Annotated in this window: 54 protein-coding genes and 1 tRNA gene (2 of these 55 cut by a window edge); 20 read left to right on the forward strand and 35 right to left on the reverse strand. The window is 68.8% G+C overall.

The window, feature by feature from the left end; all coding sequences use genetic code 11:
* A protein-coding gene (locus V3W47_RS10585) for a low temperature requirement protein A (RefSeq protein ID WP_331825174.1) crosses the window boundary here: on the reverse strand, positions 1-291 show its beginning. The gene continues 990 nt to the left of window position 1, outside the view; the window shows 291 of its 1,281 coding nt (coding positions 1-291); it begins with the start codon at positions 289-291; the stop codon falls past the left edge of the window.
* Positions 288-887: a Holliday junction branch migration protein RuvA gene (gene ruvA / locus V3W47_RS10590; protein ID WP_331825175.1), complete on the reverse strand. Its 600-nt coding sequence runs from the start codon at positions 885-887 to the stop codon at positions 288-290. The genes V3W47_RS10585 and ruvA overlap by 4 nt, the downstream gene beginning before the upstream one ends.
* 497 nt (positions 888-1,384) lie before the next feature.
* On the opposite strand from ruvA, the gene metG reads away from it, so the two are divergent.
* The 4 genes from metG (at position 1,385) to V3W47_RS10610 (ending at position 7,145) form a co-directional block, all read left to right on the forward strand.
* Entirely contained in the window at positions 1,385-3,385 is a 2,001-nt protein-coding gene (gene metG, locus V3W47_RS10595; protein WP_331825176.1) for a methionine--tRNA ligase, read from the forward strand.
* 373 nt (positions 3,386-3,758) lie between these two features.
* Entirely contained in the window at positions 3,759-4,601 is an 843-nt protein-coding gene (rapZ, locus tag V3W47_RS10600) for an RNase adapter RapZ (protein WP_331825177.1), read from the forward strand.
* On the forward strand, positions 4,598-5,944 hold the full coding sequence (locus tag V3W47_RS10605; protein WP_442877219.1) for a gluconeogenesis factor YvcK family protein: 1,347 nt from the start codon (positions 4,598-4,600) through the stop codon (positions 5,942-5,944). The genes rapZ and V3W47_RS10605 overlap by 4 nt, the downstream gene beginning before the upstream one ends.
* 118 nt (positions 5,945-6,062) lie before the next feature.
* Positions 6,063-7,145 (forward strand): DNA methyltransferase, encoded by a 1,083-nt coding sequence (locus tag V3W47_RS10610; RefSeq protein WP_331825178.1) that lies wholly within the window; start codon positions 6,063-6,065, stop codon positions 7,143-7,145.
* On the opposite strand, the gene V3W47_RS10615 is transcribed toward V3W47_RS10610, so the two are convergent.
* Positions 7,111-8,034 carry a hypothetical protein gene (locus tag V3W47_RS10615; protein ID WP_331825179.1) on the reverse strand — a complete coding sequence of 308 codons (924 nt, stop codon included), beginning with the start codon at positions 8,032-8,034 and terminating at the stop codon, positions 7,111-7,113. The genes V3W47_RS10610 and V3W47_RS10615 overlap by 35 nt on opposite strands.
* On the reverse strand, positions 8,031-8,255 hold the full coding sequence (locus V3W47_RS10620) for a helix-turn-helix domain-containing protein (RefSeq protein ID WP_331825180.1): 225 nt from the start codon (positions 8,253-8,255) through the stop codon (positions 8,031-8,033). The genes V3W47_RS10615 and V3W47_RS10620 overlap by 4 nt, the downstream gene beginning before the upstream one ends.
* Positions 8,256-8,442: 187 nt before the next feature.
* On the opposite strand from V3W47_RS10620, the gene V3W47_RS10625 reads away from it, so the two are divergent.
* Both V3W47_RS10625 and V3W47_RS10630 read left to right on the forward strand, forming a co-directional pair.
* Entirely contained in the window at positions 8,443-9,183 is a 741-nt protein-coding gene (locus V3W47_RS10625; protein ID WP_331825181.1) for a glucodextranase DOMON-like domain-containing protein, read from the forward strand.
* Positions 9,180-10,058: a DMT family transporter gene (locus tag V3W47_RS10630; RefSeq protein WP_331825182.1), complete on the forward strand. Its 879-nt coding sequence runs from the start codon at positions 9,180-9,182 to the stop codon at positions 10,056-10,058. Before V3W47_RS10625 ends, V3W47_RS10630 begins: the two co-directional genes overlap by 4 nt.
* Before the next feature lie 14 nt (positions 10,059-10,072).
* Here V3W47_RS10630 and V3W47_RS10635 read toward each other — a convergent pair whose 3' ends face one another.
* From V3W47_RS10635 to V3W47_RS10655, 5 genes are all read right to left on the reverse strand, one after another.
* Positions 10,073-10,432, reverse strand: coding sequence for a DUF3969 family protein (locus V3W47_RS10635; RefSeq protein ID WP_331825183.1), 360 nt, complete (start codon positions 10,430-10,432; stop codon positions 10,073-10,075).
* Positions 10,433-10,642: 210 nt separating this feature from the next.
* Positions 10,643-10,918, reverse strand: a complete 276-nt coding sequence (locus V3W47_RS10640; RefSeq protein ID WP_331825184.1) for a hypothetical protein — start codon at positions 10,916-10,918, stop codon at positions 10,643-10,645.
* Between the two features lie 62 nt (positions 10,919-10,980).
* Positions 10,981-12,240, reverse strand: a complete 1,260-nt coding sequence (locus V3W47_RS10645; protein WP_331825265.1) for a DUF4127 family protein — start codon at positions 12,238-12,240, stop codon at positions 10,981-10,983.
* Between the two features lie 245 nt (positions 12,241-12,485).
* Positions 12,486-12,758, reverse strand: coding sequence for a hypothetical protein (locus tag V3W47_RS10650; RefSeq protein WP_331825185.1), 273 nt, complete (start codon positions 12,756-12,758; stop codon positions 12,486-12,488).
* Between the two features lie 73 nt (positions 12,759-12,831).
* On the reverse strand, positions 12,832-15,099 hold the full coding sequence (locus V3W47_RS10655) for a RelA/SpoT family protein (protein ID WP_331825266.1): 2,268 nt from the start codon (positions 15,097-15,099) through the stop codon (positions 12,832-12,834).
* Between the two features lie 539 nt (positions 15,100-15,638).
* On the opposite strand from V3W47_RS10655, the gene V3W47_RS10660 reads away from it, so the two are divergent.
* Positions 15,639-16,568, forward strand: coding sequence for a nucleoside hydrolase (locus tag V3W47_RS10660; protein ID WP_331825186.1), 930 nt, complete (start codon positions 15,639-15,641; stop codon positions 16,566-16,568).
* Positions 16,569-16,574: 6 nt separating this feature from the next.
* Here the strand turns inward: V3W47_RS10660 and V3W47_RS10665 are convergent, their stop codons facing one another.
* The 3 genes from V3W47_RS10665 to V3W47_RS10675 form a co-directional block, all read right to left on the reverse strand.
* The gene (locus tag V3W47_RS10665; RefSeq protein ID WP_331825187.1) at positions 16,575-16,985 is read right to left on the reverse strand and encodes a hypothetical protein; all 411 of its coding nucleotides are present in this window, start codon (positions 16,983-16,985) and stop codon (positions 16,575-16,577) included.
* A gap of 58 nt (positions 16,986-17,043) precedes the next feature.
* Positions 17,044-18,246 (reverse strand): acyl-CoA dehydrogenase family protein, encoded by a 1,203-nt coding sequence (locus tag V3W47_RS10670; protein WP_331825188.1) that lies wholly within the window; start codon positions 18,244-18,246, stop codon positions 17,044-17,046.
* 101 nt (positions 18,247-18,347) lie between these two features.
* Positions 18,348-20,036, reverse strand: a complete 1,689-nt coding sequence (locus tag V3W47_RS10675; RefSeq protein ID WP_331825189.1) for an acyl-CoA carboxylase subunit beta — start codon at positions 20,034-20,036, stop codon at positions 18,348-18,350.
* A 434-nt stretch (positions 20,037-20,470) separates the two neighbouring features.
* On the opposite strand from V3W47_RS10675, the gene V3W47_RS10680 reads away from it, so the two are divergent.
* From V3W47_RS10680 to V3W47_RS10690, 3 genes are all read left to right on the forward strand, one after another.
* Positions 20,471-21,340 (forward strand): hypothetical protein, encoded by an 870-nt coding sequence (locus V3W47_RS10680; RefSeq protein WP_331825190.1) that lies wholly within the window; start codon positions 20,471-20,473, stop codon positions 21,338-21,340.
* The gene (locus V3W47_RS10685; RefSeq protein ID WP_331825191.1) at positions 21,337-22,134 is read left to right on the forward strand and encodes a bacteriorhodopsin; all 798 of its coding nucleotides are present in this window, start codon (positions 21,337-21,339) and stop codon (positions 22,132-22,134) included. The genes V3W47_RS10680 and V3W47_RS10685 overlap by 4 nt, the downstream gene beginning before the upstream one ends.
* 107 nt (positions 22,135-22,241) lie before the next feature.
* Positions 22,242-23,591 carry a cytochrome P450 gene (locus tag V3W47_RS10690; protein ID WP_331825192.1) on the forward strand — a complete coding sequence of 450 codons (1,350 nt, stop codon included), beginning with the start codon at positions 22,242-22,244 and terminating at the stop codon, positions 23,589-23,591.
* A 4-nt stretch (positions 23,592-23,595) separates the two neighbouring features.
* Here V3W47_RS10690 and V3W47_RS10695 read toward each other — a convergent pair whose 3' ends face one another.
* The 4 genes from V3W47_RS10695 to V3W47_RS10710 form a co-directional block, all read right to left on the reverse strand.
* Positions 23,596-24,225 carry a CoA transferase subunit B gene (locus V3W47_RS10695; RefSeq protein ID WP_331825193.1) on the reverse strand — a complete coding sequence of 210 codons (630 nt, stop codon included), beginning with the start codon at positions 24,223-24,225 and terminating at the stop codon, positions 23,596-23,598.
* Between the two features lie 99 nt (positions 24,226-24,324).
* Entirely contained in the window at positions 24,325-25,020 is a 696-nt protein-coding gene (locus V3W47_RS10700; protein WP_331825194.1) for a CoA transferase subunit A, read from the reverse strand.
* Positions 25,021-25,057: 37 nt separating this feature from the next.
* Positions 25,058-25,828: an alpha/beta fold hydrolase gene (locus V3W47_RS10705; RefSeq protein ID WP_331825195.1), complete on the reverse strand. Its 771-nt coding sequence runs from the start codon at positions 25,826-25,828 to the stop codon at positions 25,058-25,060.
* Complete coding sequence (locus V3W47_RS10710; RefSeq protein ID WP_331825196.1) at positions 25,821-26,915, reverse strand: alpha/beta fold hydrolase; 1,095 nt, start codon at positions 26,913-26,915, stop codon at positions 25,821-25,823. Before V3W47_RS10710 ends, V3W47_RS10705 begins: the two co-directional genes overlap by 8 nt.
* A 308-nt stretch (positions 26,916-27,223) precedes the next feature.
* Between V3W47_RS10710 and lon the strand changes: the two genes are divergently transcribed.
* The 3 genes from lon (at position 27,224) to V3W47_RS10725 (ending at position 30,485) form a co-directional block, all read left to right on the forward strand.
* Positions 27,224-29,683 carry an endopeptidase La gene (lon, locus tag V3W47_RS10715; RefSeq protein WP_331825197.1) on the forward strand — a complete coding sequence of 820 codons (2,460 nt, stop codon included), beginning with the start codon at positions 27,224-27,226 and terminating at the stop codon, positions 29,681-29,683.
* A gap of 121 nt (positions 29,684-29,804) precedes the next feature.
* Entirely contained in the window at positions 29,805-30,332 is a 528-nt protein-coding gene (locus V3W47_RS10720; protein ID WP_331825198.1) for a YqgE/AlgH family protein, read from the forward strand.
* Between the two features lie 78 nt (positions 30,333-30,410).
* Positions 30,411-30,485, forward strand: a tRNA-Asn gene (locus V3W47_RS10725).
* 99 nt (positions 30,486-30,584) lie between these two features.
* Here V3W47_RS10725 and V3W47_RS10730 read toward each other — a convergent pair.
* From V3W47_RS10730 to V3W47_RS10745, 4 genes are all read right to left on the reverse strand, one after another.
* Positions 30,585-31,799: a tyrosine-type recombinase/integrase gene (locus V3W47_RS10730; protein ID WP_331825199.1), complete on the reverse strand. Its 1,215-nt coding sequence runs from the start codon at positions 31,797-31,799 to the stop codon at positions 30,585-30,587.
* Between the two features lie 197 nt (positions 31,800-31,996).
* Complete coding sequence (locus tag V3W47_RS10735) at positions 31,997-32,170, reverse strand: hypothetical protein (RefSeq protein WP_331825200.1); 174 nt, start codon at positions 32,168-32,170, stop codon at positions 31,997-31,999.
* On the reverse strand, positions 32,167-32,457 hold the full coding sequence (locus V3W47_RS10740; RefSeq protein WP_331825201.1) for a type II toxin-antitoxin system RelE family toxin: 291 nt from the start codon (positions 32,455-32,457) through the stop codon (positions 32,167-32,169). The genes V3W47_RS10735 and V3W47_RS10740 overlap by 4 nt, the downstream gene beginning before the upstream one ends.
* Positions 32,458-32,593: 136 nt before the next feature.
* A complete protein-coding gene (locus V3W47_RS10745; RefSeq protein WP_331825202.1) occupies positions 32,594-32,956 on the reverse strand; it encodes a helix-turn-helix domain-containing protein in 363 nt (120 codons plus the stop codon).
* Between the two features lie 165 nt (positions 32,957-33,121).
* Here V3W47_RS10745 and V3W47_RS10750 point away from each other — a divergent pair, with 165 nt between their 5' ends.
* Both V3W47_RS10750 and V3W47_RS10755 read left to right on the forward strand, forming a co-directional pair.
* Positions 33,122-33,592: a hypothetical protein gene (locus V3W47_RS10750; RefSeq protein ID WP_331825203.1), complete on the forward strand. Its 471-nt coding sequence runs from the start codon at positions 33,122-33,124 to the stop codon at positions 33,590-33,592.
* 287 nt (positions 33,593-33,879) lie between these two features.
* A complete protein-coding gene (locus tag V3W47_RS10755) occupies positions 33,880-34,614 on the forward strand; it encodes a hypothetical protein (protein ID WP_331825204.1) in 735 nt (244 codons plus the stop codon).
* Between the two features lie 191 nt (positions 34,615-34,805).
* Here the strand turns inward: V3W47_RS10755 and V3W47_RS10760 are convergent, their stop codons facing one another.
* The 9 genes from V3W47_RS10760 to V3W47_RS10800 form a co-directional block, all read right to left on the reverse strand.
* Positions 34,806-35,288 (reverse strand): hypothetical protein, encoded by a 483-nt coding sequence (locus tag V3W47_RS10760; protein WP_331825205.1) that lies wholly within the window; start codon positions 35,286-35,288, stop codon positions 34,806-34,808.
* 28 nt (positions 35,289-35,316) lie between these two features.
* On the reverse strand, positions 35,317-35,565 hold the full coding sequence (locus tag V3W47_RS10765) for a hypothetical protein (RefSeq protein ID WP_331825206.1): 249 nt from the start codon (positions 35,563-35,565) through the stop codon (positions 35,317-35,319).
* Entirely contained in the window at positions 35,562-35,747 is a 186-nt protein-coding gene (locus V3W47_RS10770; protein WP_331825207.1) for a hypothetical protein, read from the reverse strand. Before V3W47_RS10770 ends, V3W47_RS10765 begins: the two co-directional genes overlap by 4 nt.
* Positions 35,744-36,472: a hypothetical protein gene (locus tag V3W47_RS10775; protein ID WP_331825208.1), complete on the reverse strand. Its 729-nt coding sequence runs from the start codon at positions 36,470-36,472 to the stop codon at positions 35,744-35,746. Before V3W47_RS10775 ends, V3W47_RS10770 begins: the two co-directional genes overlap by 4 nt.
* A 152-nt stretch (positions 36,473-36,624) precedes the next feature.
* Positions 36,625-36,843, reverse strand: coding sequence for a helix-turn-helix domain-containing protein (locus V3W47_RS10780; RefSeq protein WP_331825209.1), 219 nt, complete (start codon positions 36,841-36,843; stop codon positions 36,625-36,627).
* Entirely contained in the window at positions 36,840-37,220 is a 381-nt protein-coding gene (locus V3W47_RS10785) for a hypothetical protein (RefSeq protein ID WP_331825210.1), read from the reverse strand. The genes V3W47_RS10780 and V3W47_RS10785 overlap by 4 nt, the downstream gene beginning before the upstream one ends.
* A complete protein-coding gene (locus tag V3W47_RS10790) occupies positions 37,217-39,937 on the reverse strand; it encodes an AICE element replication initiation protein (protein WP_331825211.1) in 2,721 nt (906 codons plus the stop codon). Before V3W47_RS10790 ends, V3W47_RS10785 begins: the two co-directional genes overlap by 4 nt.
* Complete coding sequence (locus V3W47_RS10795; RefSeq protein ID WP_331825212.1) at positions 39,934-40,104, reverse strand: hypothetical protein; 171 nt, start codon at positions 40,102-40,104, stop codon at positions 39,934-39,936. Before V3W47_RS10795 ends, V3W47_RS10790 begins: the two co-directional genes overlap by 4 nt.
* Positions 40,101-40,292, reverse strand: a complete 192-nt coding sequence (locus tag V3W47_RS10800) for a helix-turn-helix domain-containing protein (RefSeq protein ID WP_331825213.1) — start codon at positions 40,290-40,292, stop codon at positions 40,101-40,103. Before V3W47_RS10800 ends, V3W47_RS10795 begins: the two co-directional genes overlap by 4 nt.
* Positions 40,293-41,161: 869 nt before the next feature.
* On the opposite strand from V3W47_RS10800, the gene V3W47_RS10805 reads away from it, so the two are divergent.
* Positions 41,162-42,343, forward strand: coding sequence for an aminotransferase class I/II-fold pyridoxal phosphate-dependent enzyme (locus V3W47_RS10805; RefSeq protein ID WP_331825214.1), 1,182 nt, complete (start codon positions 41,162-41,164; stop codon positions 42,341-42,343).
* 227 nt (positions 42,344-42,570) lie between these two features.
* Here the strand turns inward: V3W47_RS10805 and acs are convergent, their stop codons facing one another.
* From acs to V3W47_RS10820, 3 genes are all read right to left on the reverse strand, one after another.
* Positions 42,571-44,523: an acetate--CoA ligase gene (acs, locus tag V3W47_RS10810; protein ID WP_331825215.1), complete on the reverse strand. Its 1,953-nt coding sequence runs from the start codon at positions 44,521-44,523 to the stop codon at positions 42,571-42,573.
* A gap of 230 nt (positions 44,524-44,753) precedes the next feature.
* Positions 44,754-46,343, reverse strand: a complete 1,590-nt coding sequence (locus V3W47_RS10815; protein WP_331825216.1) for a solute symporter family protein — start codon at positions 46,341-46,343, stop codon at positions 44,754-44,756.
* Positions 46,340-46,639, reverse strand: coding sequence for a DUF485 domain-containing protein (locus V3W47_RS10820; protein ID WP_331825217.1), 300 nt, complete (start codon positions 46,637-46,639; stop codon positions 46,340-46,342). Before V3W47_RS10820 ends, V3W47_RS10815 begins: the two co-directional genes overlap by 4 nt.
* Before the next feature lie 221 nt (positions 46,640-46,860).
* On the opposite strand from V3W47_RS10820, the gene moaA reads away from it, so the two are divergent.
* From moaA to V3W47_RS10840, 4 genes are all read left to right on the forward strand, one after another.
* The gene (moaA, locus tag V3W47_RS10825) at positions 46,861-47,862 is read left to right on the forward strand and encodes a GTP 3',8-cyclase MoaA (RefSeq protein ID WP_331825218.1); all 1,002 of its coding nucleotides are present in this window, start codon (positions 46,861-46,863) and stop codon (positions 47,860-47,862) included.
* Positions 47,863-48,401: 539 nt separating this feature from the next.
* On the forward strand, positions 48,402-49,094 hold the full coding sequence (locus V3W47_RS10830; protein WP_331825219.1) for a GntR family transcriptional regulator: 693 nt from the start codon (positions 48,402-48,404) through the stop codon (positions 49,092-49,094).
* A gap of 162 nt (positions 49,095-49,256) precedes the next feature.
* Positions 49,257-49,880, forward strand: a complete 624-nt coding sequence (locus tag V3W47_RS10835) for a TetR/AcrR family transcriptional regulator (protein ID WP_331825220.1) — start codon at positions 49,257-49,259, stop codon at positions 49,878-49,880.
* Positions 49,881-50,149: 269 nt separating this feature from the next.
* Positions 50,150-51,628 (forward strand): ATP cone domain-containing protein, encoded by a 1,479-nt coding sequence (locus V3W47_RS10840; RefSeq protein WP_331825221.1) that lies wholly within the window; start codon positions 50,150-50,152, stop codon positions 51,626-51,628.
* A gap of 66 nt (positions 51,629-51,694) precedes the next feature.
* On the opposite strand, the gene V3W47_RS10845 is transcribed toward V3W47_RS10840, so the two are convergent.
* The 3 genes from V3W47_RS10845 to V3W47_RS10855 form a co-directional block, all read right to left on the reverse strand.
* Positions 51,695-52,054 carry a gamma-glutamylcyclotransferase gene (locus V3W47_RS10845; RefSeq protein WP_331825222.1) on the reverse strand — a complete coding sequence of 120 codons (360 nt, stop codon included), beginning with the start codon at positions 52,052-52,054 and terminating at the stop codon, positions 51,695-51,697.
* A gap of 38 nt (positions 52,055-52,092) precedes the next feature.
* A complete protein-coding gene (locus V3W47_RS10850) occupies positions 52,093-54,957 on the reverse strand; it encodes a transglutaminaseTgpA domain-containing protein (RefSeq protein ID WP_331825223.1) in 2,865 nt (954 codons plus the stop codon).
* Positions 54,958-55,021: 64 nt separating this feature from the next.
* A protein-coding gene (locus V3W47_RS10855; protein ID WP_331825224.1) for an AAA family ATPase crosses the window boundary here: on the reverse strand, positions 55,022-55,874 show its 3' portion. The gene runs 116 nt beyond the window's last position; the window shows 853 of its 969 coding nt (coding positions 117-969); its start codon lies off the right edge, out of view; the stop codon is at positions 55,022-55,024.

The raw sequence follows: 55,874 nt of genomic DNA on the forward strand, positions 1-55,874 counted from the left end.
GAAGGTCGTGTTGCCCGCCCACGCCCACCACACCGCCGCGAACATCAGCCCGAACACGAGCAGGTTGTGGCCCGTGGGCGCGTCCCCCAGCCGCTTGGCGAGCTGATCGAAGGCGGTCACGAAGATCAGGTCGAAGAAGAGTTCGAGCCACGTGACGCGCTGCTCGGAGGGACCCTCGCCCTCGTCCTGCCCGTCTCCCAATGCGGGCGCGTTCTCCCCGTCAAAATCCGGCGCGTCGCCCGGCGGCCCCTCCTCGATCTCCATGCCGTCCTGCTCGCCGTCGGGCGTCAACGGAGTTTCCCCAGCCCCTTGCGGATGAGGGCGTCGGCGGTCTGCGCGGGGTCGGCGGCGAGGAGTTCGGCCACCACGCCCCGCACCTGCCCCTCCCGGAAGCCGAGCGCGAGCAGCGCCTCGATGGCGTCGCGGCCCGCCGTGCTGTGGACTGGAGCCACCCTCTGCCCGGTCGCCGTCGTCGGTGCGGCGAGGTGGTCGGGCACCTTGTTCTGGAGTTCGAGGACCAGCCGCTCGGCGGTCTTCTTGCCCACGCCGGAGACGCTGGAGAGGAGCTTCACGTCCCCCGTCAGGAGGCCCTGCGCGACCGCCGAGACGGGCATGGCGGAGAGCAGCGCCAGCCCCAGCTTCGGTCCCACGCCGCTCACGCCCGTCAGCAGGTCGAAGAGGCGCAGGCTGTCCGCGTCGGTGAAGCCGAAGAGGAGCTGGGCGTCCTCACGAATGACATGCCGGATATTCAGTTCCGCCGGGGCCTCCACCGCCAGTTTTCCCAGGGTCGAGGCCGGGCAGAAGACCTCGTACCCCACGCCCCCCGCGACGATCACGGCGCTGGAGTCGCGCACCTCGCGCACCACGCCACTCAGGTAAGCAATCACGCCCGGAATTGTAGGGGGCGGGCCACGGCGAGAACGGGGGAAAGATGACGCGCCTCCCCGCCGGGCGGCTACACTGTGCCCATGACCGTCCCCCGCGAGCGCAGCATGATGCGAATGCCCCCGCGCGCCTGACATGATCGGGAGGGGCGGGGTGCGGATGGTGGCGCATCCCGCCTCTCCTCTTTTCTCGGAAGGCGCGGCAGTTGAGAGACAGAGATGGAGTGGCGCTGGTGGGCGTCCGCGTACCCCCCTCCCCGACCCTCCCCCACAAGGAGGGAGGGAGAAAAAGAGCTAAAGCTTAAGCGGAGGTTGTGTAGCTCCTCCCCCCTCGTGGGGGAGGCTGGGAGGGGGGAAGCAGCGAGCCTGGCCCCCTCAAGATTCACTTTCCCCCAACTCCTATTTCCCGAACTCAAACACTCCACTTTTTCCGTATCCTAGACCGGTTGCCCGGCCCCTTCTCCCATCAGGAAGCGGCTGCCGGGCGGGGAGAGCGGCACATGACGAGACAGCCTGAGCGAGAGTTCTACATCACGACCGCCATCGACTACGCGAACGGCGCGCCACACATCGGGCACGTCTACGAGAAGATTCTGACCGACGCCCTCGCCCGCTACCACCGCCTCGCCGGGTTTGAGGTGACCTTCCTGACCGGCACCGACGAACACGGCGAGAAGATTGCCAAGGCCGCCGCGAAGGCCGGGCAGACCCCGCAGGCGTTCGTGGACGACCTCTCCCTGCGCGCCTTCAAGGGCCTGTGGGACCGCCTGGAGATCAGCTACGACGACTTCATCCGCACGACCGAGGGGCGGCACAAGCGGTACGTGCAGGACATCCTCCAGCGCGTGTGGGGCGCGGGCGACATCTACTTCGCCGAGTACGAGGGCCTGTACTCGGTCGGGGCCGAGCGGTACGTGACCGAGAAGGAACTCGTCGAGGGCGGTGACGGCGTGCGCCGCTACCCCGGCGACAAGGACCCGCCCGAGCTGCGGCGCGAGGCGAACTACTTCTTCAAGATGGAGAAGTACCAGGCGTGGCTGCTGGGGCACATCCAGCAGAACCCCGACTTCATCCAGCCCGCCGGGTACCGCAACGAGGTGCTGGAGATGCTGCGCGAGCCCATCGGCGACCTGAGCATCAGCCGCCCGAAGTCGCGGGTGCCGTGGGGGATCGAGCTTCCCTGGGACCCCGACCACGTGACCTACGTGTGGTTCGACGCGCTGCTGAACTACGTCTCCGGGCCGGTCAGCCGGGGAATGGGCGAGGAGACCATCGGCCTCGCGTGGCACGTCATCGGCAAGGACATCCTCAAGCCGCACGCGGTCTTCTGGCCGACGATGCTGCGGGCGGCGGGGCTGCCGGTCTACCGCAAACTCGTCGTCCACAGCCACATCCTCGCGGAGGACGGGCGCAAGATGGGCAAGAGCCTGGGCAACGCCATCGACCCCGAGCAGCTCGTCGCCGAGTACCCGGTGGACGCCATCCGCTACACCCTGCTGCGCGAGGCGAGCCTGAGCGCCGACAGCCCCTACGGCGAGGGCATCCTCGTCTCGCGGCTGACCTCGGACCTAGCGAACGACCTCGGCAACCTGCTCTCGCGCACGGTCAGCATGATTGGGAAGTACCGGAACGGCGTTCTCCCGCAGGCCCACGAGCCGGGCGAGCGCGAGCACCAGATCGAGTCGGCGGCGCTGGCCCTCCCCGGCGAGGTGCTGGGGCTGGTGCGCGACCTGAAGGTGAACATGGCGATCGAGGCGGCGATGAACTTCGTGCGCGACCTCAACCGCTACATCGCCGAGAGTGCGCCGTGGAACCTCGCCAAGTCCGACGAGACCGCCCGCCGCCTCGACACCGTGCTCTACACCGCCGCCGAGGGCCTGCGCGTGGCGAGCGTGGCGCTGGAGGCCGTCATTCCCATCAAGGCCCGCGAACTCCGCGCCCAACTCGGCCTCGGCGGACAGTCCTACACCCTGAGCGGCGCGTGGGGCCTGACCCCCGCCGGAACGCGCGTGCCCGGCGGCCCGATCCTCTTCCCCAAGCCCGAGCCGAGGGAGGAGGGCGAGACCCCGACGCCCCCGCCCGCCAAGAAAGAGAGAAAAGTCGTGACCCAGACCGAAAAGCCGCAGCCCCAGCAACCCGCCCCGACCCCCAGCGCCACGCCCGCCGCAACCGAAGCCCTGATCTCCATCGAGGACTTCGCCCGCGTGGACCTGCGGATCGTGGAGGTTGTCGCCGCCGAGGCCGTGGAGAAGGCCGACAAGCTGCTCAAGCTGACCGTGAAGCTGGGCGACGAGACGCGCACGGTCGTCAGCGGCATCCGCAAGTGGTTCGAGCCGGGCGACCTCGTGGGCCGCAAGGTGGTCCTCGTCGCCAACCTCAAGCCCGCCAAGCTGCGCGGCATCGAGAGTCAGGGCATGATCCTCGCCGCCGAGGACGAGTCGGGCAACCTCGATCTGGTGGGCACGCGGCTGGAGTTGCCGAGCGGGACGAAGGTGCGGTAGGGGCTTGTAGCGCGTCGCTTGTCGCTTGTGGGGAGCAGGGGTCGGGGTGGCCTCTGCTTTCTCCTGTTGTGGAGCGCACCCTTTAGGGCAAGGCACACAACCCTTGTCATCCTGAGTGAAGCGAAGGGGCCAAAACTTGGGGATGCTTCGCGGGCGCTCAGCATGCCAACTCTCCCGCGTCCCGTCTTGAGACGAGAGCGTGCCGGGTATAGCCTTTCTCCCTCTTCTCCCCCTGGTGGGAGAGGGCTGGGGTGAGGGGGCGTGTGACCAATAGCTATGCTGGGAGGATGACTTCCCCCGCCTCCTTCCTGAACGCCACACCCGCCCTACACCGCGTCACCCCCGCCTGACTCACCGGAGTACACTGCTCATCATGCCGTTCGTGATCGTCTCGGGCCTGTCGGGGAGTGGGAAGAGCACCGCGCTCAGAACGTTGGAGGACGCGGGTTTCTTCATCACCGACAACCTGCCGCCCGAGCTGTGGGGGGCCATGCATGACCTCGTGACGGCGAGCGGGCTGGAGCGGGTGGCGATCAGCACGGACGCGCGGACGCGGCACTTCCTGGGGGCGCTGGAGTCGAGCTATGCCCGGCTCGCGCGGCGGCGGGAGGACCTGCACGTCCTGTTTCTGGAGGCGAACTCGGAGGTGCTGCTGCGGCGGTACAATCTGACCCGGCGCGAGCATCCCCTCGGCGAGACGCTGATGGTGGACTTCGCGCGGGAACGGGAGCTGCTCTCGCCCCTGCGCGCCATCGCGGATACGGTGATCGACACGACGAACCTCAGCGCGAAGGAACTCGCGGAGCGCCTCCTCCAGACCTTCCGGCTGGAACACGACTTCACGCTGCGGCTGCTGAGCTTCGGCTTCAAGAATGCGCCGCCGCGCGACGCCGACCTCGTGGTGGACGTGAGAACGCTGCCCAACCCGTACTACGTGCCCGACCTCAGCCCCAGGACCGGACTGCAACCGGAGGTGGCGGCCTATGTCTTTCAGGACCCGGCGTCGGAGGAGTTCTACGGCGAGGTGCGCGACTTCGTGCGGACGGCGGCGCGGCGGGCGCGGGACTCCGGGCGGCGGGGGTACACGGTGGCGGTGGGCTGCACGGGCGGGCAACACCGCTCGGTGGCGGTGGCCGAGCGGCTGGCCCGCGACCTGGCGGACCTCGACGCGCAGGTGACGGACCACCGCGACATGCAGTTGGGGGAGGCGGGATGAGCGGTTCGTTGCGGGAACGGGGCCGGGGGGAGATGGGGGTGGCCGCGCGGCACGCCACCCGCCGCGCCCGGATGTGGATGGAACCGGGCCTCGGCGTCAAGCGGTGGCTGGGGCTGTTCGTGGCCTGCACGCTCGTCGGGGCGGTGGGCTTCCTGCACTTCACCTGGACGGGACCGCTGCATTTCGTGGCGACGCGCTGGATTCTGTGGCTCAACGCGCTGACCTCGCCGGAAGTGCTGCCCCTCTACGTCGTCGGCATGACGGTGATGGCGCTGGCGCTGGGGGGGGCGCTCCTGAGCATCGTCATGCTCAACCGCTCCATGCTGCGCTCGACGGGCACGGCCCCGGAAACGGCGCTGGACGTGATCTACTCACACCGCACGCTCTCGCGCGGGCCGCGCCTCCTGGCGGTGGGGGGTGGAACGGGGCTGTCGAACCTCCTGATGGGCCTCAAGACCCACACGGGCAACCTCACGGCGGTCGTGACGGTGGCGGACGACGGGGGATCGAGCGGGCGGCTGCGCGAGTCGCTGGACATGATCGCGCCGGGCGACCTCACCGACTGCTACGCGGCGCTCTCGGACAGCCCGGTTCTCGCCCGGCTGCTGCTACACCGCTTCGACCGGGGCGAGGGGCTGGCGGGGCACACCTTCGGGAACCTCCTCCTTGCCACCCTCAGCGAGGAACAGGGCGGCCTTCAGGGGGCCATGCGCGACATCCACGAGGTGCTGCGGGTGCGCGGGCAGGTCTTCCCCGCCACGACCCGGCCCGCCACCCTCGTCGCCCGCCTCAGCGACGGGCGCGAGGTGCGCGGCGAGAGCGCCCTGAGTGGCGAGGTCGGCGCGGCCCGCGTGGTGGACGTGCGGCTGGAGCCGCCGGGCCTGCCCACCCTGCCCGCCGTGCTGGACGCCGTGCGCGACGCCGAACTTATCGTGCTGGGGCCGGGGAGCCTCTTTACCTCCATCATCCCCGCCCTCCTTGTGCCCGACATCGCGCGGGCGGTGCGGGAGGCGGGCACGCCCATCGTCTACGTCGCCAGCCTGATGAGCGAACCCGGCGAGACGACCGGCCTGAGCCTCGAAGATCACGTCCGCGCCATCACCGCCCACCTGGGCCGCGCTCCCGACTGGGTGCTGATGAACAGCACGCCCATTCCGGGGGACGTGCAGGCCCGCTACGCCGCCGAGGGCGCGCACGTGCTGGACCTCAATGGGGCGAGCCACGACCTGCACGGGCGGATTCGCAGCGCCCCCCTCCTCCAGCCCGGCCTGACCGCCCGCCATGACCCGGAGGCGCTGGCGCTGGCCCTGCTGGGGCTGATCGCGCGGGCACGGGCGGCGTAAGGAGGTGGAGTCGGCGTTTACGCTAACAAAGGCCACCACACTGCTAAAGTGCTCCAAATATTCTAAAACGGGTTATTCTTAGGTGTGATTCCTCCTTGCAGACAGGATGTACGAGACCATGACCGCTGACCCCGGCCCCCTCAAAACTAGCAGGCTGTTTCCGGCTGTCAGCACCGTGGGGCGCGGTAAGTCCGCCACATTGCCACAGGCTCTGGATGTCACTCGGTGGGAGGAGGGGCCGACATCCCTCGTTCTGGGCGACAGCCTGGACTACTACAGGGCTTGGGGACGACCAAATGTCATCGTCTCCGACGGAGCCTACGGGGTGCTGGGCTTCGAGGGGGACACCTCCGACCATCTGGGAATTGCCGAGTGGTACGAGCCGCACGTTCAAGCTTGGACGAGAGCAGCCTCACCGGAAACGACCCTCTGGTTCTGGAACTCCGAGGTCGGCTGGGCGACCGCCCACCCCGTTCTTGAGCGGTACGGGTGGCGCTACGTCAACTGCAACATCTGGAACAAGGGAAAGGGTCATATCGCCGGAAACGTGAACACGGCAAAAATCCGGCGCTTTCCCGTCGTGACAGAAGTCTGCGTACAGTACGTCTTCGAGGCTCGAATAGACGGCCTTTTGCTCAAGCACTGGTTGTTGCGGGAGTGGCGGCGCTCCGGCCTCCCGCTCGCAAAGGCCAACGAGGCCTGCGGCGTGGCAAATGTGGCAACGCGGAAATACCTCGATCAAGGCCACCTTTGGTACTTCCCCCCACCGGAGATGTTCGCGCGTCTGGCCGCCTATGCGAACATCCAGGGCAGGCCGGAAGGGGCACCCTACTTCTCAGCAGATGGCAGGCGGCCCCTCACCGCTGAGGAATGGAGCAGGATGCGTGCCCCTTTCACATGTCCACACGGCTTCACCAACGTCTGGGAACGCGGTCCCCTACACGGGTCGGAGCGCGTGAAGGCTGCCAACGGCAGGGCCGCGCACCTCAACCAGAAGCCGCTCGACCTCATGACGCTGCTACTGAAGGCGTCATTACGGGAGGGCGGCGTGGTGTGGGAGCCGTTCGGTGGACTCTTCACCGCGTCCCTCGCTGCTCACAGGCTGGGGCAGAAATCTTTCGCGGCGGAGATTGATCCCGCCTATTTCTACTACGGGTTGAAACGCTTCACTTCAGAAGCTCGCGCGCATCCTCGTCTTTAACACCCAAATACGTTTCCAGCGCCCTTCGTAAACGAGCATCGTCGGTGCTCCTGAGCAGTGGTCCCCACTGGCTGATCTTCAGATTATGCACCGTAGTCCCGTAGACTCTGCGCTTAAAGTCCTCGATCTCCGGGTGAACGATCCGGTCTATCTTCGCGAAATTGGTATCCAGGCGGTAGGGAAAACGGGCGATGAGAGTACGCAGCAACTCCTGGTACTCGCGGGTCGGTTGGTATCGTCGGCCTTCCGTGCCCCACCCACCGACGAGCCGCCGGGCCTCCTCAAGCTGGTCGGGCGTTCCCTGGAAGATGAAGCCGTTCGTGTTTGTCTGCTGAAGATTGCGCGTGCGGGCACTCGTGTTCTCTGGTTCCAGCACCAGATACTCCGGTGGGCGGTGGTAGTGGCGGTCACGTGCCGCCGCGACGGAGGCACCTGGGACGATGCACACGTCGATAATGGAGGGCTTGCCGTAGATCAAGTGTTCTGGCAGCCAAGCCAGAAGAACGACGTAGGTTTGATCGTCCAAAAAATGATTCTGGCTGTCCTTGAAGCGGGCCGTGATCTCGGTCGCGAGGGGAAACCAGGCCTTGACCTCGAAGCCCGGCGTCGGCGTGATGCCCGAATCGACGAAGATCATGTCGGGAAAGCCGGGGTCCTGCCGTCGCCACCTACCGAGCGACGAGAACTCCTCCCGGTCATTCAGGAACTCAACGACGTTGAACTCGATCAGATTCCCGACGAGGGGCGACAACTTGGAGATGATCTTCGCCAGATTCACCGCCGCCTCCGGTGAAACAGGTCTGCTGACGGCCACCACATCGAAGATGTGGCCAGAGAGGCCCCCAAGATGCGCGGACGCAGCTTTGATAACGTCCCCCGTCGTCCTCATGAGGGCACGTCCTCTGACGAGTGAGGAGGCCCCAGCCTCTCGATGATCTCCCGCAGAAAGTGAGTGGGGTCCTGACTAAGTACCCCGGCGACCGCCACGAACTCGATCACGTCCAAGCGCCGCTCACCCACCTCGTACTTGGAAACGAAGGATTGTGCCTTGCCCAACCTCGCTGCCAACTCGGCTTGTGTTAGGCCCGCACTCTTCCGGGCAGCGATCAAGGCGAACCGTAAGGCACGGTACTTCTCAGCGTCCCTCACCCTCATAACGAAAGGTTTCCAACCATTCTGGGTATTCAAACCCACTCCGGGATATATACCAAATCGGGATAAAAGCGCATGATGGCGAGGAGCAGCGGAGGGTGTGTCCCATCCCGGCCCTCCTGACGGCGGGGCTATACTGGCGCGCGTGCTGACGCTCCTCACCGCCGCGCTCGCGTCGTTCTCCGATCCGGCGGGGGATGCGCGGGGGGACGGGGGGTACATCCTGCCCACGCGGCCCGCCGTGAGCGCCGAGGCGCTGGACCTGCGCGGCTTTCAGGCGAGGGCGGGGGGATCGGGGATGCGTTTCACCGTGGAGCTGGGGCGCATCGAGAACCCGTGGGGGGCACCGGGCGGCTTCTCAGCGGGCGTGACGGACATCTTCGTGCGGACGGGCGTGGGCGGCGCGCGGACGCTGGACGGCCTGCGGCTCAACGTGAGCGGGTCGGGCGGCTGGGGCTATCACCTGCGGGTCACGGGCTTCGGGGGCACCCTGCGGGCCGCGCCGGAGGCCGGGGGGGAGCCAACCCCCCTCGCCGCGCCGACCGTGCGGGTGGAGGGGACGAACCTCGTCATCGACGCGGCCATCCCGCCCGGCCAGTACGCCTACTGGGTGACGAGCAGCGTCTACTCGCCCTTCACGCCCGACGGGGTGCTGCGGCCCGTCACCGTGCCCGGCCCCGCCTCGCTGCAAGCGGGCCGCGAGGGGGCACCCGTGCCCGTGGACGTGCTGCTTCCCTCGGGGGACGCCTCACCCTTCACTGTGGGGCTGCTCGCGCCCGTCGGCTCCACGCGCGACCCGCGCACGCTGCTCCTCCTCGGCCTGGGGGCGTTCGGCCTCCTGACCGTCCTGCTGGCGACCGTGGCGGTGTGGCGGAGGCGAGGTTGAACGTCCCCGCCCCCCTGCTCATCCTCGTCGCGGCGGTGCTGTGGGGGCTGCTGGGCATCCTGGGCAAGAACGCGCAGGCGGCGGGCGTCGGCGCGCTGGAGGTCGCCCTGTGGCGGGCGGTCCTCGCGGGCGGGCTGTATGCCCTTCACGCGGGCGTGACCCGTGCCCGCCTCCCGCGTGGGCGTGATCTGCTCGTCACCGCCATCTTCGGCATCCTCGGCGTGAGCGTCTTCTACGGGTCGTACCAGCTCGCCGTGCGGGCGGGCGGCGCGAGCCTCGCCTCCGTGCTGCTGTACACGGCCCCGGCCTTCGTGGCGCTGCTGGGCTGGGGCCTGCTGCGCGAGCGTCCCGGCTGGCGCGAGGCGGCGGCCATCGCGGGGACGCTGGCGGGCATCGCCCTCATCAGCCTCGGCGGGGGGCAGGGCGTGAACGTCACGGGCGCGGCCCTGGGGTGGGGGCTGATCGCGGGCTTCACCTACAGCCTGTATTACCTGTACGGCAAAGCCTTCTTCGGGACGTACGCGCCCCACGCCCTCCTCGCGGTCGCGCTGCCCGTGGGGGCGCTGGGGCTGCTGCCCTTCGTCACCTTCAGCGCCAAGACGCCGGGCGCGTGGGCGTCCCTCGTCGCCATCGCCGTCTTCAGCACGTACCTCGCGTACCTCGCCTACGGGGCGGGGCTGCGGCGTCTGCCCGCCACCCGCGCGAGCGTGATCGCCAGCCTCGAACCCGTGGTCGCCGCTGGTCTGGCCGCCCTCCTCTTCGATGAGCGGCTGTCACCCACCGCCCTCCTCGGCGCGGCGCTGGTGATCGGGGCGGCGCTGTCGCTGAGCGTGGAGAGGAAGCCGAGGGGGGAGTTGGCGGCGCGGGTGGAGTAGAAAATTGCTCTCCTCTATTTCGGCTCTACATGCATGCTCGCAGCGAAAGGCAAGGGCGACAGCCGTTCAAGGGCTTGTACGATGCGTTTTTCAACATCTATCACACTCGCCTGAAAACTTGCTGGACCCAAACGCCGAGTATCATCGAGAAAGAAGCTCCGCTCAAGCAAGGTCAACAATTCGAGCGAGACGCCGTGTGCTGCCAATTGATTGTTGCGGAATGGATTAAACAACAGAGCCTCCGCCTGCTGAGTGGAGATGAGGCCGCTTTTTAGACTCTGCACGACTCCAAGAGAGGCGATTGGTAGGACTCGCTCTAAATTATCACCATTCTGACAGGAAAACACTAGAGAGTGGCGGGAAGGTGGTGTCATCTATCTGTAGTTTAACCGTTAGAAGAAGTGCGACGGCAGGAATGCACAGGAACTTTGGTGGAAACTGACCGCCCCTCCAGCTTGAAATCCCACTCGGAGGAGCGGCCCCACGGCAACTTCGCGTCGTCGAACTTGGAGAGAAAGCTGAGGGTGGAGCGAACACCGGGCCACGAGAACCAAACCCCGGACCCTTCAGGTCCCACCACCCGTTCAACGAAGCTGCATCTCCAGTGGCAGCGGCAGACGTTGGGACGGGGAGTCCAGCAGGCACGCGAACCGCAGGTGGCGTTGACTGATGAACCACATCTGGTCGGTGTCGTTCGCCAGGATGAAGTAGGCCTCGGCGGTCTCGGAGGGCGAGTACACGCCCAGCACCCGGTACATACACGTAACAGAAAACCCGCTCTCCAGGGGCCGGGGCTGGGGGGAGCGGGGGCCTTCAAGCTGCTCGACGCGCACGAACAGGTTGGGGTGAAAAGCGAGCATGGGCAGACGATAGGCCAGGACAAACCACGTGACTGACGCTTTTCAGACGATGGACGGCCCCCTCACCGCCCCTCCAGCTCGAAGTCCCACTCGAAGGAGCGGCCCCACGGCAACGTCGCGTCGTCGAGGGTATACGTCAGACCGAGGCGGAGCGGGAAATAGCCCCGCGCGAGGTCCAGCAGCCGCGCCTGCCCGGCGGGCGTGCTCAGCTCGGCCTCGGGGATGGCCTTGCGAAGGGCCGCGCGCACCTCGGCGCTGTAGATCACGTCGTTGGCGTACTCGCGGGCGAGGAGGGCGTCCTGCCGCAGCGGGTCGGCCCCCTCCAACGTCATCCGGGCGTGGGCCAGGGCCGTGCCGAGGTTGTTGCCCGGCGTGCCCCAAGCGGCGAGCGAGCGCAGGTTCGCGTGCTGCCGCAGGGTGGCGAGGTCGGTCCACAGGCGGGTATTGCCGAGGTTGACCTGCGCCACGTCCGCCACGGCAACCGGGCCGCGCCGCAGGAGGGCGCTCACACGCACGGCGGCCTGCCTCGCGTCCCCGCCGTTGTAGACGAAGAGGGTCAGGTCCGCCGCGCCCTCCCCCACCACCCGGAAGCCGCTTCCCCGTGCGTGGTTCTCGGCGCTCGCGGTGAGGGGAATGCCCTCGTAGCGGATGACCTGCGCGGCCTTCGCCGGGTCGCTGTACTCCACGCGCACGGTCTTCTCGGCGGGCGCGAGGGCACGGGCGGCGAGCATCGCCAGCACCTCGTCCGCGCCGGGGTAGACGCGCACGTTCTCGGAGGCAGTCTGCGCCAGCGCCGCGCCCTCGGCGGGGGAGGGGCTGCCGGGGAGGGCGTCGTCCCACGTCACATGCAGCTCCCTGAACACGCCCGAGCGTGCCCACTCCACCATCTCACGCACGACGGCGAGGTTGCGTTCCCGATTCGTCGCGTCCGGCTCGCGCGGCAGGGTGATGAAGGCGAAGATGGGCTGCCCCGTCCGCCCCCCCCACGCCCGCACGGGGTTCAGCCGGGCCAATGCCTCCTGCGCCGTGAGCGGACTCGTGCGCGACTGGACCAGACCGCCGTAGGCGAAGGCGTCCAGCGCAACCACGAGCGGCCCGTCCGTCGGCTGCGCGGCGAGCCACGCCCCCAGGGCCGCCGGGTCCGCCCCGCGCTCCGCATTGCCGAGGAGGTCGGCGGCGGGCACATGCGGCGTTCCCCCGCGCACCCCCGCGATCAGGGCGGGCAGCACCCGCGTCGCCGGGCGCGAGTCGAGCGGCACGAGCGTCTGTGCCCCGGCCTGGACGGCGAACAGGGCGGCGGAGAGGAGGAGGGCGCGGCGCATCATGCGGCCCAGGCTAGAGGCGGAGCGTGAGGGGCGGCGGAGGAAAGGGTGTGGGGGGGGGGAGTGTATGGGAGTATTCCCTGCCCAGAGGCACGTCAACGAAGTTTCGGCGAGGGGCGTCAGGAACATGTTTTAATCCCCTTCCACCTTGACTATCCTGGCCGCTTGATGTGCGAGCTTTTTGCTGTTTGCGTCGAAGTATTGCAAATAATGACTCAAACTCGTCCGCGCAACTATATCTGTCATCAAAGCGTCGGCTTCTTGGTAAATCTTTCCATCAGGAAACCGTCTGCCTTTAGATCAGTTTGATGGGGGAATGTCAGCGCTATGTGATAGTCATACTGACCAAATTTTGATATGAAGATAACCTCTGCTTTGACCTGCCCATACCGGGCGGCCATCTCCTTCTCCAGTTTTTCTACCACCCATATAAATAAGCCAATGACGAATAGATTGTTTTCGCTCACCTTGAAGACGACAGACGGAAACGGCACGTCAACGATTGTGTAGAATCCCATGCCCTCTCCCAACCGATGAAATGCCATGTCTTAAGTTCTCAAATATTAGAAACTCATAACTCAGGGAACTGCCTCACCCCGCCCCGTTCCGCGCCCGCCCGTTGCCCTTGCCCGCGCGCAGAACGTCGGTGACGCCGGGCACGCGCAGAACGGCACCGCGCACGGCCTCCAGGTCGGCCTGCCCCTCCACGGCGAGGCGCAGCAGGATGTGGGCCACGTCGCCCGCGCTCACGCCCGCCTCGATCTTGAGGGGGCTGCGCTTCTGGACCGCCAGCACGCCCAGCACGTCGGCCAGCAGCCCGGCGCGGTCCACGGCCACCACGTCGAGGTCCACGAGGGTGCTGCCCGGCGTGCCCGCGTCCCAACTGGCGGTGATGCAGCGTTCGGGTTCGTCCTTGAGGAGCCGGACCATGTTCGGGCAGTCGAGGCGGTGGATGCTGACGCCGCGCCCGCGCGTGAGGTAACCCATGATTTGATCGCCCCGGATGGGGTTGCAGCACTGCGAGAGCTTCGTCGCCGTGCTCATGCCCTCCACGTACACGCCGCCGGGTTCGGTGGGCCTGGGGGGCGGCGGGCCGCGCCGCTCGGGGGCCTGCTCCTGGGCCAGGCTGGGCGACAGCACGCGCCCCACCACGCTGGGGGTGAGTTTGCCCGCGTTCAGCGCGAGATACAGGTCGTCGGGGTTGCGGGTGCCCACGAGCTTGGAGGTGGCGTCCTCCAGCAGTTTCGTCCGCATCAATTGGCGCACCGGAAGCTGACGCTTGCGGAGGTAGCGTTCCAGCAGGTCGTGGCCGTGTTGCAGCGCCTCGGCGCGTTCCTGCTGGCGGAAGTGATGACGAATCTTGGCGCGGGCCGAGCGGGTGACGGTGAAGTTCAGCCAGTCCTTGCTGGGGTGGCCGTTCTTGCTCGTCACGATCTCCACCATGTCGCCGTTGCCGAGCTTGTACGAGAGCGGCACGATGGAGCCGTTCACCCGCGCCCCCACCGTCGTCTCGCCGATGCGGGTGTGGATGTGGTAGGCGAAGTCCACGGGCGTGCTGCCCACCGGCAGCGAGAGCGCCAGCCCCTTCGGCGTGAAGACCCGCACCCGCTGGGAGAGGATGTCGGTCTTCACCGCGTCGAGGTAGTCCGAGGCGTCGTTGATCTCGTGTTGCAGCTCGCGCAGTTGGGCGATCCAGTTCTCGCGGTCCTTTTGCGCGAGGCCCGTGCCCTGCTTGTACATCCAGTGGGCGGCGACCCCGTACTCGGCGATCTCGTGCATTCGCAGGCTGCGAATCTGCACCTCGATGGGCTGCCCGCTCTGGCTGATGACGGTCGTGTGGAGGCTCTGGTAGCCGTTGGGCTTCGGGACCGCGATGTAGTCCTTGAAACGGCCCGGCAGCGGCGTCCACATCGAATGCACGATGGAGACCGTGTGGTAGCAGATGCGCTTTTCCCGCGTCGCCTCGGCCCGCTCGCGGCGTTTCTCGTCGGTGCCGGGGGGCACGGTGAGGTCACGCGGCGTCAGGATCACCCGGATGGCGAGGAGGTCGAAAATCTGCTCCAGCCCCTTGCCCTCCTTCTGCATCTTGGTATGGATGCTCCAGAGGTGCTTGCTCCGCCCCGCGATGTCGATGTCGCTGACCCACTCGGGGAGTTCGAGGTCGTCCTCCAGCGCCGCGCGGAGTTGCGCCACCGCCTGCTCGATGAGGGCCTGCCGCTCCTCCTGCCGGGTCCGCAGCCGCGTTTGCAGGTACTCGTAGTCGCCCGGCTGGAGGTACTGGAACGCGAGGTCTTCGAGTTCCCACTTGATCTGCCCGATGCCGAGGCGGTGCGCGAGCGGCGCGAAAATCTCCATCGTCTCGCGGGCGATCCTGGCCTGCTTCTCCGGCTTCATGGCCCCGAGCGTCCGCATGTTGTGGAGGCGGTCGGCGAGCTTGACCACGATGACGCGGATGTCGCCCGTCATGGCGACGAGCATCTGGCGCAGGTTCTCGGCCTGCACGTCGCGGCCCGCGTCGCTGACCTGCGCGGCCTGACTTCCCTGCTTGGAGAGCTTGCTGACCTTTGTCTCGCCCTCCACGATGCGGCGCACGCCCTCGCCGAACTCCCGCTCGATGGCCTCGAAGGTCACGCCCTCCACGTCCTCCACCGTGTCGTGGAGCAGCCCGGCGAGGATGCTGTCGGTGTCCATCCCCAGCCCCGCCAGAATCACGGCCACCGCGACCGGGTGGGTGATGTACGGCTCGCCGCTCTTGCGGTTCACCCCCGCGTGGGCGTCCCGCGCGAAAGCGTAGGCCCGCTCGACCCGCTCACGCTCCTCCGCCGGTCGGTCGGCGATCAGGGGGCGCAGGTCCTCCATGCCGTGCTCGCCGGGCGCGGACACAGCTTGTTCGGGGACGTGTTGGGACGAACCGCGCACGGCGCGCAGCATAGCGCGGCCCCGGCGGCGGGCGGCGGCCCTGTGTCACCAAGAGGGGGAGGCGGGACGGCGCTACGCGGGCGCTGTTCGGCGGAGTCACGGGCGACCCCTCCGCCCCTTCGGGGCACCTCCCCTGAAAGGGAGGCAGAAGCCGTTCAGGCTCCCCCCCAGGGGAGCTGTCAGCGAAGCTGACTGAGGGGTCGCCCGCCGCTCCACCGCCCACTCCCAAGAAAAACGCCCACCTGTGGGTGAGCGAGAAGGTTGTGAGGTGAGGAGGCCCGCTCAGCGGCGGTCGCGCACGCGGACGGGAATGGGGACCGGCTGCGGTTGGGGAGCGCCCTTGAGCGCCTCCCGGAGCCAGTCGATGAATTCACGCAGGCCCTTCATGGACACAGTGTAGGGGCGGCGGCGTGGGGCAGATGCGGAATAGCTTACGTTGAATTCATCCACCCGGTAGGGGGTGACACAATGCATGACAAATGCCCCTCAACGTCATCCTCGACGGCGACCCCGGCCACGACGACGCCGTGAACATCCTTCTCGCGCTCGCCAGCCCGGAGCTGCGGGTGCTGGGCCTCACCACCGTCTTCGGCAACGTCGGGGTGGAGCGCACCACCCGCAACACCCTGATCGTCCGCGAACTCGCCCGCGCGGACGTGCCCGTGTACCGGGGGGCCGACCGACCGCTCGTCGCTGCGCCTATCAGCGCCGAACTCGTGCATGGGGAGAGCGGGTTGGACGGACCACACCTGCCCTCACCCAGCCGGGATGTGCAGCCGGGGCACGCCGCACACTTCCTCATCCGCGCCGTGCGGGAGCATCCCGGCGACGTGACTCTCGTGCCGACCGGGCCGCTGACGAACATCGCCCTGGCCCTGCGACTCGCGCCCGACATCGCGCCCCTCATCCGGCGGATCGTCTGGATGGGCGGCTCGACCGACACGGGCAACTGGACGCCCGCCACCGAGTTCAACGCGCTCGCCGACCCGCACGCCGCCCATATCGTCCTGACCTCCGGCGTGCCCGTCACGATGATCGGCCTGAACGCCTCGCATCAGGCCATCGCACATCCGGCGCGGGTGCAGGCGTTCCGTGACCTGGGCACCGAGGTCGGCGAGTTCGTGGCCGTGCTGCTGGAGTTCTTCGCCGAACACCACCGCGTCCGCTACGGCTGGGACGGTGGTGCCCTCCACGATCCCCTGACCGTCGCGTGGCTGCTGCGCCCGGACCTCTTCAAGACGCGCCCCATGCATGTGGAAATGGACCTGACCGAGGGACCGAGCCGTGGGCGCACAGTGGCGGACGTGTGGAACGTGACGGGCAAGACACCTAACGCCGAGGTGATGACGGAGGTGGATGCGGACGGATTTTTCGGGCTGCTGGTGGAGCGGGTGGGGCGGTATGGGTAGGGCTGCTCAACCGATAGTCAGCGTGATGTTCCAAAGGCTGCCGCCCTGTAGAGCAATCAATGCGCCTGACAGCGACATCCACAATTGACCTTCGTCAGCCTCTTGCATCGGGGAAAGTTCAATGCCCTGCTCTGCACACCAATTCAAGATGTCGTTTGAGAAATCGAAGCCACACCAGTTCACCAGATCGCTCGGAGAATGGCCCACCGTGATTTCAATGCTGTGGAGCATGCCCTCGAACAACCAGAACACAAGATTGTTGCGTTGTAATTGAAAGAGGTCCTTGCCTACCCGCGACGCATCGAACACGACCCTGAATCGCTCCAGCAGATGCTCGAAACGGTCGTCAGGTCGCAGAGGCAATTTCTCGCGTGCTGTAAGCAACGTTCGGAGAGAAATAGTCTTGAGGCGCGGCACCATACCAGGATGGCAGCCGCGCCTCGGAAACACATCGGCGTGATGTTGTACTCGTCCCCTACTCCGCAAACCGCTTCATCACGTCCCGGCTGATCACCAGGCGCTGCACCTCGTCCGTCCCCTCGCCGATGCGGGTCAGGCGGTTGTCGCGCCAGTAGCGTTCCACCGGGTACTCCTTGATATAGCCGTAGCCGCCGAGCATCTGGATGGCCTCGTCGCAGGCCTGGACGCCCACGGTGGTCGCGTAGAGCTTGGCGCGGGCGACGGCGGCGGTGAAGTTCTGCCCCGCGTCCTTGAGGTCGGCGGCCTTGCGGATGAGCAGGCGGGCGGCCTCCAACTGGGTGTCCATGTCGGCGAGGCGGAAGGCGATGTCCTGGTGGTGAGCGATGGCCTTGCCGAACTGCTCGCGCCCGGCGGTGTAGCGCGCGGCGAACTCGAAGGCGGCGCGGCCCAGCCCCAGCCCCATCGCGGCGATGCCGACCCGCCCACCGTCCAGCACGCGCATCACGTCCTTGAAGGCGTTGCCGCGCTCGCCCAGCAGTGCCTCGGCGGGCAGGTGGATGTCCTCGAAGATCAGTTGGGCCGTGTCGCTGCTCCGCAGGCCGAGCTTGTCCTCCTTGCGCCCGATGGAAAAACCCGTCACCTCGTCGCGGTTGAAGACGAAGGCGCTGATGCCGTCGTTCTTGCCCTTGCCGGGGCGCGGCGCGTCCGTGCGCGCGAGGATGACATAAGTGCCGCCCACGCTCCCCTGCGTGATGAAGTTCTTCGAGCCGTTCAGAATCCACGAGCCGTCCGCCTGCTCAACCGCCCGCGTCTGGAGGCCGCCGCTGTCGCTGCCGCTGGCGGGTTCGGTGAGACCCCACGCGCCGAGCTTCTTCGCGGAGGCGAGGTCGGGGAGAAACTTCCGCTTCTGCTCCTCCGTGCCGCCGATCAGGATGTGGCCCTGACACAGCGAGTTGTGCGAGGCCACGGTGAGGCACAGCGAGCCGTCCACCGCCGCGACTTCCTCGATGATCATGGCGAAGGTGGCGGTGTCCAGGCCCGAGCCGCCGTACTCCTCCGGCGTCTGCGCGCCCATGATGCCCATGTCGCCCAGTTCCTTGACGATCTGGAGGGGAAACTCGCCCGTCTGGTCGCGCTCGGCGGCCCCCGGCTCCACGCGGTCTCTCAGAAAGCTCTTCAGGGCCGAGATGATGGTGCGCTGGTCGTCGTTCAGGGGCGAGACGTTGGGGTTGGTGGGTCGGTCGAGGGTGCTGGTCATGGGGGAAGCCTCCGGTGGGGTCGAGCTGTCAAGGGGTCGAAGAGTCGAGAAACAGAAGCGAGGCTTGACCCCTCGACTCCTCGACTTCTGGACGGACTGACCTACACCTGAAACACCCCCACCCGCAACTCCTCCTGGTGCGGGTTCCCGGCGCACGCCTCCAGGGCGCGAATCAGCCGCTCGCGCGTGTCGTTCGGCGGGATGATCTCGTCCACCCACAGGCGGGCGGCGGCGTAGCGGGGGTCGAGTTCGGTGTCGTACTTGGTCTTGACCTCCTCGTAGAGGCGGGCGAGTTCCTCGTCGTCGGGGTCGTGGCCCGCACGTTTCAGGGCGGCGAGTTGGATGTCGAGGAGGGTCTTGGCCGCCGCGTTGCCGCTCATCACGGCGTATTTGGCGCTGGGCCACGCGAAGAGGAAGCGGGGACCGTACGCCTTGCCGTTCATCGCGTAATTTCCGGCCCCGAACGAGCCGCCCGTGATCACGGTGATCTTGGGGACGACGGAGTTGGACACCGCGTTCACGAGCTTCGCGCCCCGGCGGATGATGCCCTCCTGCTCGGAGTCGCGGCCCACCATGAAGCCGGTCACGTCGGAGAGGAAGACGAGCGGCACACCCGCCTGATTCGCGTCGAGGATGAAGCGGGCGGCCTTGTCGGCGGAGTCGCCGTAGATCACGCCGCCGACCTCGATGCGGGTGCGGAGGCCGGGTTCGCCGCCCGCCTTGAGCTTCTTCCTGATGACGGTGCGCTGGTTCGCCACGAAGCCGACCGGATAGCCGCCGAGCCGCCCGAAGCCGCACACGATGGTTTCCCCGTACTCGGCCTTGAACTCGTGAAAGCCTGGCTCACCGTTGGCCCCGCCGTCGATGATGGACGTGATGAGGTCGCGCACGTCGTAGGGCCTGCTCCCATCGAAACCGACGAGTTCGGTGAGGTCACGCGGCTGAGGCTCACGCACCCCCGACCGCCGCCGCGCCCACGGGGCCACCTCCCCCTGCGCGTACAGGTCGGCGAGCGAACGCACCCGGCTCAACGCCGCGTCGTCGTCCGGCTCGCGGTAGTCCACCGTCCCGGCAATCCCGGCGTGCATGGCCGCGCCGCCCAGTTCCTCCGAGTCCACGACCTGCCCGATGGCGGCCCGCACGAGCGCGGGTCCGGCGAGGTACAGGCCCGACCCCTCCGTCATGATCAGCGTGTCGCACATGACGGGCAGGTACGCGCCGCCCGCCACGCAATTGCCCATGATGGCCGCGATCTGCGGAATGCCCCTCGCGCTCATCCGGGCGTTGAGGTAGAACACCCGCCCGAAGTCGTCCTGATCGGGGAAAATCTCGTCCTGCATGGGCAGGTACACGCCCGCCGAGTCCACGAGATACACGACGGGCAGGTGATTTTCGAGGGCGATGGTCTGCGCCCGGATGACCTTTTTCGCCGTGATCGGGAAAAAGGCCCCCGCCTTCACGGTCGCGTCGTTGGCGACGATCATCCAGGGGCGGCCCGCAATCTGCCCGATGCCCGTTACGGTGCCGCCACTCGGGCAACCGCCGACCTCCTCGTACATGCCCCAGCCCGCAAAGGTCATCAGCTCGTCGAACGCGGTGCCGGGGTCCACCAGCCGGGCGATGCGCTCCCGCGCGGTGAGGCGGTTCTTGTCGTGCTGACGCTGCTGCGCCCTCGCCCCCCCACCTGCCCACACCCGTTCCCGGTCGGCGGCGAGGCGGGCGAGGGCCTCCGCCCACAGGTCGGAAGCGGGGGAGGACGACGCCGGGGCGCGGGTGTCAGGCTGGGTCATCTGTAGCGCCAGTCTAACAAACGCTCGTTAGTTGTGGGGGGAGAAGGCCGAGTGACCTCACCCCCTCACCCCCTCGGGCGTTCCTGGAACCACAGCTTCCCTGGTGGTCCAACACCCGACTGCCCGACGTGCCTCCCTGCGCCTGGGTCCCCGATGTCCCCTCCCTCACAGCCGGGGACAGGTGCTTTGGAGACAAGCTCTTCCGTTAAGTCCCTGCACCATCCATCTCGGTTCCATTTTTGTCGGCGCGGATACTTTTAGGAGAGGCCGAAAAGATTCCTGTGAGTCTTCCCCTTTTACAAGGGGAGAATGCTAAGCGCACTTGGAAAGACCCTGCCTCGTTCGCGGTGGTGGAATGGAGATTGGGCGACGCGCCGGGAGGTCCAGCCCTGGGCTGAACGTTCACCGGGCGGCACGGCCCACGGGGGACGAGGATGAGCGCCGGGGTCGCCTCGCCCGTCACCCACGTCTTTCGGCTGCTGACCCGTCGCCGCACGGCGGGCGAGTACCTGCCCAGTTCGACTTTCACCGCCACCCTGGCCCAGCGTCGGGCCGAGGGATGCACGGGGCTGTTCGAGGTGGACCTGCCCGGTGGGACGCGGGGCTGGTTGCTGCTGCACCGGGGCCGCGTCGTCCACGCGGTGTCCGGTGGCCTGCCGCCCGTCGAGGCCGCCGAGGCCACCCTGCGCGGGGCGCGACACGGCACGGTCCATGCGTTCGCGCTGGGGGCGGGGCCGGCGTCGCTCGCCCTCGCCGCCGTGGACGGACGGGTTCTGGCGCTCGCCCAGCCCCTGACCGCGCACCAGCCGACCCTCCTGACCGACCTCGCCGCGCGGGGCTTCGAGGGCGTGCTGCTGCTGGAACGCGGCCTGACGCACCACCACATCTGGGAGCTTCGCGGCAGCGTGCCCCCCGGTGCCGCCCTGCCCATCAACACGGCGGGCTACCGCCAGACCGTGATCGCGTGGACCCCGCGCGACCTGCCCGCGCTGCTGCACGCCCCCGACGCCCTCGCCCCGGCCCCCCCGCCCGTGGGTGGCCCGTTCGCAAGTGGAGGCCCGCCCCCCGCCGTTCCGACCGCCGAGGAGCTGTGGCGGGCCTTCGAGCGCGAGCTGCACGAGGAACTCGACGAGCGTGCCCCGCGCCTGCTCGCCCTGGTGCGCGACCAGCACGCCGCCACCGAGCCGCGCGAGTTGCAGCGCGTCCTCGCCGGGCACCTGCGGCGCGTCACCGGGTCCGCCGCAGGGTTCGACGACCACCTCCACCTCACCCCCCACGGCGCTGCGCGCCCGGAGACCGAATGAACGACCTGATGCCCCTCACCGCCGGCCAGCACCTGCTGATCCTCAACGCCCTCAACCTCACGACCGCGATCATGGGCGGCGCGGCGCTGCTGTTCACGCTGCTGCGCTCGCAGGTCGCCAGCGCCTACCGTCTCGCCCTGAGCCTGATGGCCGTGGCCGTCGGCATGGCGGGCTACCACTACTGGCAACTGCTGGGGGGCTGGAAGGCCGCCTACACCCTTCAGAACGGTGCCTACGTCCCCACCGGGCAGCCCTTCGCCGACGCCTTCCGCTACGCCGACTGGCTCGCCACGGTGCCCCTGATCCTGGCGGCGCTGATGCTGGTCCTCGACATCGGGCGGCGCAAGAGTGCCAGCCTCGTGACGCGGCTCGCGGTGGCCGCCGCCCTGATGATCGGCCTGGGGTACGTGGGGGAGGCCCAGCGCGAGAACCTCGCCCTGCGTGCGGCGTGGGGTGCGGCATCGTGCGTGCCCTTCGGGTACATCCTGTTCGTGCTGTGGAGCGAGCTGCGCGGGGTGCTGAGCTTCGAGACGCCGCGCGTGCGCGAGCTGTTCACGCGGCTGCGCGTCCTGATGCTGGCCTCGTGGAGCCTCCACCCGCTCGTGTACGCCCTCCCGCTGCTGGGGCTGGGCGGTGCCCCCGCCTTCGTGACGGGGCAGGTCGGGCACTCGGTCGCCGACATCTGCGCGAAGGTCTTCTACGGCCTGATGATCTACGCCATCGCCCGTGAGAAGACCCTCAGCGAGGAGATGCTGCTCGGGCTGGAGGCCCCGCGCGAGGTGGTGCGCCCGTAGGACAACGCCGAAGCTGAAGGTTCTGGATGTCCGGGGTGACGAGTGTCGTCCCGGACTTGTCCTGTGGGAGAGGAGTGGCGGCGCGCGCGGAGGACCATACTCCTCCCATGACACAGAGCGCAGGTTGGCCGGACGGACCACGGGGGCATGGCGTGTGGGGCAACCTGCCCGAGTTGCGGCGGGACGCGGTGGGCTTCATGCGGCACGCTCGGGCGGCCTACGGCGACGTGTTCCGGCTGCGCCTCGGCCCGCGCGACGTGCTGGTGGTGGCGGAGCCGGGAGCGGCGCGGGAGGTGCTGGTGGCGGGGGCGGCGAGCTTTCGCAAGGGGCGCGGTATCCAGAAGATGCGGGACTTTCTGGGGGGTGGACTCCTCACCGCCGAGGGGGAGACGTGGCGGGCACACCGCCGCCTGATGCAGCCCGCCTTCCACCGCGCGGCGCTGGAGGGCATGGCGGACGAGATCGTGGGGGCGACGGGGCCGCTGCTCGCCCGGCTGGGGGGGGCCGCGCGGTCGGGGGAGACGGTGGACGTGGCCTCCGTCACGGCGCACGTCACCCTGCGGGCGGTGGCGGCGGTGCTGTTCGGTGCTGCCCTGCGGGACGAGGACCTGCGGGCCGTGGAGCGCGAACTCCCGCCCCTGCTGGCGAGCACGGCGGCGCGGGTGCGGTCGGTCGTGGATTGGCGGCTGCCCACGCCGTCCCTGCTGCGGGAGAGGGCGGCGGCGCGGGCGCTGGATGAGATCGTTCACCGCATCATCCGCGAGCGGCGGGCGTCCGGGGCGGAGGGCAACGACCTGCTGGGCATGCTCCTGGCCGCGCGGGACGAGGAGGGCGGGGGCGGCCTGAGCGACGCCGAGCTGCGCGACGAGGTGATGACCCTCTTCCTCGCCGGGCACGAGACGACGGCCACCCTGCTGACCTACCTGTTCCTGAACCTGTCGCGCCACCCGGAGCTGCGGGAACGGGTGCAGGCCGAGGTCCGGGGGGCGCTGGGGGACCGCCCGCCCACCGCCGCCGACGCGCGGAGCTTCCCGCTGCTGAACGCCTGCATTCAGGAGACGCTGCGGCTCTACCCGCCCGCTTGGCTCGTGCCGCGTCAGGCCACCCAGCCCGTCACGGTGGCGGGGGTGCCCCTCGAAGAGGGGGCGAACGTCAGCGTCAACATCTTCCTGCTGCAACGGAACGCGCGCTTCTGGCCGGGGCCGGACGCTTTCCGGCCCGAGCGGTGGCTGAATCAGACACGTACACCGGAAGCCTTCATGCCCTTCGGGGCTGGGGCGCGGATGTGCATCGGCAACCACCTCGCGCTGATGGAGGCCGTCCTCATCTCTGCCCTCGTGCTCAGGAGCTACACGCTGGACGTGCCGGACGGCGGACCGACCGGGCTGGTGGCGGGCGTGACCTTGAAGCCGGACGGGGTGGTGGGGGCACGGGTCTCCTCTGCCGCGTCCGCCTGAACCCTCACTCCCGAACCTCCGCCCCCGTCTTCATCCGCAGTTCCTCCAGCGTCACGCCGGGGGCGAGTTCCACCACCTTCAACCCCTCCGGCGTCACGTCCAGCACCCCGAGGTCGGTGATGATGCGGTCCACCACGCCCTTCCCGGTCAGCGGCAGCGTACAGTCGGGCAGAATCTTGTGCGCGTCGCCCTTCGCCACGTGTTCCATCAGCACGACCACGCGCTGCACGCCCGCCACGAGGTCCATCGCCCCGCCCATCCCCTTGACCATCTTGCCGGGGATCATCCAGTTGGCGAGGTCGCCCGCCGCACTGACCTGCATGGCCCCCAGAATGGCGAGGTTGACGTGCCCGCCGCGAATCATCCCGAAGGAATCCGCGCTGGAGAAGAAGCTCGCGCCGGGCAGCGCCGTCACCGTCTGCTTGCCCGCGTTGATCAGGTCGGGGTCCACCTCGTCCTCGGTGGGAAAGGGGCCGATGCCCAAGAGGCCGTTCTCGGACTGGAGCCACACGCTCACGCCGTCGGGGATGTGGTTGGCGACCAGCGTGGGCAGGCCGATGCCGAGGTTCACGTAGTAGCCGTCCTGCAACTCCCGTGCGGCGCGGCGGGCCATCTCGTCTCTTGTCCAGGGCATGAGGTCTCCTTCGGGGGGTCGAGGGGTCGGAGGGTCGAGGGGTCGAGGAGAAGGAGCGCGGGACTGGACGCCTCGACTTCCAGACTTCCGGGCGGCACGCTATGGCCGCACCGTGCGCTGTTCGATTCGCTTCTCCGGCGCGGCGTTCAAAATCACCCGCTGCACGAAGATGCCGGGTGTGTCCACCTCGTCGGGGTCGAGTCCGCCGACCTCCACGATCTCCTCCACCTCGACGACCGTGACCCTCCCGGCGGTGGCGACCATCGGGTTGAAGTTGCGGGCGGTCTTGCGGTAGACGAGGTTGCCCGCCTTGTCCGCCTTCCACGCCTTGACGAGCGCGAGGTCGGCGACGATGCCCCGCTCCAAGATGTACGTCTCGCCGTCGAACTCCTTGTGTTCCTTGCCCTCGGCGACCAGCGTTCCGACGCCCGTTCGCGTATAGAAGCCGGGAATGCCCGCCCCGCCCGCGCGCAGGCGTTCGGCCAGCGTGCCCTGGGGGGTGAACTCCAGTTCCAGTTCGCCGTTGAGATACTGGCGCTCGAACTCCCTGTTCTCGCCGACGTAGGAGGACACCATCTTGCGAATCTGGCGGGTCTGGAGCAGCAGGCCGAGGCCGAAGCCGTCCACGCCCGCGTTGTTGCTCACGGCGGTGAGGCCAGTCACGCCGCTGTCGCGCAGGGCGAGGATAAGTTGCTCGGGAATGCCGCACAGCCCGAAGCCCCCGACGGCGACCGTTTGGCCGTCTTGCACGATGTCTTGCAGCGCCGACGGGGCGCTCTCGTAAACCTTGTTCATGTGTGCTCCAGTCTAGGGGTGGGGTGGAGGGGGACGGTCAGCCCCCGGCGACCAGCGGCCAGCTTCCAGCCACCAGCGAGACGGCGGGAGAGGCCAGAAAGTTGTTCAGGAGGGCGCGGAAGGCGGAGGGGTCCTCCTGTGGGAAGCCGTGGCCGCGCCCGTCCACGATGGTGGCCGAGGTGCCCAGCGCCGTCGCCTGCGTCCGTACCATCTCCGGGGTAACGAGGGTATCCAGCTCGCCCCCCAGCACGAGGACGGGCAGCCCGGTGAGCCGCGCGGGGTCCACGCTCCACGCGGCGAGAGCGCGGGCGTTTTCAGCGGAGTGGCCCGCCACCATCCGCCCGCCGTCCTCCACGAGCCGCGCGAAGTTGGCGGGCCGGGCGGAGGGGAAGAGCGCCCCCAGGCTCACCTCGCGCAGGCCCGGATTCACGCGCAGCAGCTCCAGCACGGGGTAATTCTCCTCCGGGGTGACGAGGCCGCCCAGGGGCGCACTCGCCGCGAGGACGAGGCCGCAGAGGGCGGCGGGGTCGCGGGCGGCGAACTCCAGCGCGACCGCCCCGCCGAGGCTGTGCCCCAGCAGCACGGGCCAGGCCACGCCCCGATCGCGCAGCCAGCCGGCGAGCCAGCCGGCATAGGCCCCGATGCCGACCTCCCCCTCATGCCCGGTCCCGGCGAAGCCCGGCAGGTCGGGGGCGAGGACGCGCCAGCCGTCCGGCGGGTCGGCGAGGAGGTCCTCCCACCACGCCGACGACGCGAAGTTCCCGTGCAGGGCGACGAGCACGCGGTCCGGCTGGCCCCACTCAGGCATGGGGCACGTCCCCGGCGGCGAGGGGGTCGGGGGGCGGGGGCACGGCGGGCAGGGTGTCGTCCAGCAGGCCGCGCAGCAGGGGCGCGAAGGGGGCGGTGTCCGCCACGCAGCCGAGGTGCCCGTGCGCCGAGTCGTACTCCAGGTGGGTGTGGGCCACGCCCGCCGCCCGGCTCACCTCCGAGAAGGCCCGCATCTCGTGGGAGGGGAAAAACTGGTCGCCCCGGATGTTCACGGTGAGCAGGCGCAACCCCATGTCCCGCCAGCGGGTAAACAGTTCGGCGCGCGGGGCCACCTCGTCCAGGTCGTGCGTCTCCACCACCCGCGCGATGTCGAGGATGTGCGCGAGGCTCGCCGTGGCCCCCCGCGTTCGCAGGTACGTCTCGAAGCTCGTCTCCCGGAAGGTGCGCTCCAGGGCGTCGGCCCCCAGCCCGAAGAGGGAGATCAGCCGCAGCGCTCCCGTGACGCCCCCGGTGGCGGCCACGTCGCGCATCAGCGGCGCGAAGGCCCCCCGCAGCACCGGACCCGCGCAGGGGCTGGTGGCGACGGCGGCCACGCGCGGCGCGAGGTCGGGCGACCGGGCCGCCCACTGGAGGGCCTGCATCCCCCCGAAGCTGGGGCCGAGAACGGCGTGCCAACGCGCCGCCCCGAGGTGACGCAGCAGCGCGAGTTGCAGCCTGTGGAGGTCCCCGAAGGTCCAGGCGGGGAAGCGGTTCCCCCACGGCTGGCCGTCCGGGTGCCCGGTGTCCGGCCCGGTCGTCACCACCGCCGGGTCGCCCGACTGCACGTTGGACGGTGTGTTCATCGCCACCACGCAGAAGCGGTCCGTGTCCACCGCGCGCCCCGGCCCGATGAGGGGGTCCCACCAGCCCGCCGCCCCGTCCGCGCCGGGTCCCGCCGCGTGCGCCGTGCCGGTGTAGTAGTGGCACACCAGCACGGCGTTGTCGCGCGCCGCATTCAACCTCCCCCACGTCCGCACGCCCAGCCGCACGGGCACGGCCTCGCCCGCCAGCGGCACCGTCACCTCCAGCGTGAAGGCCCCCGGCGGTGCCCCGCCCTCTCCCTCGCCCCCCCCCACACGTTGTCGCATCGCCTCCGAGGGTAGGGGGGGAACGTTACGGGACGGTCACAGGGGCAAAAGGCAGAAGGCAGAAGGCAGAGGACGAAGGGGTGGGAACGGCCCCCGACGTTAAACGTCCCGTCAGCCCCCCGTGGGGTTGCTGTCAGGGTGGGGGGCGTAGGCTTTTTCTGTGCTGGACGCGCTGTGGACCGGGCGGCGGCGCGGGGCCTGACGCTTGCTCCCCCCGCCGAAAGTTGATATACTCGCACTCAAGTTTCCTGGCATCTCCAGCGCCAGAAGCCGCCGAGCAGGACCGCTTTCGGGCGAAAGGAGCCTCCATGCCCACCGACACCCCATCCACCCCGCTGCCCGCCAACGTGCCCGTGTGCCCGGTGCGGGGCAGCGTCATCTACCCGACGATGGTGCAGCACATCGACGCGAGCCGCGCCCTCTCCATCCAGGCCATCGAGGCGGCGATGGCGGGCGACAAGGTGATCCTGATCGTCTCGCAGCGCGACAAGGACGTGGACGACCCGCAGGGGACCGACCTGTACGACGTCGGCACGGCCTGTAACGTGCTGCGCGTCCGCAAGAATCCCGACGGCACGGTGCAGATGCTGGTGTCGGCGGTGGCCCGTGCCCGCGTGACCCGCTACACGCGCGGGGAATTCCTGCGCGCCGACATCGCGCCGCTGCCGACCGAGAGCGGCGACCCGGTGGAGCTTCAGGCCCTGGGCCGCGAGTTGCGCGAGAAGTTCGAGGCGGTGGCGCAGGGCGGCAAGGTGAGCGCCGAGAGCGTCCAGACCATCCAGGGCAAGGACAACCCCGGCGAGATGGCCGACCAGATCGCCTTCCACCTCGACTTCAAGCTGGAGGACAAGCAGGCGATCCTGGAGGCCGCGCGCGTCACCGACCGCATCCGCCGCGTGCTGACGCTCCTCGACACCGAGCAGGAGGTGCAGGCCGTCCAGGCCCGCATCCGGGCGCAGGTCAAGGAGGAGATCGACAAGAACCAGCGCGAGTACTACCTGCGCGAGCAGATGAAGGTCATCCAGAAGGAGCTTCAGGGCGGTGAGGACGGCGACGAGGGCGACGAGGCCGAGCAGTTCCGCGCCAAGATCGACGCGCTGGGCCTGAAGCCCGAGATCAAGAAGGAGATCGACCGCGAGGTCAACCGCCTCGCCCGGATGCACCCCGATGCCGCCGAGGCGTCCGTCATCCGCACGTACCTCACCTGGATCACCGAGCTGCCGTGGAACGTCCGCAGCGAGGACCGTCTCGACGTGCCGGAGGCCGCCGGGATTCTCGACGACGACCACTACGGGCTGGAGAAGGTCAAGGACCGGGTGCTGGAGTTCCTGGCCGTCCGCCGCCTGCGTAAGGAGCGGGCCGAGCGCGGCGAGATCGACGCCGCCGAGGTCAACAAGGGGCCGATTCTGGTCTTCACCGGTCCTCCCGGCGTCGGCAAGACGAGCATCGCGCAGAGCATCGCCAGGGCGCTGGGGCGCAAGTACGTCCGCATCGCGCTGGGCGGTGCCCGCGACGAGAGCGACATCCGGGGTCACCGCCGCACCTACATCGGGGCGATGCCGGGCCGCCTCATCCAGGGCATGCGGACGGCGGGCACCAAGAACCCGGTCATCCTGCTCGACGAGGTGGACAAGCTCGGGTCGAGCTACCAGGGCGACCCGTCCAGCGCGCTGCTGGAGGTCCTCGACCCCGCGCAGAACCAGCACTTCACCGACCACTACCTCGGCGTGGCCTTCGACCTCAGCGAGGTGATGTTCATCGCCACGGCGAACTACCCCGAGCAGATTCCCGCCGCGCTGATGGACCGCATGGAGGTCATCGACTTCTCCTCGTACATCGAGCAGGAGAAGCTGGAAATCGCCAAGCGCTACCTGCTGCCGCGCCAGCTCACCGCCAACGGCCTGAAGGCCAACCAGATCAGCTTCACCGACGCGGCGCTCGAAAGGCTGATCAGCCACTACACCCGTGAGGCGGGCGTCCGCAACCTGGAGCGCGAGATCGGCACGGTGGCCCGCAAGGTCGCCCGCCGCATCGCCACCGGGGAGACCAAGCGCGCGAAGGTGACGGACAAGGAACTCGACCGCTACCTCGGCCAGAGCCGCTATCAGCCGGAGTCCGAGGCGCGCGAGGACATGGTGGGCGTCAGCACCGGCATGTTCTACACGCCCGTCGGCGGCGACATCCTCTTCGTGGAGACCTCGGTGATGCCCGGCAAGGGCCTCGTGCTGACCGGCCAGCTCGGCGACGTGATGAAGGAGTCGGCCCGCGCCGCCCTGACCTACGCCAAGAGCAACTCCGAGCGCTTCCACCTCGACCGCGAGCGGATCGACAACTCGGAGATTCACGTCCACGTTCCGGCGGGGGCGATTCCGAAAGAAGGCCCCAGCGCGGGCGGCGCGATGGTCACGAGCCTGATCTCGGCCCTGAGCGGCATCCCTGCCCGGCGCGACGTGGCGATGACGGGCGAGATGACGCTGACGGGGCGCTACCTGCCCATCGGCGGCCTCAAGGAGAAGGTGCTGGGCGCGCGGCGCGCGGGCATCCGCCACATCATCATGCCCAAGGCGAACGAGGCCGACCTGCGCGACATCCCGCTGCACCTGCGCTCGTCCATGCGCTTCCACCCCTGCGAGACGGTGGACGAGGTGCTTGACGTGGCCCTCGTCGGCGGGCTGGCGGCGCTGGAGCGCGGCGCGGGTCAGACCGAGAATGCGGCTCCCGCCCCTAAGCGCCGCTCCACCCGCCGGGCACCCGGCGCGAGCGCGTAAGCTCTCCTCCTCACCCTGCCCCCGGTCGCGTGCCGGGGGCATTTTTTGGCCCTCCCCACCCCCCTCACCCCCACTTCACCCTCTACGGCGTTCCGGCCACGAGCGTTTATCCTGTCCCCCGATGTCTGTGCCGCTGACGTTCCTGGTCGCCAGCCCCCACCTGCACGGCCTGTTCGGGGGCGCGGTGATCCTGCTGCTGGAGCACGACGAGAAGGGCGCGCTGGGGCTGGTGCTCACCTCACCCCTGCGGCAGACGGTGCGCGACCTTCTCCCCGACCTGCCGGAGGGCGGCTCCGGGACGGCGTGGATGGGCGGCCCGGTGGACCCCGCCGTGGGATGGTGCCTGTACCGGGCGGGGATGGACCTGCCGGGGGAGGTGCGCCTGACCGCCGACCTGTTCGTGACGAGCAGCCTCGACGTGCTGCGGGCGGTGGCGGCGAGCGGGCAGACCTTCATGCTCCTGCTGGGCTACGCCGGATGGGGTCCTGCCCAGCTCACCGAGGAAGCCCGCGAGGGGACCTGGCTGTGGGTGGAGCAGGACACGCCGGAACTGCTGTGGGACGTGCCCGCCGGGGAACGCTGGCGGGCGGCGTTCGACTGCCTGGGCGTGAATCCGGGAACGATCATGCCGGGCGGCGCGCAGGCGTAGGCAGGTAGGGGTCTTGCGGGATCGGGGGGGCCATGCTACTCTCCCTCTCGCGCCGGAAACGGCCCGCCACCCAGGTATTCGGCAGTAGCTCAGTGGCAGAGCGTCCGACTGTTAATCGGATGGTCGTAGGTTCGACCCCTACCTGCCGAGCCAGACAAGAACCTCGCCTAGCGCGGGGTTTTCCCTTTTCATGTCCCCGCCCCTGAACGTGCCCAATTGCCCGCCGTGCCCAACGCGTGCCCAACGGCATTCCTAAGCCTCCCTTTCTGAGTCTCGCGTGAGTGCTGAAAGGTCCAGAGTCAGTCCCCCGCGCTCCTCCTCAAACACCGTCCGGTAACGGTCACGGGTGAAGGACGCCCGCGCGTGCCCCACCTGGGCGCTCAGCACCTCCACGGGCTTCCCGCTCGCCCCCTGAATCGAGATGTAGGTGTGCCGGAGAACGTGCGTCCCCTTGTACGGCACACCTGCCTGCTCACACAGCGCCCGCATGAGCTTATAAACGTTGTCCGTCAGGATAGGCAGGCCGCGCGACGTGGTGAACACGGCTTCACTTCCCACGTACTTCCCACCCTGGGCTTCCCGGTCCAGCGCCACGCGCTCCGGCATCTCGCGCAGGATGGCGAGCGCATCCCTGCCCACCGTCACCGTCCGGCGTGAGCGGGCCGTCTTGGGGGTGGTCCGGTGGGCCTTCCCGCTCAGACTCACCAGCGCCTCTTTAATCTGAATGCGGCCCGTATCAGGGTCCACGTTCTCCCAGCGCAGGCCCAGCGTTTCCCCGATTCGCATTCCGGTAGCGAGCATGAAGCAGAACACCACGCCGCGCCGATCCTGCCGCGCCACCCGGTAGAACTTCCCCGCCTCTTCCTCCGTCCATGCCTTCACAGTGTCGTCTTGCGCCGCCTGCCGGGTGTAGCGGGGCCGTGCCACGTCTGCCGGGTTGCGGAGCAGGTCGCCGTGCCGCACCGCCTCGGAGAAGGCGAGGTGGAGAAGGTTATGAATCTGCCGCTTCATGGAGTCGCCCAGCGGCTTCCCCTTCGTGTCCTCCCGGCGTTCGTCCCGGTGCTGGAGGCCCGCATAGAACGCCTCAAGGTCACGCGGGGTAATCGTCGCCAGCCGCCGCTTGCCGAGTCCGGGAACGATATGTGTCTCGATCAGGCTCTTTTGCCCGTGGGTGTACTTCGCCGCCTGCCCCACCTGCCGGACCTCATGCCACGCCCGCACGTACTCCTCAACGGTCGTCTTCGGCGTCACGGCAAACTGCCCGCGCGCCGCGTCCGTCCGGGCACGGCTCAGGGCCTCTTCCGCTTCCGTCTTCGTGTCCACTGTGCCCGCCGCCCGCACAACCTCGCCGTTCGGTAGCTCGACGGTCGCCCGCCACTGCCAGCGCCCGGAGGGAAGCCGCCGCACGCTGCCGCGCCCGTTGCCTCGCTTGGGGGGTGGTGTATCTGCTTTCCTCGCCTTCGCCATGCCTCACCCGCACCTGGAGGGCCAGAAAGTTACTTGACACTCTGGGGAAGGGCGAAGGGTGCCCCTCAGCAGCCTTTCGTTGCGCTGCCTCACCCGCACGCCTCTAGAAAGAGGGATTAAAAGTTCACTACGTTCACCATGTTCACTCACCCCGTCCCAGACGGCATTTCTAGGAGTGAACTTTGAAATGGTGAAGTTCACTCCCCACCCTCGAAGTTCACCGCTTCACCCGGCGCGGCGGTGTGATCAGGCTTTTCACTGAAGCTCGCTGCCCACGTGTCCAGCATGGCGGGGGATGTGTCTGCTTCCAGCTCCCGCAGTTGAACGCGTAGCTCGTCTGCCCCGGTTTCCAACAGGAGAGTGGTGTTCACGTCAGCCTCTTCTCAGCGACGGCGTAGGCGTCCCGTTTGTCTCCGGCCTTCCGAATACCGATCACCACCACGATCACCTGCCCGGCCTGCTCGGCCACCCGGTACACAATTCGGTAACGCTGTCCTGCCGCCCGAACGCTGAGGTAATTCTTCAGGCGGCCCGTGAGCGGCTTGCCGAGCTTCAGCGGCTCGCCCCGTAGTTCCGCTGCACGACGCACGATCACCCCACGGGTGCCCTCGTCGCTGATCGCCATGAGGTCAGCGTCCGCCTCTTCGGTGAAGGTCACGGTGAATGTGACGACCTCAACCGGCTGAGGAGCGGGGGCTTCTGCGCGGTTCCGTTGTTTCTTCGCATTCATGCTCGGCACTCTGCGTCAGGGTGCGGGCATTGGATTTCCGCCGATTCTCCACCCCGCGGGGTGCTCACAGCTTCACGCCGTACTTTGCGGCCACCTCCTCCAGAGGAATCATGCGCACGGCCCCGCTCTCCAGCCGCTCCACCCGGTCGAGGATGTCGGGGTGGTCCGCCAGTGTGGCCGCCGTCTCGGCCTCAGCGCTCTCCTCCTCGGGGCTGTATTCGAGCAAGTCGCCCACGGTGTACCGCTGGCCGGTCAACTCTCCCAGGGCGCTCAGCAAGTGCCCCAGCGTGGCACGGTCTACCCGGTCGGTGTCCCCCCTGGCAATGGCGTAGACGCTGTTTCGGTTGACCTTCCCATTGAGCTGCCCTGCCAGTTTGTATGCCGTAAGGCCACGCGCCTGAAGGATTTCCCCGAGGCGCCAGCGCACTACGCTTCCCGCACTAGTCATATAGAAACAGTACCACGGAAGGCAGTATTAGAGAAGGTTGACATAGTACATACTTCTGTGTACTATAAGGGCAGCAGAGAAGGGCGCTGCCTCCTACAGCAAAGCGCCCAACCTGACTCCCCACGTAGCACGAAAGGAAGCACCATGAAGGATACCAGCCCCGTCACCGTCACCCGCACCTGGGAAGTCGCCCTGTACGGCTCCTACGGTGAAGGCCGCAGCGCCCGCGTTCTCCTGGGCACCCGCACCGTCACCCTCACGGGCGGTCGGGACGCGAAGGGTCAGCGCCTCCCCCTCGTCGCCCAGGTGGACGGCGAAGAGGCGACCGTCGAGCGTGCCGTGGGCCTGCTGGAGTGGGCGAAGTCTGAGGGCCGCGTCACCCTCACCCATGAAGAGCGCACCGTGCCCACCATCGGCAAGGCGCGCGCCGCTGAGCTGCACAAGATCATGGGCCACCTGGGGCTGCCCAGTGCCCGGCACTACGCCCTCGCCGCCGCCGCGCTGGGGGAGTGGGTGCCGCTGGGGAGCCTGGCGGAACTCACGGACCGGGAGGCCCGTACCGTCTGGCAGCACTTGTGCCACCTCTACCCCAGCGTCCGGGCGCTGGCTGCCTGACCCTCTCTGGGCCTGTCTGAACTGGACAGGCAGGCCCGCCTTACCGACCGCTGGAGGAGCGCACCATGACTGCGACCGCACCTAAGCAAGCCCGATTTATACCTACCTTCACCGACCGCACCGCCCCCGCCCATCTGGACTTGTGCAACGTGTGCGGGGAGCACACCGCCCTCACTCACCCAGGGGAGCAGACGGGTATGTGTCCAGTATGCGCCCGCCGGAATGTGCTGAGGGACGCGGCTCAGGCCAGCTTGGAAACTCTGTTTGCCCCTATCTTGGGCGCGTGGGTGAACCACTGGCAGGGCGCGGGCCTGACCTTTCAGGACTTGGTGGATGTGGTGGAACTCGCCTCGGGTGCCTGGGCTAACGATGACCACGAGGGCTTCCTACAGCGCCGCGCCCTTCGGTACGTCCGCCGCGCCTACCCCACGCCCACTGTCACCCATGCCAAGCCTGACCGCATGACCTTCGCCCTTGAGGACCTGCCCATGCTCGAAGACGTGCGCCCGGCGGACTCCGCCCACCCCTGGCCCTACTTTGAGGACGGCGAAGGGAAGAAAGTGGACGTGCTCGCCGGGCCGGATGCCCTGATTCTGACCCTCGCCGGGGATGTGCGAGCCGTGCTCTACACGGGCATTCATGGGCAGACGTATCACAAAGCCCGGCCCGAGGCTCCTGGCTTCCAGGTGCCCCCCCGCCTGTGGCCCGCTGTGACTGCGGCCCTGTCTGGCCCTCATGGCGTGCTGCCCAGCCTGACCGGCGTAGACGTGGACGCGGGGGGCGTGACTCTAACGCTTGACCTATACGGCAAGTCCTCCCGCTACAGCCTGACTGCTCGGGCGCGTTACACCGCTCGGGAACCGCACGCGCTGGGCCTGCCTTACCGCGTTACCTTCCCGGAGGTCTTGGACCGGGGGCGGGAGTTCTTTGCCCTAGCCCTGTGGGTGCCCGCTGACCTGTGGCGCGCCTTCCGCACCGCGCTACCCCACGGCGTCGTCCGAGGGCCAGCACGACCCGCATGAAGCCTCATCCCTGAGTCCACACGGCCCCACATCTGCCCCGCCCCTCACCAGGCGGGGTGTTTCGTTGCATGCGCGCCGCCCTGTTGACATTTGTTGCCCTAGCGAGGGTTCCCGCATTCGACGGGACACCTATGGAGACTGGACACGCACCAAAGGCCACCCAGTGTTCAGAAACGACAAGGTGCTGCCCCTCACCCCTCCAGTGTCCGCAGCAGCCGCGCCCAGCGCCGCCGCTGCCGTTCACTCGCCCGCCTGTACGCTGCCCAACTGCTTACCGGCCCGGCGGACACCGCCTCCCAGTCCCCTTGAACGGTCCGGTGAGTGGCGCTTGACGTGTACTTCAGCCCGACACACACCCGGCACCGCCAGCGCCCTACGTCCCGGTGTCCGTGCCAGTACAGGAAGGCACACCGCCGCGCGCAGCCCGGACAGGTCAGCCACCAGCGCGGCCCGAACGTCACTGCGGTGCAGGACAGGCCCGGCAACCGCTCCCCCGGCTCAGGCGTCACTACTTCGACCCGGAGGGGGTCCAGGGCCATCCTGAGCGCCGCGCCGGGGCGCTGTTCGGGCGAGACATGGGGCAGCACGTCTGCCACGTTCACCCGGTACGGTTCGGCCTCTCCTGTGCGGAGTTTTCGCCGCAGGGCACGCGCTGTCAGGGTCAGGGCGAGCATGGACACCTCAAATGATTACGGACGTTTCTCAGTCCAGCAGGGAGGCGAAGGGGTTGTCAGCCAGGAAGGGGTGCTCAGCCCGGCGTTTCTCCCGCTGGGCTTCGGGTTGGACGCGGCTGTAGGCGCTGCTCACGCTGGCAATCGCCCCGATGGCCTTGAGCCTCACGGTGGGGTCTTCGTGGGTCAGCAGCTCTTCGGCGGATTCGAGGGCCTTCCAGAGCTTGCCCGCCAGTTCATCCATCGTGGGGGCCTTCGTCTTCGCTGCTTTCCGGGTCATGGCATTACCTCCAGATTGAGATCGGCTGCTTTGCGCCGGTTGGCGAGCGCCTTCTTGACGAATCGCCGTCCAGAATCAGCCACGTCCTCGGGAGTCGGTGTCGGACGTGGCGACTGGGGAGCCTGCGACGAACGCACTGCCTCCAGCGTCTCCCGCTTGATCCGCTCGCGTTCTTCGTTCATGCCTGCCCCTCCGTCGGGGCGTAGGTGTTCGCCAACGCCCGCGCGAGAAAGGCACCGTTGTACAGGGCCAAGACGAGGTTGTGCAGTCGCGGCTCAAAGTCCGCGTGCTCCAAGTGGTCTGAGGGATAGGGGAGCGTCTTGTGATCGAGGAGTCCGCCCGCGATGCGGTCCATATGGGGGCGGCTCACCCGGAGGGCGGTCACATCCACCCCTCGCCGCTCCAGCTCTTCGTACAGGGGCGTGACGGCATCCGTCGCTGCCTGTGTGGGGTTCAAGTCGAAGCCCAGCGCCCGCGCTTCCCTGACCCACTCGGGCCGGAGGAAGGTCCACCGCGTATCTAAGGCGATGAGCCTGGACAGTTCCGCTGCAAGGTGGGCCTTCAGGCCATCAACTCCCGCGTAGAGCTGATCTCGAATCTCTCCGATCTCCTCAGCGATCTCACCGATGCGGGCCAGCTTGCCGTCCCGCGCCGCCTCCTGCTCCAGCGCCACGAGGGCGGCCCGTGCGCGCTGCACCTCTGCGCCCTGATCCGCATACATGGTGGCGAGGGCGGCGCGCTGCCCCTCGACCTCGGCCATGCGGGCGAAGTCGCGCGAGCCGCTGACCTTCAGCTCGTCGAGGTGCGCGGCCCGCTCATCGTGAAGGCGCTGGAGTTCTTGGGCGTCACCTTGCAGCGCCTCCACGTCGGCGCGTGCCGCCTCAATCCGTTCCGGGTATCCCGTCATGGGAGCATGGTGCCGGGCAGGGTGGGGGCGTGTCTCGCGGTTCTGACGGTTCCGGCGTTCGTCGGGGTGGGCGCAGTCTTGTTTCACCGTAGATAAGTTGAGAACGTAAAACGCCCGGCGTGTTGTGGTGAATGTGTCGAGTTGCGACAGGTTCACAGCACGGCTTCCCAGTCGCCTTCCCAGCCCCGTTCGTCGAGCCAGCGGGCCAGCTTCCCGGCGAGCATGTAGCGCCTTCCGCCGATCCGGTCGAAAGGCAAGGTGCCCTGTTCTGCCCACGTCCTGACGGTGCGCTCGGACATACGGATCACCTGGGCGACCTGCCCCGTGGTGAGGCCCTGGGGCACGCCTGGGGGCACACTGGGGCGCGTCATGCTGCGCCCCGTGCCCGGTAGCCTTGCCCGCTGTCTGCCGCGCACCTGTGGCCGGGGTGAATCAGGACAGGGGCGGAAGGGTTGCCGTCATACCACCCATGCGCCCGGCGTCCCGCGCTGCACTCGCCTTCGAGTGGGTAGGGCGTGGGCGTCCAGCGGGCACAGCTTCCACAGTGGCCCGGTTGGGCACCGATCTGTTCCCACTCCGGGCGGGGGGAGCGAAGCCCGGCCAGCAGCGCCGCCTTGTGCGTCCGCATGGCGTCCAGCACTTCAGCGGAAAGGGAGGGGGCCGCGTCATAGCGCAGCCTCCCACCCTCCCCCATGCTCAGGCGCACGTCGTACCGCGCGAGGTCGGCCCGCAGTTGCTCCAGGGTCACAGCTCCCCCCGTACTCTGGCCGGGGCCACAGAGGCAGGGGGCAAGTGAACTTGCAGGCTGGGCGAGTGAACTTCATCTCCCGCAAGTTCACTCGGGTTTTTGTCGGCTGGCACAACTTCAGTGAACGTTGTGAACTTAGTGAACTTCGATTCCGTCTCTTTAGCGAGGCGGTATTGCACGCCCTCATTCGACTTCGCCGCAGGGGTGACGCCGTACCCCGTCTGACTGAGGGCCGGGGCCAGTCGCCGCAGGGCGTTCCCCAGGGCTTTGGGTGTCCGGGGCCAGCCCTGCGGGGGGCGAGTCTCGGCATACTCCCTCTCCTCCAGAATGCCAAGTAACTTTTTGACGGTGCCCGTCCATTCCGCCGTGTCGTCCATGAAGGCGCGCAGGGCCTCCGCCACAGGCTCACCGTCGAGCACGCTGCCCGCAGCCTCACTCTGCATCTGACCATAGGCGCTCAGGAATTCACCCGGTGCCCAGGGCAACGCGCCCTCAGCGGCCACGATCAGCCGGGCGAAGTCGGCAAGCCGGGGGGCTTCCTTCAGCTCTGTTTCGTCGAGGTGGCGCAGAGCGTGTGCCAGGACGGAGAGCAGCGCACCTAGCAACCGGGGTCGCGCCCGCTCATACCTCGCCCAGAAGACTTTCTCCGGCGTGCGCCTCTCAGGAGGAATGCGGTACAGCGTGACCGTCAGCGCCCGCTCTGCGAGGTCCGGGCGCGCGAGCAGGTCGGGAATCCCGTTCACGATCACGGGGCGCACGGCCTCCAGAATCGTTTCCTCGCTGTCGCTGTAGAGCGTCCGGGCCGTGAACGCGCCGCCCGTGGAGAGGACGCACAGCGCGTCACTCAGCCAGCCGGGGATGCTGGAGAGGTTATCGAAGCTCAGGACGTGTGAAGCCTGCGCTGCGATGAAGAGGTCACGTTCCTCTTTGGGGGCGCGTCTCCGGTCCGCCTGATTCGGGTCGAGCAGGTTCCGCAGCACGGAAGACAGGGTGCTTTTGCCGGTCCCCTGCTCCCCGTTGGGGGCCAGCACGGGATAGGGACTCAGGCCCGATGCGGCGGCCAGCAGCCACGCCGTACACATCAGGAAGCCCCGCTCATCCGTGTTCAGGAACTCGCGCAGCTCGCCCAGGTCGCCCCCCTCGACTGGGGCAGGCAGGGGCAGGAAGCCCGCTGGCCGCGTGAAGCGCACCGGGCACTCGTGCGGGCGGATGACTTTCCAGTACCCATGCCCGACCTCCACCGCATCCCAGGTGGGCGTGCCGAGGTCGAGATAGGTCGAGCCGCCCTGGTGGGCCACCCGAACCGCCGTCCGGTATTCCTGCCCCTCCCGCCGTGCGATGGCCTGCATGAGTCCCAACGCCTCCCCCTGTGACTGGGCATTCAGCGCGCGGGCCTCGCGGTCGTAGAAGAGGGCCTGAAGGTAGTCCCGCGCCGCTCGGGAGGGCAGGCGGTAGTGTTCCCGGTGCCCGTTCACAGTCGTCGTGATGAAGGCGTTCCCGCCCTGATCGTGCCAGAGTTCGGCTCCGTCCTCCTGGGCGTACTCCAGCACCCGCGTCCCCGCTGGGGGCCGCTTCCGGTCCTCGTCTTCCTCTTCGCCGTCCTGCCCACCGCTCCCTTTCCGCTTCCGCTGGCTCTGGGGGTGGGACAGCCCCAGCTCTGCGGCGGCGGCCTTCACAGCGGCCTTGTGGTCGCCCCTGTGTTCGTTCAGGCGGTACAGGTCGAAGGGTTCGAGCAGGTGTTCCGCGTCCGGCTCGCCCGCCAGCGGGTCATTGCTCGAGTGGTGGTAGGAGCACAGGACGCCCTTGCTGTTCTCCAGCAGCGTCACGTCCCGGCCCGACGCATCCTCACCTGGGCGCGTGTAGCGGGCGCCGTCCCGCGTGTACCCGAAGCGGGTCAGCATCTCGTGAATGCCGTACCGGGCGTTGAACGCCTGAATCACGTCCGTCTGACCGTCTGAGGACGGCGTGGCCTTCCGCTGGGGCTGAGGGGGCAGCACGGGCGCAGGCTTGCTCCTGGGCATCAGCGGCTCTAGCGCTTCTCTCTCTACCCAGGCGGCGGCGTCCAGCCCCCACACCTCGACGGGCAGGGGCCGCTTGGAGTTCTTCAGGTTGCGCGAGCCAGGCAGGCGGAAGATGCGCGCCGCGTCCACTGTCTTCCCGTCCGCCCCGAACGTCTCTCCGAACGAGGCCACCAGCGCCCGGTTATAGGCGTCGGTGTCTTCGATGCTCGACCGCGCCCGGCGTGACCAGTACATCTGGAGGCCGTGCCCCGTGTAGACGCAGGCACGGGGCGGCAAGTCCAGCGCGGCGCAGCTCGCCAGCACGTCCCGGTAGAGCGCCTGGGCCGCCGCGCGCAGCTCCTCCGGGGCCATGTGCAGCACATCCGTCTGCCCGCCCGTGTAAGACGTGCCCTTCAGGTCGAAGTCAACCCAGAGCAGGTGTGTGGGGTGGACGTTGCCCGCGCCGCCCCCGCTGGAGTCCCGGCGAAGGCTGATTCCGAAATAGGCTTGCTGCCCCTGTGGGACCTGCCTCAGCGTGAAGAGGTCGGGGTGCCCCTCGAAGATGGGCCACGGCATGAAGACTTGCTTTCTGGAGGGCAGCAGACGGAACTCGACGAAGCCCTGAGCCACTGCGCCGCCGTAGAGCGTTCCGATGAACTCCAGCGGAGTCAGGCTGGCCGGTGCGTCGGGCGAGGCCGTCAGGGCGGGGGCCGTCACGCCTTCCCCCCAGTCGCCGGGCGGAAGTGAGGCAGGGTCAGCAGCGCCTCAAGCACCTTGAGGCCCGCGCCGATGTTGCCGGGGCGCTGGGTGTCGAGTTGGGCGAGGTGGTACAGGTGCGCTAAACTCTGGGAAGTGCCCACCGACGCCCCGGTGGGCCGCTTCATTTCTGGCCGCCGTTCAGGAACTCCTCGATGGCAGACAGGGGAATGAGAATCTTGCGGCCTACGCGGATGCTGCGAAGCTGCCCTGTGCGGATCAGGTCATAGACACCATTCCTACCAACGCCCAGCAGGGGGGCAACCTCTTCGGGCTTGCGGGTCAACTTCCCGCCGTTCTCAACGGTTAGAGTCATGGGTGCCTCTTTCTTGAAAGGGGGCATAGGTGCCCCTCACGGGGTTTCCAATGCGTAGGAGTGGCGATCTTGGCGGACTGCACTCCTACGCGCCGTTTTATGGCTTCTCTTCACGCCTAACTGCGCCCAGTGTGCATGTGTCCTTTTTGGTGCTTTCATAGCCCTTTTCCTCCTTTCTCGGCACACTCTGAATGGCGGTGTGACACCGCGCTTTTTTGAGCCGTTTTTATGCGTGTTCATCGAGTACGGCGGATGACCTACGGCAAGCCGAAAAATGTAAAAACGTGCTCCCACACGACTTTTTTTGACATGTCAACAAAGTGATCAAAATGTACCTACTTTCGTGCCAAAAGCCTTAATGAAGCTCGCTTCTGAAGCCCTCACGCCTGAGAGCATCCGCAGGCGCTCCCAGCGCCCCTTTGCTTATGCCGTCGAGAACGCATCCAACCGGGCTTAAGCGGGCCAAAGTGGCCCAACTTGTACCCATTCACTTTCACAGTGAAAGACGCTGTACCTAAGCACAGGCGAGCGTTCCTTCTGTGCCCAACCCGTGCCCAACCGAGACGGGAAGAGGCAGCACGAACCGGGACCATTCGGGCCGCGCTGCATATCGGCAGTCGAAAAAAATGCCTGCTAGAGCTATGAAGCGGGAGCGTCCGTTCTCGGATAAAATGACTCGGGATGAGATAGCGAACGCCTGTTAATCGGATGGTCGTAGGTTCGACCCCTACCTGCCGAGCCAGAAGCAAGCCCCGCCCAGCGCGGGGTTTTTCGTTCTCTCCTGTGTTCTTGAAGCTCATAGAAGACTCTTCGGTGTTCGTTCGATTCAGGGAGAGCCGGAACAGGTGCCGGATGCTAGCCTGCCTCCCATGTGGGTCTCCAGACGGGCGGGAGCCGTGCCGGGCAGCGTCTTCGCACTCATGGACGCGGCAAAAGGTCGGGCGCGGGCGGCGGGCCGGGGCATCATCGACCTGAGCATCGGCTCCAGCGACCGGCCACCCCCGGAGGCGGCGTTGGAGGCGCTGCGGGAGGCGACCCGCGACCCCGCCACCTACCGCTATCCCCTCTTCAGCGACACGCTTCCCCTGCGTGAGGCGGCGGCGGCCTACCTGGCGCGGCGCTTCGGCGTGCGGGTAGACGCGGACCGGGAGGTTCTGCCCCTGATCGGCGCGCAGGAGGGGCTGGCCCACCTGCTGCTGGCCGTCACCGACCCCGGCGACACGCTCCTGCTGCCCGACCCGTGCTACCCGCCCTACCTCGGCGCGGCGGCGGTCGCGGGCCTGAACGTGGTCACGCTGCCGCTGCTGCCGGAGCGGGGCTTCCTGCCGGACCTGGATGCCATCCCGGACGACGTGCGCCCGCGCGCCCTGCTGCTCAACTACCCGAACAACCCGACCTCGGCGGTGGCGGACGCCGCCTTCTTCCAGGAGGTCGCCGCGTGGTGCCGGGCGCGGGGCACGCTGCTTATTCACGATCACCCGTACGCCGAGTTGACGTTCGGGGCGTACCGGGCACCGAGCGCGTTGGAGGCGGGGATTTCAGGCGTCGTGGAACTCCACTCGCTCTCCAAGACGCACCATCTCGGCGGCTTCCGGGTGGGCTTCGCGGCGGGGGACATGGGGGCGCTGGCGGCCCTCGCCCGCGTGAAGGGCGCGGTGGACTTCCACGCCTACCTCGGTATTCAGCGGGCGGCGGCGGTCGCCCTCGGCCTGCCGGATGAACTGGGACGGGAGGGGGCGTGCGTGTTCGAGGCACGCAGGGACGCCCTCGTTCCAGCGCTGCGTGAGATCGGCTGGGAAGTCGTGCTGCCGCAGGCGAGCATGTACGCGTGGGCGCGGGTGCCGGGTCTCACGGACAGCGTGGGCTATGCCGTGCGCGCCGCCGAGACGACGGGTGTGGCCGTCAGTCCGGGCCGCGCCTTCGGGGAGCGGGGGGAGGGCTTCGTCCGCTTCGCGCTCGTGCAGCCGCCGGGGGTGCTGGTGGAGGCGACGCGGCGGCTGGGGACAGTCTCCGTGCAGGGAGAGAACGCCTTGCCCACCCTGACGCGCTGATCGGTGGGAAAAGTGGCGGGGCGTCCGCCGCATCAAGGGTGGACGCCCTGCTGTTCTCAAGATGGAGAGCTTAGTTCAAAGGGGGGAGATGCAAGCCTGTGTGCCTTTGGACGCCTGCGGCGTCACCCCCCACCCGGCCTCCCCCGCAAAGGGGGAGGAGCAAAACCCCAGCCTCCAGCTCAACTCCCCCTCTTTTTCTATAAGCGACAAGCCACACGCCACAAGCCTCACACCGCCTGCGTCCCCGCCAGCCGCTCCAGCACCGCCGGGTCCTCCAGCGTGCTCGTGTCGCCCTGAATCTCCTTCCCGGCGGCGATCTGGCGCAGGAAGCGGCGCATGATCTTGCCGCTGCGGGTCTTGGGGAGCGCGTCGGCGATGATGATGGCGTCCGGGCGGGCGAGGGCACCGATCTCCTTGCTGACGTGCGCGCGGATGGCCGCCGGGTCCACCTCATGCCCCACCTGCGGCAGCACGAAGGCGACCACGCACTCGCCCTTCACGTCGTCGGGTCTGCCCACCACGGCGGCCTCGGCGATGGAGGGGTGGGCGACGAGGGCCGACTCGATCTCCATCGTGCCGAGGCGGTGGCCGGAGACGTTGAGCACGTCGTCCACGCGGCCCATCACGGTGATGTAGCCGTCGGCGTCGCGGCGGGCACCGTCCCCGGCGAAGTAGACGCCCGGAATCTCGCCCCAGTAGCTCTTGCGGTAGCGTTCGTCGTCGCCGTACACGGTGCGGAGCATGGAGGGCCAGGGCCGCTTGATGACGAGCAGACCGCCGTCGTCGGGGCCGAGTTCGTCGCCCGCATGGGTCATGATCGCGGGTTCGACGCCGAACATGGGCAGCCCCGCGCTGCCGGGCTTGCTGGGGTGGGCACCGGGCAGGGTGGTCAGCATGATCGATCCCGTTTCCGTCTGCCACCACGTGTCCACGACCGGGCACCGCTCGCCGCCGATGGTGCGGTAGTACCACATCCACGCCTCCGGGTTGATGGGTTCGCCGACCGAGCCGAGGAGGCGCAGGCTGCTCAGGTCGTAGCGGGCGGGGATGGCGTCCCCCTGACGCATGAAGGCGCGGATGGCGGTCGGGGCCGTGTACAGGATCGTGACCCGGTGCCGCCCGATGATGTCCCAGAAGCGGCCCCAGTCGGGGTGATTGGGTGCCCCCTCGTACAGCACGACGGTCGCGCCGTTCAGGAGCGGGCCGTACACGCTGTACGAGTGCCCTGTGACCCAGCCCACGTCGGCGGTGCACCAGTACACGTCGTCGTCGCGCAGGTCGAACACCGCCTGCGTGGTGAGGTAGGTCGCCACCATGTAGCCGCCCGTCGTGTGCTGCACGCCCTTCGGCTTGCCCGTGCTGCCCGAGGTGTACAGGATGAAGAGGGGGTGTTCGGCGTCGAGGGGCGCGGCCTCGTGGTCCTCGCTCGCCCCGCCCACCACGTCATGCCACCACACGTCGCGGCCCTCCTGCATGGGGGCGTCGCAGTCGGCGCGGCAGACGACGACGATCCTCTCCAGGCTGGGCGCATTCCGGGCGGCCTCGTCCGCGTTCTCCTTGAGCCGGACGAGCGAACCGCGCCGCTGGCCCGCGTCGGCGGTGATGAGGACCTTGCTCTGCGCATCGGTGATGCGGTCGGCCAGCGCCGAGACCGAGAAGCCCCCGAACACGACGCTGTGGACGGCCCCGATGCGGGCGCAGGCGAGCATGGCGATGGCGGCCTCGGGGATGAGGGGCAGGTACAGCGTCACCCGGTCGCCCCGCTCCACACCCAGGGAGGTCAGGGCGTTCGCCGCCCTCTTCACCTCGCGCAGCAACTCGGCGTAGGTCAGGGTGCGAACCTCCCCGTCCTCGCCCTCCCAGATGAAGGCCGTCTTGTCGCCCAGGCCGCGCTCCACATTGCGGTCGAGCGCGTTGTAGGCGAGGTTCGTCTGCCCGCCCACGAACCACCTCGCGTGCGGCTCCTGCCAGTCGAGGACCTGCTCCCAGGGGCGCATCCACGTCAGTTCACCCGCCACCTCGCCCCAGAAGCCGTCCGGGTCGTCGAGGCTGCGGCGGTAGCGGGTCTCGTACTCCTCGCGCGACACCCGCGCCCGCGCGGCAAACTCGGCGCTGGGGGCGATCACGCGCTCCTCGTGGAGCATGGCGTCGATGTGGTCGGCAGCGGTGGATTGCGTCATGGGGAACCTCCAGGGGGACGGAGCGTGGGAAAGTGCGCGTAAGGTGCGCGTCTGGAACGGTCGCCGGATTGTGAATGGCCTACTGTACCGCCGCAACGTTGGAAAACGGGTGGCGTCACGGGAGGGGACTTGAGCCGGGTGCCGCCTCATTCTTCCCGCTGGGTGCGAAACCCCCGACACGGGGCCGGGGGCGAGAAGCTGATAGCTGACACCTGAGGGCTGACAGCTCCTCAGTCGTGCGCCGCGACCGTCCCCTCCACGCCCGCCCCGGTGTAGGCCCGGAACTGCATCTCGTCGAAGGTCTGGTCGTCGCCCTCGCGGCGGCGGGCACCGATCAGGGTGCCGAGGGCCGCGAACGCGAACCCGGCGGGGATGGAGACGATGCCGGGGTTCTCCAGCGGGAACAGGGGCGCGGCCTGGATGGGCTTGCGGCCCGTCGTCCTCTCCGGCGGGTCGATGCCCATGATGTTCGGGCTGACGGCGATGAGCGCGAGGCAGGTCAGGATGCCGCCCACGATGCCCCAGATCGCGCCCGTCGCGTTGAACTTGCGCCAGAACAGGGTGAAGAGGATCACGGGCAGGTTGGAACTGGCCGCGATGGCGAACGCGAGCGCCACGAGAAACGCCACGTTCTGCGTCTGCGCCGCGAGGCCGAGCAGGATGGCGACCACACCGACGCCCACGGTGGCGAGGCGGGCCACCCGGAACTCCTCCTGCTCGGTCGCCTGCCCCCCCCGGATCACGCCCTTGTAGATGTCGTGGGTGAACGACGTGCTCGCCGCGATGGTCAGCCCCGCCACGACCGCGAGGATGGTGGCGAAGGCCACGGCGGTCACGAAGGCGAGGCCGAACTCGCCGCCCACCGTGCCCGCCCCGCCGAAGAGGGCCTGCGCGAGCAGGGGAGCCGCCATGTTGCCCGCCGCGTTCTCCCGCGCAATCGCCTCCCGGCCCACGAGCACGTTCGCCGCGTTGCCCATGAAGGCGGTCATGACGTAGAAGGCCCCGATGAGAACCATCGCCCACACCACGCTCTTGCGGGCGTCCTGCGCGGTGGGCACGGTGTAGAAGCGCACGAGGATGTGCGGCAGCCCGGCGGTGCCCAGCACGAGCGCGAGGCTCAGCGAGATCAGGTCGATGGGGTTCTTGTAGCGCACGCCCGCGCCCAGGAACTCCGCCCCGTTGCGCGCCTCGACCTGCCCGAGCAGGTTGGAGAAGCTCCACCCGAAGCGGCTCAGGATCAGCACCGTCATCACGATGGTGGCGAACATCAGCAACACGGCCTTGATGATCTGCACCCAGGTCGTGGCGAGCATCCCGCCGACCACCACGTAGATGATCATCAGGACGCCGACGAGCGGGATGGCGAGGCTGGGAGTGAGCGCCCCGCCCGTCAGCAGGCTGATGAGGGACCCCGCCCCGACGACCTGCGCGATCATGTAGAAGGCACTGACGACGATGGTGCTGATCGCCGCGTAGGTCCGCACCCGCTGATCCTTGAGGCGGTACACGAGCATGTCGGCGAGCGTGTACTTGCCCAGGTTCCGCAGCGGCTCGGCCACGATGAACAGCACCGTGAGGTACGCGATGAACCAGCCCACCGAGTACATGAAGCCGTCGTAGCCGTTCAGGGCGATCAGGCCCGTGATCCCGAGGAAGGACGCGGCGCTCATGTAGTCGCCCGCGATGGCGATCCCGTTTTGCCCCGCGCTGATGCGCCCGCCCGCCACGTAGAAGTCGCTCGCCGAGGTATTGCGGCGGCTGGCCCAGAAGGTGATGCCGAGCGTGATGGCGACGATGACGGCGGCCAGAAGGAAGGTCATCGCTGGGCCTCCAGCGCGAGGCGGTCGAAGGTGCGTGCCCGGACGACGTAGATCGCCGCCATGATCCAGCCCATCGCGAACTCGGCGAAGGCGAACACATACCCGAAGGTGACGTTGCCGAACACCTTTGTCGCCATCAGCGGCTTGTTGTACCCCGCCAGAATGGGCAGCAGGAAGTACAGCACGAGAAAGGTGATCGTCATGATCACGGTGAAGCGGTTGCGTTCGGCCACCAGCCGCGCGTAGGCGGCGTTGCGGACGGGCGGCGAGCCGGACTGCAAGCGGGAGACGGTCATGCGAACCTCCGGGTGAGGGAAAGGGGCGAGGACGCTGGGCACCACCGATGCACGGACGAATTGGGAAGGCTGTCCGCCACATTAGGACCCGGTGAAGGCAGGTGCAATGGACCGAGTTCAACCCTCTTGTCCCTGTGTGCGGAACAGAAGAGGTCCTGTCCAACCCCCGGCCAGACGAGCCTCGCAAATTTCCGTTCCCGCGCCGGGTATGGTGGGAGGCGATGCTGCTCGACCGGCTGGGCCGACCCCTGCGTGATCTGCGCGTCAGCGTGACCGACCGCTGCAACCTGCGCTGCACGTACTGTATGCCCGCTTCAGTCTTCGGCCCCGACTACGCCTTCCTGCCGCGCACCGAGCTGCTGAGCTTCGAGGAGATCGAGCGGCTCGCGCGTCTCTTCGTGGAGCTGGGCGTCCGCAAGCTGCGGATCACGGGCGGCGAACCCCTGCTGCGGCGCGACCTCCCCGATCTCATCGCCCGCCTGACGTGCTTGCCCGGCGTGGAGGACGTGGCCCTCACCACGAACGGCCTGCTGCTGCCGCGCCTCGCCGCCGACCTGCGCGCCGCCGGGATGGAGCGCGTGACGGTCAGCCTCGACAGCCTCGACCCGGAGGTGTTCGGGCGCATGAACGGCCTGGGCACCCATCCGCAGAAGGTGCTGGACGGTATCGAGGCGGCGCTGCGGGCGGGGCTGAAGGTCAAGGTCAACACCGTCGTCCAGCGCGGGGTGAACGACACGGGCCTGCGGGAGCTGTGGCTCGCCCTGCGCGAGGGGGCGGTTGTGCGCTTCATCGAGTTCATGGACGTGGGCAACCACAACGGCTGGAACATGGACGCGGTGGTTCCGTCGCGGGAGGTCCTGGCCCGACTGAGCGCGGACGGTACGGGGGCGGAGTTCCGGCCCGTGGACGCGAACTACCGAGGCGAGGTGGCCGCCCGGCACGTGGGCGAGGGGGGGCACGAGGTCGGGTTGATCTCCTCCGTCACCGCGCCCTTCTGCGGCGACTGCTCGCGCGCCCGGCTCTCGGCGGTCGGCGTGCTGTACACCTGCCTCTTCGCGGGAACGGGCACCGACCTGCGAGAGCCGCTACGTGCCGGGGCGAGCGACGACGAGATGCGGAGCCTCATCTCCGGGATTTGGCAGGGCCGCCACGACCGCTACAGCGAGGAACGCGGCGAGGTGACGAGCGCCCGCAAGGTGGAGATGTCGCACATCGGCGGGTAGGGGCGGAGGGGGGAGGTGGGGGGCGAGTTTTTTGGAGGACAGGCTCGCTTCACCCCCTCCCGGCCTTCTCCCAGGGGCCGCTTGATGTGCAATAGACAGCGGGCGTGCCAGCCGTGCTCTGTTCTCTCTCCTTGTGGGGGAGGGCTGGGGAGGGGGGTGACGAGCAACGCTCGTCTTCCTGCTGGACGACAACGCCTCCATTACTGAGCTGCACTTCACATCTGGCCTTCAAGCGGGGGAGCTAGAAAGCCGATGCTCAACCCCACCCAGTTGACCCGTAGGGCTGCAAAGCGGAGAGCCGGTTTCAGAAGCCGGGCGGGAACAGACCTCCCCACGCCCTCACCGCCCCTCCTCGACCCCAGACTCCTCGACCCCTCGACCCTCCCCCGCCCCGGCGTTCTCCCAAAAAGCAACCCCAAAAGGCTCATTTTGCTGTCCCCTGTCTCGTCACAGGCCAGACAGCCTTGTGTACCTCGGACACCAACCCTAAGATGAGGTTGTATAGCCCCGCTCTAAGGCGGCGGCATCGGGAGGGATGCATGGCGAAGTACCCGCTCATCAAGACCACCCTGAAAGACCGCCTGCTGGGTGGACACTACCCGGAGGGGTTGCCCCTTCCCAGCGAACCGCAACTCGCGCGGGAATTCGAGGTCTCGCGCATGACCGCCCGACGCGCCATCGACGAACTGGAACGCGAGGGCTACGTCTACCGCGTGCAGGGGGCGGGCACCTTCCCGACGGGCAAACGCTTCCGGCAGGGCGTGTTCCGGGTGCGGCCCTTCAAGGAGTGGGCGCGGCACCCCGAACACCGCACCACGGTCCTGCGCGCCATGCAGATCGACGCGACGCCCGAGATTGCCATCGTCCTCCAGATTCAGCCGGGCGACCCGGTGATCTTCGTTCACCGCCTGCGGACGGCGGGCGACGAGTCGCTGGTGATCGAGAAGCGGTACATCAACGCGCGGCTGGCCGCCGGGCTGATGGACCACAACCTCGGCGCGGAGAGCATCCACGAGGTCATGGTGACGATGGGCGTGCCCCTCTCGCGCGTGGAGCAGAACCTGGAGGCCGTCAACCTGCGCCAGGAGGAGGCCGACCTGCTGCGCGTGCCGCTGGGCACCGCCGCCTTCCTGCTGAGGCGCACGACCTACAGCGGCCCCAAGCGTGTGTCCTACGTGAACTACTGGGTGCGGGGCGACCGCTACGCCTTTCAGGACAGCTTCGAGCCGTAGGGAGGGGTCAGGCGTTAGACGAGAGAGGTTGGTGCCTGTGCATCCGCCCTCTTCTTGTTCTGCTCGCTGCGTCTGCCCGGCGTGAGCGGTGTAGACACCCCGGAGCGTCTTCATCTTTGACGGGGTGCAATTTTGAACCCAGCGCGCTATATGTGAGGGACTATGGATTCCTCGTCTCTCCGGGAGCGCCAGAAGGAACGCCGCCGCGCGCGGATTTACAACGTCGCCCTGGAGCTGTTCAAGCGGGGGGGCTTTCAGGCGACCACGGCGACCGACATCGCGCGGGCGAGCAACGTGTCGCGCGGGACCTTTTTCAACTACTACCCCTATAAGGAAGCGGTGCTGCTCGACTACGGCAGCGAGGTCATGGACCGCCTGCGCGATCAGGCCGAGGCGCGACTCAAGGAGGGTGCCGCGCCCCTCACCGTGCTGTACGAGGTCTGGGACCAGCTCGCCGAGGAGAACGGGCGGGAGCGCGACCTCTTCCCGCCGCTCGCCTACGAGGTCATGAATCCCAACCCCGAGCGTGCCCGCACCGCGTATCAGGCGCTGCCGCTGAGCAAGGTCATCGAGCTGATCCTGCGCCCGCTGCATCAGGCCGGGCAGATTCGCACGGACATGAGCCTCCAGCGCATCAGCAACCTGATCGCCGACACGTACCTGATGGTCGCCCTGCGCTGGAGCGCCTACGGGACCGACCGCACCTTGCAGGAGGAGACGCGCCTGGCGCTGAACCTGCTGCTGGAGGGGGCGCTGAGGCGGGACCCGGCGGGGCGGACGGTTTGAGGGAAAAGGTCGGCGGGAGTTGAGGAGCGGAGGTTTTGGGTTGCCCGGCCCGTTCACCCCCTCCCAGCCTCCCTCCTCAAGGGGGAGGAGCTAAAAGAGCAAGGGCCACAGCGTTCTTCTCTCCCCTCGTGGGAGAGGGCCGGGGTGAGGGGGCGTGTGATCACCCCCACTGCCCAACTCCCGCTCCCCCCCCCCATCCCGAAGTTTTTCCCTATCCTCCCTGTCACAGCCGCGTAGAATGCCCCCGGTTTCCCGGAGGTCTGCCCGCCTTGACACAGCCCGAACTCACCGTCGGTTCCCCGCGCCACCACTGGCCCTTCAGTCGGGGGCTGGTCGTGGAATCGCTGCTCAACGCGGGGGCGAGTGCGCCCACGGCGGCGGCGGTGGCGCGGCGGGTGGAGCAGCAGTTGCGGTACACGCGGCGCTCGCCGGTCAGCCCCGACGAGTTGCAGGCGATGATGGTGGAGGTGGCGCGCGACGTGGCCGGGGACGAGGTGGCGAATGCCGCCGCCCGGCAGACGCCCGCCTTCGTGGACATCCTCGTGCGGGCAAAGAAGGGGACGCTGCCCTTCAGCCGGGGGGTGCTGGCCCGCACGTTGGAGGACACCGGCCTCTCGCCGCGCGACGCCTACGGCACGGCGAGCACCGTGGACGTGGAGTTGCGGCAATCCGGCGTGCGCGAGCTGAGCGTCGAGGAGCTGGACGCCCTGACCGAGCGGACCCTCGCCGAGCGGTACGGCGAACACCTGCGGCTGACCTACCGCTTCCTGAAGCGCAACCGGGGACGGCTGGGCGTGGTCAGCGCGCGGGGCGGCACGCCGTCGCCCTTCAGCAAGGGGCTGCTCGTGCAGTCGCTCCTGGCGGCGGGGGTCGCGCCGGACGTGGCGCGCAAGGTCGCCCGCGTGACTCAGCGCGACCTGCGCGGCAGCGAGGACCGGGTGGTGACGCGGCAGGCCATCCGCGAGAAGGTGGAGGCCCTGCTCCGCGACGAGGTGGGGCCGGACGTGAGCGCCCGCTACCGCCTCCTGCGGGTGATTCGCCGCCCGCCCCGTCCCCTCGTGGTGCTGCTGGGCGGCGTGAGCGGCACGGGCAAGAGCTACCTCGCCGCCGAGGTCGCCTACCGCCTGGGCATCACCCGCGTGGTCAGCACCGACTCCATCCGCCAGGTCATGCGCGCGATGGTCTCGCCCGCGCTCGTGCCCACGCTGCACGCGAGCACCTTCAACGCGTGGGAGGCGCTGATCCCGCCCGGCGAGGCCCGGCCCGAGCACCCCAGCGAGGCCGCGCTCCTCGCCGGATTTCGAGATCAGGTCGGGCAGGTCAGCGTGGGGCTGGGGGCGGTCGTGCGGCGCTCCATCGAGGAGGGGACGAGCCTCGTGCTGGAGGGCGTCCACCTCGTTCCCGGCTACCTGCGGGCCGACGCCTACGCGGGGGCGCTCGTGGTGCCCATGCTCGTCACGCTGCCCGACGAGGACGAGCACCGCCGCCACTTCGAGTCGCGCGACCGGGAGACGGCGGCGAGTCGGCCCCTGCACCACTACATGCGCTACTTCAACGAGATTCGGACCATGCAGCGGTTTCTGGAGGACCTCGCCGCCCGCGAGAACGTGCCCCTGCTGGACGCCCTCACGCTGGACGAGAGCGCCGATCAGGCCGTGGACGTGGTGCTGCGCCGGGTGATGGAGGCCCTGACCGCAGAGGAACGCGCCGCCCTGCTGAGGGAGGAGGAGGGGGCGGCGGGGCGGTAGAGGGAGGCATCCCCGGAATAGCTTTGTGGAGGAAGGCCGACGCCCACCTCCGGGGCTTAAAGAGTCTCAAGCTCGCGCGAGGACATAGAGACTCACCGGCAATCTTCCGCGCGCCACCTCCACGACGGCGGTGACACGCTGGTAGCCGGGACCCTCGAACTCATCGAGCCGCGACCAGTGAAACGGAAGGTCTGCCGACTCAAACACCTGAACTTCGATGGTGTCTCCAGCGTCGTCGAGGATAAGGCCGGGGTAGCCAAGAGACGCGCCCCACCCTTCGGCCACGAGCCAGCCGCGTACCGTTCCGTTCTGCCAGGAGCCTTGCAGGTCCGCGAGTTGATGATGGTTCGGCCTGCCGGGAGCCAGCGTTCCGTAGGTCGCCAGCCTTATTTTCACGTTCTCCAGATCGGATTCGAGTTCTCTCACGTCCTCTCTTTCTACAAAAGAGGGCGGTTCCATCCAACTCAGCGCCGCACCCGCCGCACCGCCGCCCGCAACTCGCGCAAAGCCTCTCCCCCAGCGTCCGGGGCATACCGCGCCTTCTGATATGCGGAGACAGCAGCGTTGATCGCCTCGGCGCGGATGGGGTAAGCGAGGGCCGCGCGCCCAGCATAGGCGCTCGCCGTCTCGCCGGGGGCGCGGGGCAGGCGCAGGCGGCGGGCGAGATCGTCCAGCAGGCGGGCGGCGGGGTCGGCGGGGCGGGAACGCGCGGCCAGCAGGGCGGGCAGCAGCGCGAGCAGGAGCAACCCGGCCCCGAGCGCGAGGTACGGGACGCCTCCGACCCGGCCCACCCCCACGCTGGTGAAGAGGTCACGTTGCCGCGAGCCGTCGTACCCAGCGACCCACGTATTCCAGCGGGTCTGGAGGGCGTCCAATCGCAACGCCGCCCGGCGCAGGGGCGTCGGCGGGGGAGCAGCTTGAGCGGTCGGCGTGGTAAGGGCGGTCGCCAGCCCGGCATTCACCCGCGCGGGGGCGATGGCGGCGGTGGGGTCCACCCGCACCCAGCCCTGGCCGGGGAGCCAGACCTCGGCCCAGGCGTGGGCATCCTGTGCCCGCACGATGAGGTAGCCGCCGTCGGGGTTGACCTCGCCGCCGAGGTAGCCGCCGACCACGCGGGCGGGCAGCCCCGCCGCACGTATCAGGAACGCGAAGGCCGAGGCGTAGTGTTCGCAGAAGCCGCGCCGGGTGCCGAAGAGGAAGGCATCCACCCGGTCCCGTTCGGGCAGCGTCGGCGGCTGGAGGGTGTAGGTGAAGCCGCCCGAGCGCAGGTAGGCGAGGGCGGCCTCCACCCGTGCCTCCGGTGTCAGCGAGCGCCACTGGGCCGCGAGAGAGCGGGCACGCGGACTCTCTCCGTCGGGCAGCCGCAAGTTGAATTCCAGGCGCTCCCGGCTCTCCGTCACGCCGAGGCGGGCGGCGCGGCTCTGGAAGGCGTAGCGGGTGCGGGAGGTGGCGGGCCGGGGATTGACCGCCTGGAAGGCACTCGTCAGGAAGACGTTCGGTGGCAGGGCGGTGGGCACGTCGAGCGCGGTGAGCCACGGCCCGCTGCCCGGCTCCAGCGTCAGAGTGTAGGTGAGGGTCGGCCCAGAAACCTCCACGCTCGGGGAGGGGCCGCGCAGGCGCACCTGGGTCCACTCCGCGCCGTCGTAGGCCTCGTAGACGGGGCCGCGCCAGTAGCGTTCGGCGGGAGCGGGCACGGCCCCCCCGAAGTCCGCGCGGAAGGCGACCGCCGGACTCTGGGCGAGGGTGCCGAACTCCCCCGCGCGGATGCGGTCGGCGAGGCCCGTTTGTGCGCCCGACTGCACGGGAAGTTGCCACAGCGGGCCATCGGGCCGGGGAAAGAGGACGAAGAGGACGAGCGCGAGCGGCGCAGCCCGCGCGGTCACGCCAGCCGCCACGCGCAGGGGCCGGACCACCGCCGGGCCGGGGAGGGCCGTCCACCCCACCAGCGCCCCGAGGAGCAGCAGGACGCTCAGCCCCGCGTGGACGGCGGCGAGCGGTCCCTGCCCGAAGAAGAAGTGCGTCAGCGTCACGAACACACCGAGGAGGGCGAGCAGCCGGGCGTCGCGGACGGTGCGCGTCTCGGCGGCCTTCATGGCGACGAGGAGGGCGAGGAAGGCCGTGCCCGCATCCCGCCCCAGCAGGGTGCCGTACTGGGAGTTGAGGAGCGCCGCCGACCCAACCGCCAGAAGGGCCAGCAGAGGGGCGAGGACGGCGGGCAGACGGTTCCAGCGCGGGAGGGTGCGCGCGGCGGCGTACCCCAGCACCGCCACCAGCCCCAGGGTCGCCCACACGGGCTGACGCGGGGCGACGGGCGCGAGGGCCACCGCGAGCGCGAGGAGGGTCAGGCGGAGCGGTCCGCCGGGCAGGGGTGGGACGGTCTTCACGCGTCGTCCCTGTGTGGGGGTGGGGGGCGTGCCGTGCAGCGCCAGCGCCGTCAGGGCCGCCCGCGCTTGCGTCTCCCCCCGTCCGACCGGAAGGGCCACGCTGGGCAGCGTCAGCCCGAAGGGGGTGTCCGCCCGCCGCGCCGCCCCCACCCACGCCGCGAGGCGCGCGAGCCGGGCCTCTGGGTCTCCCAGGGCCGCCGTGTCCGCCCAGTCCAGCATCGCCGCCGTCCCCACGGGCGCGTCCGTCTCGCGGGTGAGGAGGGTGCCCGTGCGGGCCGCGTGCCGCCACGACACCCGCCGGGGCGAGTCGCCGGGCAGGTAGGCGCGCAGGCCACTGAACTCCTCGTCGCCGGGGGCGCGGCGGCCACCCTCCCCCTCCCCGGCGGCGGGGCGCGGTGGGGGCGATGGGGCACCGGGTTCCGGGGCGGGAAACACCGTCAGTGCCTCCGGCACGGGCAGGGGCCGCGTGACCTCCCACAGCCCGAGGGGGTCGAGGGCCACCACGCGGGGCCGCGCAAGGGTCAGCCTTCCCCGCGTCGGCGTGGGCACGGGCAGCGTGAGGCGAAGCTGTCCGCCCGCCGGGACGTGCCCCCGCGCCTCCGGGCTGCCGCGCCCGCCCACCCACACCGCCGCGAGGGAGGCGGGTCCCGTGCTCGTCACGACCGCCGTGAAGGTCGCCGTGCCCCCCGCCACCGCCTCGCCGGGAGGGGTGAGCGTGGCCCGCAGCGCCCGCCCCGCACGGCTCACCCCCGTCGCCGTGACCACCCACACGCCGCCGAGCAGGAACGTCACCCCGTAGCCGAGGCTCAGCCCGTAGTTCACGCACCCGATCAGGGTGAGCACGATCAGCCCCAGGAAGGCGACCCCCAGCCGCGTCGGGCGCAGGCGGTTGGAGAACCCGTCGCGTTCGGCGGCAGGTGGGGAACTCTGGAGAGGCCGTCTCATAGGCAGAACACCGGACGCTCAGCCCCGTCTCTTGCTGGCGGCTGGAAGCTGGCCGCTGGCCGCCTCAAGGAATCGGCGTCTCCGCCAGCACCCGCGCCAGCACCTCCCCCACCCGCGCGCCGGGATCGCGGGTCGGCAGGCGGTGGGCGCAGAGGGCGGGAAAGACGGCCTGCACGTCCTCGGGAAGGACCATCGGGCGGCCCGCGAGGAAGGCCCAGGCGCGCGAGGCGGCGAGGAGCGCGAGCAGGGCGCGGGGGCTGAGGCCGCTCGCCAGGGCCGGGTGTTCGCGGGTCGCGCGGGCGAGGAGTTGCAGGTAGTCGAGCAGGGCGGGCGCGGCGTACACGTCGTCCACCTCGCGCTGGGCGGCGAGCAGGGCGGCGGGACCGAGGACGGCGGGCAGGTCGCGCGCCATTGCCGCCCTGCCCCCCGTCTCCAACAGGAGGCGTTCGGCGCGCGGGTCGGGGTAGCCCAGCGTCACCGTGAGGAGGAAGCGGTCGAGCTGCGCCTCCGGCAGCGGCGAGGTGCCCACGAACGCGCCCGGATTCTGGGTGGCGATCACGAAGAACGGCTCGGGCAGGGGCCGGGTCACGCCGCCCTCACTGACGGTCCGCTCCTCCATCGCCTCCAGCAGCGCGCTCTGGGTGCGGGGGGTCGCGCGGTTGATCTCGTCGGCGAGGAGGAGCTGCGAGAAGACGGGGCCGGGGTGGTACTGGAAGCCTCCCGCGCGGGCGTCCCAGATGCTCACCCCGAGGAGGTCGGCGGGCAGCAGGTCGGCGGTGAATTGCACCCGGCGGAAGTCCAGCCCCAGCGTGCGCGCGAGGGCGTGTGCCAGCGTGGTCTTGCCGACGCCCGGCTGGTCCTCGATGAGCAGGTGCCCGCGCGCCAGCAGACACGCCAGCGCCAGCCGCACGGGCCGG

The sequence above is a fragment of the Deinococcus sp. YIM 134068 genome, from assembly GCF_036543075.1.
Taxonomy (GTDB): domain Bacteria; phylum Deinococcota; class Deinococci; order Deinococcales; family Deinococcaceae; genus Deinococcus; species Deinococcus lichenicola.

Coding starts and splice junctions, on each gene's coding strand:
- metG (WP_331825176.1), top strand. CDS start 1,385: ATGACGAGACAGCCTGAGCGAGAGTTCTACATCACGACCGCCATCGAC.
- rapZ (WP_331825177.1), top strand. CDS start 3,759: ATGCCGTTCGTGATCGTCTCGGGCCTGTCGGGGAGTGGGAAGAGCACC.
- V3W47_RS10605 (WP_442877219.1), top strand. CDS start 4,598: ATGAGCGGTTCGTTGCGGGAACGGGGCCGGGGGGAGATGGGGGTGGCC.
- V3W47_RS10610 (WP_331825178.1), top strand. CDS start 6,063: ATGACCGCTGACCCCGGCCCCCTCAAAACTAGCAGGCTGTTTCCGGCT.
- V3W47_RS10615 (WP_331825179.1), bottom strand. CDS start 8,034: ATGAGGACGACGGGGGACGTTATCAAAGCTGCGTCCGCGCATCTTGGG.
- V3W47_RS10635 (WP_331825183.1), bottom strand. CDS start 10,432: ATGACACCACCTTCCCGCCACTCTCTAGTGTTTTCCTGTCAGAATGGT.
- V3W47_RS10640 (WP_331825184.1), bottom strand. CDS start 10,918: ATGCTCGCTTTTCACCCCAACCTGTTCGTGCGCGTCGAGCAGCTTGAA.
- V3W47_RS10645 (WP_331825265.1), bottom strand. CDS start 12,240: ATGCGCCGCGCCCTCCTCCTCTCCGCCGCCCTGTTCGCCGTCCAGGCC.
- V3W47_RS10650 (WP_331825185.1), bottom strand. CDS start 12,758: ATGGGATTCTACACAATCGTTGACGTGCCGTTTCCGTCTGTCGTCTTC.
- V3W47_RS10655 (WP_331825266.1), bottom strand. CDS start 15,099: ATGGAGGACCTGCGCCCCCTGATCGCCGACCGACCGGCGGAGGAGCGT.
- V3W47_RS10660 (WP_331825186.1), top strand. CDS start 15,639: ATGCCCCTCAACGTCATCCTCGACGGCGACCCCGGCCACGACGACGCC.
- V3W47_RS10670 (WP_331825188.1), bottom strand. CDS start 18,246: ATGACCAGCACCCTCGACCGACCCACCAACCCCAACGTCTCGCCCCTG.
- V3W47_RS10675 (WP_331825189.1), bottom strand. CDS start 20,036: ATGACCCAGCCTGACACCCGCGCCCCGGCGTCGTCCTCCCCCGCTTCC.
- V3W47_RS10680 (WP_331825190.1), top strand. CDS start 20,471: ATGAGCGCCGGGGTCGCCTCGCCCGTCACCCACGTCTTTCGGCTGCTG.
- V3W47_RS10685 (WP_331825191.1), top strand. CDS start 21,337: ATGAACGACCTGATGCCCCTCACCGCCGGCCAGCACCTGCTGATCCTC.
- V3W47_RS10690 (WP_331825192.1), top strand. CDS start 22,242: ATGACACAGAGCGCAGGTTGGCCGGACGGACCACGGGGGCATGGCGTG.
- V3W47_RS10695 (WP_331825193.1), bottom strand. CDS start 24,225: ATGCCCTGGACAAGAGACGAGATGGCCCGCCGCGCCGCACGGGAGTTG.
- V3W47_RS10700 (WP_331825194.1), bottom strand. CDS start 25,020: ATGAACAAGGTTTACGAGAGCGCCCCGTCGGCGCTGCAAGACATCGTG.
- V3W47_RS10705 (WP_331825195.1), bottom strand. CDS start 25,828: ATGCCTGAGTGGGGCCAGCCGGACCGCGTGCTCGTCGCCCTGCACGGG.
- V3W47_RS10710 (WP_331825196.1), bottom strand. CDS start 26,915: ATGCGACAACGTGTGGGGGGGGGCGAGGGAGAGGGCGGGGCACCGCCG.
- lon (WP_331825197.1), top strand. CDS start 27,224: ATGCCCACCGACACCCCATCCACCCCGCTGCCCGCCAACGTGCCCGTG.
- V3W47_RS10720 (WP_331825198.1), top strand. CDS start 29,805: ATGTCTGTGCCGCTGACGTTCCTGGTCGCCAGCCCCCACCTGCACGGC.
- V3W47_RS10730 (WP_331825199.1), bottom strand. CDS start 31,799: ATGGCGAAGGCGAGGAAAGCAGATACACCACCCCCCAAGCGAGGCAAC.
- V3W47_RS10750 (WP_331825203.1), top strand. CDS start 33,122: ATGAAGGATACCAGCCCCGTCACCGTCACCCGCACCTGGGAAGTCGCC.
- V3W47_RS10760 (WP_331825205.1), bottom strand. CDS start 35,288: ATGCTCGCCCTGACCCTGACAGCGCGTGCCCTGCGGCGAAAACTCCGC.
- V3W47_RS10765 (WP_331825206.1), bottom strand. CDS start 35,565: ATGACCCGGAAAGCAGCGAAGACGAAGGCCCCCACGATGGATGAACTG.
- V3W47_RS10770 (WP_331825207.1), bottom strand. CDS start 35,747: ATGAACGAAGAACGCGAGCGGATCAAGCGGGAGACGCTGGAGGCAGTG.
- V3W47_RS10775 (WP_331825208.1), bottom strand. CDS start 36,472: ATGACGGGATACCCGGAACGGATTGAGGCGGCACGCGCCGACGTGGAG.
- V3W47_RS10780 (WP_331825209.1), bottom strand. CDS start 36,843: ATGACGCGCCCCAGTGTGCCCCCAGGCGTGCCCCAGGGCCTCACCACG.
- V3W47_RS10795 (WP_331825212.1), bottom strand. CDS start 40,104: ATGAAGCGGCCCACCGGGGCGTCGGTGGGCACTTCCCAGAGTTTAGCG.
- V3W47_RS10800 (WP_331825213.1), bottom strand. CDS start 40,292: ATGACTCTAACCGTTGAGAACGGCGGGAAGTTGACCCGCAAGCCCGAA.
- V3W47_RS10805 (WP_331825214.1), top strand. CDS start 41,162: ATGTGGGTCTCCAGACGGGCGGGAGCCGTGCCGGGCAGCGTCTTCGCA.
- acs (WP_331825215.1), bottom strand. CDS start 44,523: ATGACGCAATCCACCGCTGCCGACCACATCGACGCCATGCTCCACGAG.
- V3W47_RS10815 (WP_331825216.1), bottom strand. CDS start 46,343: ATGACCTTCCTTCTGGCCGCCGTCATCGTCGCCATCACGCTCGGCATC.
- V3W47_RS10820 (WP_331825217.1), bottom strand. CDS start 46,639: ATGACCGTCTCCCGCTTGCAGTCCGGCTCGCCGCCCGTCCGCAACGCC.
- moaA (WP_331825218.1), top strand. CDS start 46,861: ATGCTGCTCGACCGGCTGGGCCGACCCCTGCGTGATCTGCGCGTCAGC.
- V3W47_RS10830 (WP_331825219.1), top strand. CDS start 48,402: ATGGCGAAGTACCCGCTCATCAAGACCACCCTGAAAGACCGCCTGCTG.
- V3W47_RS10835 (WP_331825220.1), top strand. CDS start 49,257: ATGGATTCCTCGTCTCTCCGGGAGCGCCAGAAGGAACGCCGCCGCGCG.
- V3W47_RS10850 (WP_331825223.1), bottom strand. CDS start 54,957: ATGAGACGGCCTCTCCAGAGTTCCCCACCTGCCGCCGAACGCGACGGG.